This is a genomic window from Mesorhizobium sp. B2-8-5 (genome assembly GCF_006440675.2).
Lineage (GTDB): Bacteria > Pseudomonadota > Alphaproteobacteria > Rhizobiales > Rhizobiaceae > Mesorhizobium.
This window is the reverse complement of sequence record NZ_CP083951.1, coordinates 4,300,627-4,356,182: the sequence shown is the minus strand read 5'-3', so window position 1 is coordinate 4,356,182 and position 55,556 is coordinate 4,300,627. Positions and strand designations below refer to the sequence as shown.

Sequence of the window (55,556 nt, the reverse complement as noted above, 5' to 3'; positions counted from 1 at the left end):
TATGTGATCGTCATCGCCGCCATCACCTTCTTCCTGTTCTGGGACGGCCTCTACAATCGCGGCCACTACCTCGACGCGACCGTACGGGAAGTGTCACGCATCGTGCGCTACGTCACCGGGTAAGGTCTCGCCGCTTTCGCATCGCGGCGCGACATCGTTGCCGGTTGACGCCCGGGCGTTGCTCCCACAGAAACACCGCTGAACCGAAGACCAGGGAGGCTGGCTTGATCCGGCACATCGTTTTCTTCAGCGTGCGGCGCAGGGAAGATGTCGAGGCTGTGCGCTCGGGCCTGCTGGCGCTCGGCAAGATTCCGCACTCGAAGCATTTCGAGGTGACGCTCAACACCAAGGTCGATCTGTTTTCCAACGCGATCGATGTCGTCGTCTATGCCGAGTTCGAGGACGAGGCGGCCCTTGCCGCCTACAAGGCGGATCCGATCTATGCGGACACGACCAGCAAGGTGAAGCCGCTGCGCGAACTGCGCTATTCGGCGGATGTCGTGGCCGCGGCCTGAAGCGGCAGAGCACGTTCCTTCGGTCCGCCGCTCTTGAACAGCCGGCCGGAATGGGGCACACCGCGCCGGCATGATCAAAAGCTCCGCCCATCCGCTCGACCACCTCGTGCTGCCTACCGGAAGCCTCGATGCCGCGCGGTCGCGTCTGGCCTCGCTCGGCTTTGTCGTCGCGCCCACGGGCATCCACCCTTTCGGCACGCAGAACGCCTGCGTCTTTTTCGCCGACGGCACCTATCTCGAGCCGCTGGCGGTGGGAAATGAACAGGCAGCAGGACAAGCAATCGCGGCCGGCAATGTCTTCATATCGCGCGACCGCCTTTATCGCGAGCGGCTGGGCGAGGAGGGTTTTTCGGCCGTCGTGCTTGGAGCCGGCAATGCCGACGCCGACCATGCGCGCTTTGTCGAAGCCGGCCTGTCGGCCGGCGACATGCTTAGTTTCTCACGCGTGTTCACCGACGCGAACGGAAAGAGCGATACGGCGTCTTTCAAGCTGGCCTTCGCGGCCGCCAAGGAGGCGCCGGACGCCTTCCTCTTCGCCTGCGAGCGCGTCAACGCGCCGAAGATCGATCGCACGGCGCTTCAGGCGCATGCCAATGGCGTGACCGGCATCGTCGAAGTGGTTGCGGTCAGTGACGCGCCTTCCGCGCAGATCGGGCTGATCTCTATCGCCGTCGGCGCGAGTGCCGACGACCTTGGGGCGGGCGACGCGGTGCGGCTGCCGAACGCAATCCTAAGCGTCGTCACGCCTGAAACCTACACGCGGCGCTTCGGCCTGGCGGCCGAGCCGTCGTCGCATTTCCGGTTTGAGGCGATTGTTTTCTCGATCCGCGACAAAGCTTCAGTTGCGCACGTGCTTGCGGCCGGCGCCGTCGATCACAACATGAGCGGCAATGATGTCGTCGTTCCGCCGGCGCCCGGGCAGGGCGCCGCCTTCATCTTCCGGGAGAACCCATGAGCAAGCCCCTGGCGCCCAATGCATCGGTAACCGTCGGCAAGGTCGTCTTCGCCAACAATGCACCGCTGTCGCTGATCGCCGGCCCGTGCCAGCTTGAATCGCGCCAGCATGCTTTCGACATGGCCGGCGCGCTGAAGGAGCTGACGGAACGTCTGGGTATCGGCCTCGTCTACAAGACCAGCTACGACAAGGCCAACCGCACCTCGCTGTCGGCGACGCGCGGCGCCGGGCTCGATGCGGCGATGCCGATCTTCGACGATCTGCGCAAGGAGTTTGGGCTCCCGGTGCTGACCGACGTCCACACCGAGGAACAGTGTGCGATCGTCGCGCCGCATGTCGATGTCCTGCAGATCCCGGCTTTCCTGTCGCGCCAGACCGACATGCTGGTCGCCGCCGCCAGGACCGGCAAGGTCATCAATGTGAAGAAGGGCCAGTTTCTCGCGCCCTGGGACATGAAGAACGTCGTCGCCAAGATCACCGGTTCCGGCAATCCGAACGTGCTGACCACCGAGCGCGGTGTCTCGTTCGGCTACAACACGCTGGTCTCGGACATGCGCGCGCTGCCGCTCATGGCCGAGATCGGCGCCCCGGTTATCTTCGACGCCACCCATTCGGTGCAGCAGCCGGGCGGGCAAGGCGGCTCCTCCGGCGGCGAACGGCGCTTTGTCGCGACGCTCGCGCGCGCGGCCGTAGCCGTCGGCGTCGCCGGCGTCTTCATCGAAACCCATCAGGACCCGGACAATTCGACGTCTTCGGATGGCCCCAATATGTTGCCTCTCAAGGACATGCCGGCGCTGCTGGAGAAGCTGATGGCCTTCGACCGGATCGCCAAGGGCCACTGATCCGACGCGATCCTGCGCCGGCTTGTGGTTGCACCGGGCCGGGACTACGCTCGTTTCGTAACTGAGCGTCTTGGCAGGAGGAAGCCATGTCCGTTGCCCGCGTCACCGAAATCACGTCGTCGTCCACGAAGAGCTTTCAGGATGCCATCGAGCAGGGCATCGCGCGCGCCGCAAAAACCCTGAAGAACGTCGAGGGCGCCTGGATCCAGGACCAGAAGATCGTCGTCGAAGACGGCAAGATCGCCGCTTACCGCGTCAATATGAAAGTCACCTTCATCCTCACCGACAGCTGAGCAAGTCGTCGGGAACCTTAGTGCGCTCCTCTCATTGTCAATGCATGCATTCAACGAGAGGAGAACCATCATGACCACCCCGTCCGGGCATACCGAAGCCATCGCCGCCTCACGCGTCATCGGCACGTCTGTCTACAACACCGAAGGCAAGAGCATCGGCAGCATCGAGGACGTCATGCTCGACAAGATGTCGAACGGCATCATGTTCGCCGTCATCGGTTTCGGCGGCTTCCTTGGCATGGGCGAGAAGTACCACGCCGTTCCGTGGGCGACGCTCGATTATGACGAGGACAGAGGCGGCTATGTCGTGCCGTTCACCAAGGAGCAGCTCCAGGCGGCGCCTGCATATTCGATCGACGAGCTGACCGGCGCCGACGGCGAAGCCGCCCGCGATGCTTCATTCCAGTATTACCATGTGAAGCCCTATTGGCATTGATCGCACGATCGGCAAGCTGAAAATCGAAAGGCCCCCGACATAAAGCCGGGGGCCTTTGACGTTTACCTACTCCGCTGCGTTGAGAGTCGATAGCTCTGCCGAACTCTGCTGGGGTTTCCGGTCGTCGCATGACGTCAGGAACGCCGCCGCGATCAGGAACAAACTCACGATACCGCTCAACTGGGACATGGCGAAACTCCTCCTGTTTCGCCCCGCGCGAATGCGACCATAGATGAGAAGGCCGTGCAGTGCGCATGACTTATGATGACAGAAATTTGCGCTTCGTGACTCTTGCCCGCGGCAATAATTGCGGCCCCGCCGATTGCCTTTTGCTCCGCTTTGGCTAAGAGGGGCGCGACGCTTCAATCGATCAATCGGGGACATCGCAAATGACCGCCATCATCGACATTGTCGGGCGTGAAATCCTGGACAGCCGTGGCAATCCGACCGTCGAGGTCGACGTGGTGCTGGAAGATGGCTCGATGGGCCGCGCCGCGGTACCGTCGGGCGCATCGACCGGCGCGCATGAGGCGGTTGAGGTGCGGGACGGCGGGCCGCGCTATCTCGGCAAGGGCGTTCAGCGCGCCGTCGAAGCGGTGAACGGCGAGCTGTTCGAGGCGATCGGCGGCATGGAAGCCGAGAACCAGATCCATATCGACCAGACGATGATCGAGCTCGACGGGACGCCGAACAAGAGCCGCCTCGGCGCCAATGCCATCCTCGGCGTGTCGCTGGCGGTCGCCAAGGCCGCGGCGGAAGCCGCGGGCCTGCCGCTCTACCGTTATGTCGGCGGCACCAAGGCGCACATCCTGCCGGTGCCGATGATGAACATCATCAATGGCGGCGCGCATGCCGACAATCCGATCGATTTCCAGGAATTCATGATCCTGCCGATTGGCGCGCCGACGCTGCGCGACGGCGTGCGCTGGGGCTCGGAGATTTTCCACACGCTGCGCAAGAAGCTCAAGGATGCCGGCCACAACACCAATGTCGGCGACGAGGGCGGCTTCGCTCCCAACCTGAAGAGCGCGCCTTCGGCGCTCGATTTCATCATGGAATCGATCGAGAAGGCCGGCTTCAAGCCTGGTGAGGACGTGGCCCTCGGTCTCGATTGCGCGGCGACCGAGTTCTTCAAGGACGGCAACTACGTCTATGAGGGCGAGAAGAAGACCCGCGATCCGAAGGCGCAGGCCAAGTACCTTGCCAAGCTCGCGGCCGACTATCCGATCATCACCATCGAGGACGGCCTTGCCGAGGACGATTGGGAAGGCTGGAAGATCCTGACCGACCTGATCGGCAAGAAGACCCAGCTCGTCGGCGACGATCTCTTCGTCACCAACACGGCGCGGCTGCGCGACGGCATCCGCATGGGCGTCGCCAATTCGATCCTGGTCAAGGTCAACCAGATCGGCTCGCTGACAGAGACGCTCGATGCCGTCGAGACCGCGCACAAGGCCGGCTACACCGCCGTCATGTCGCATCGCTCGGGCGAGACCGAGGATTCGACCATCGCCGACCTCGCGGTCGCCACCAATTGCGGGCAGATCAAGACCGGCTCCCTGTCGCGCTCGGACCGCACCGCCAAATACAACCAGCTCATCCGCATCGAGGAAGAGCTCGGCAAGCAGGCGCGCTACGCCGGCAAGTCGGTGGTCAAGGGCTGACCCAGCCCGTTCGAACAGTCTGAAAAGGGCGGGTCATTCCCGCCCTTTTTTGTTCCGGCGATCCTCGATAAGGCCGCCCGTAACCGTCCATTAAGCACAATCGGGCGAAATACGACTCATGGCCGCTTGCGTTCGCGGCCGCGAGGGTTCGGGTCATGTGGACACGTCAGCACAAGCAGAGAAACACCGGCAGGCTGATCATCCCCTCGCTTTGCGTGCTCTTCCTGGCCTATTTCGGCTTCCATGCCTATCACGGCGAATTCGGCATCTATTCCAAATATCGGCTGCAGGCCCGGGCGGTTGAATTGCAGGCCCAGCTCGATGCCGTGAAGGCGCGCCGGATCGATTTCGAGCGTCGTGTCCAGTTGATGCATGAAGGCACGCTGGAGAAGGATATGCTTGACGAGCAGGCCCGAAAGGCGCTCAATCTGTCCCATCCCGACGAAATCACCATCATGCTGCCCGCCTCGACGAAATAACCGAATTTCGGTTAATCGTCTTTATTTTCAATGATTCTAATCGCTTAGATGCATGCCAGCCATGCATTTTTCAGCATGGCGCAATGCATTCTTGCGTGTTAGCTTCTCGCAAATCGGTGGGGAGACGATCGATCTCCCTGAATGTCCGCGAAGAGACGCCAACAGGGAGTGACGCATGGCCATCGCCGCCAAAAAAGCGCCCGCCAAATCCAGATCCGACAAACAGCCCAATCTGTCAGCGCCCAAGCCGGCCGATTTCACCAAGGACGAAGAGCTTTCCGCCTACCGGCACATGCTCTTGATCCGCCGCTTCGAGGAGAAGGCCGGCCAGCTCTATGGCATGGGCTTCATCGGTGGCTTCTGCCACCTCTATATCGGCCAGGAGGCCGTCGTCACCGGCATGAAGATGGCGCTGGTCGAAGGCGACCAGATGATCACCGCCTATCGCGACCATGGCCACATGCTGGCGATGGAGCTGTCGCCACGCGGCGTCATGGCCGAGCTCACCGGGCGCCGCGGCGGCCTGTCGAAGGGCAAGGGCGGCTCCATGCATATGTTCTCCAAGGAGAAGCATTTCTATGGCGGCCATGGCATCGTCGGCGCGCAGGTGTCGCTCGGCACCGGTCTCGCCTTCGCCAACCGCTACCGCGAAAACAAGAACGTTTCGCTGACCTATTTCGGCGACGGCGCCGCCAACCAGGGCCAGGTCTATGAAAGCTTCAACATGGCCTCGCTGTGGAAGCTGCCGGTGATCTACATCATCGAGAACAACCGCTACGCCATGGGCACGTCCGTGTCGCGCTCGTCGGCCGAGACCGACTTCTCGCATCGCGGCGCTTCCTTCAAGATCCCGGGCATCCAGGTCGACGGCATGGACGTCCGCGCCGTGAAGTCGGCGGCCGATCTGGCCACCGAATGGTGCCGGTCCGGCAACGGTCCGCTGATCCTCGAGATGCAGACCTACCGCTATCGCGGCCATTCGATGTCCGACCCGGCAAAATACCGCTCCAAGGAGGAAGTGCAGAAGATGCGCTCCGAGCATGACCCGATCGAGCAGGTCCGGGTGCGGCTGCTCGACAAGAAGTGGGCAACCGAGGACGAGCTCAAGACCATCGACAAGGAAGTCCGCGACATCGTCGCCGACGCCGCCGAATTCGCCCAGAACGACGCCGAGCCGGATCCGTCCGAGCTGTGGGCCGACATCGTACTCTAAGGAGAGGGCAAGGACATGCCGATCGAAATTCTCATGCCCGCGCTCTCGCCGACGATGGAAGAGGGCAATCTTTCCAAATGGCTGAAGAACGAAGGCGACAAGATCGTCGCCGGTGACGTCATCGCCGAGATCGAGACCGACAAGGCGACGATGGAAGTCGAAGCCGTCGACGAAGGCACGCTCGCCAAGATCGTGGTTCCCGCCGGTAGCGAAGGCGTCAAGGTCAACGCGGTCATCGCCGTGCTTGCCGTCGACGGCGAGGACGTCGACAAGGCCGGCGAAGGCATCGGTGAAGAAGAGCCCGCCAAGGCCGAAAAAGCCGCACCGGCGCCGGCCCCCGCCGCGGCCAAGAGCAACGCTGCCACGCCGGTCGCCGCCGCGCCGAAGGCGGAGATCGCCGCCGATCCGGATATTCCCGCCGGCACCGAGATGGTTTCCACCACTGTGCGCGAAGCGCTGCGCGACGCGATGGCCGAGGAAATGCGCCGCGACGGCGATGTCTTCGTCATGGGCGAGGAGGTCGCCGAATACCAAGGCGCCTACAAGATCACGCAAGGCCTGCTGCAGGAGTTCGGGCCGCAACGCGTCGTCGACACGCCCATCACCGAGCATGGCTTTGCCGGCGTCGGCGTCGGCGCCGCGATGGCCGGGTTGAAGCCGATCGTCGAATTCATGACCTTCAACTTCGCCATGCAGGCGATCGACCAGATCATCAACTCGGCCGCCAAGACGCTCTATATGTCCGGCGGCCAGATGGGCGCGCCGATCGTCTTCCGTGGTCCCAACGGCGCGGCCGCCCGCGTCGCCGCGCAGCATTCGCAGTGCTATGCCGCCTGGTACAGCCATATCCCCGGCCTGAAGGTGGTGATGCCCTACACGGCCGCCGACGCCAAGGGCCTGCTCAAGGCGGCGATCCGCGATCCGAACCCTGTCATCTTCCTCGAGAACGAGATCCTCTACGGCCATTCCTTCGATGTGCCGAAACTCGACGACTTCGTGCTGCCGATCGGCAAGGCACGTGTCCACAAGCAAGGCAAGGACGTCACGCTCGTCTCCTTCGGCATCGGCATGACCTATGCGGTCAAGGCGGAGGCCGAGTTGCGCGGCATGGGCATCGATGCCGAGATCATCGATCTCAGGACCATTCGGCCGCTCGACTTCGACACGATCATCGCTTCGGTGAAGAAGACCAACCGTCTCGTGGTGGTGGAAGAAGGTTATCCGCAGAACTCGGTCGGCGACCACATCGCCAGCCAGGTCTCGCAGCGTGCCTTCGACTTCCTCGATGCGCCGGTGATCACCATTGCCGGCAAGGACGTGCCGATGCCTTATGCGGCGAACCTCGAGAAGCTGGCGCTGCCCAACGTCGGCGAAGTCGTCGAGGCTGTCAAAGCCGTTACCTATCGGGGATAAGCGATGGCAGCATCGCTGGGATATATTCTTCTTTTCCTAGCGATTATTTCGTTCGCTGTCGGGGGCTATTCTATAGCGATGGTGGCCGCTTTGTCGCTTCGCCAGGAGAATAAGGTTCAAACCAAGGTTTTTGGATTTCTCCCTGTCACCAAGGTTGTTTGGACGGATGAAATGAATCGCCATCGCCGAAGGGGCTTCTTTTGCGTGATCGCTTTTATGCTGCTTAGCCAGGTGGGTGCCTATCTGGCCGGTTTGCCTATGACCATCAACGGAACTAGGATTCAGTGAGGTCCGCGAATGCCAATCAACATCACCATGCCGGCCCTTTCGCCCACGATGGAAGAGGGCAATCTTTCCAAGTGGCTGGTCAAGGAAGGCGATAAGGTTTCGCCCGGCGACGTGATCGCCGAGATCGAGACCGACAAGGCGACGATGGAGGTCGAAGCCGTCGATGAAGGCACAGTCGCCAAGCTGGTGGTTCCGGCCGGCACCGAAGGCGTCAAGGTCAACGCGCTGATCGCCATCCTGGCTGGTGAAGGCGAGGATGCCGCGGCCGCTGCCAAGAGCGGCGGCAACGCCGCGCCAAAGGCCGAAGCGCCGAAGGCGGACGCCCCGAAAGCCGAAACGCCCAAGGAAGCACCCAAGCCGGCAGCGGCGGCCGCGGTGCCCCCGCCGGCGAAGGCCGAGCAGGCTCCCGTCGCCAACGGCCACGCCGCCGGTGATCGCCTCTTCGCATCGCCGCTGGCTCGCCGCATCGCCAAGGATGCCGGCGTCGATGTGTCCGCTGTGACAGGCACCGGCCCGCATGGCCGCGTGGTGAAGGTCGACGTCGAGGCGGCGATCGCTTCCGGCGGCGCCAAGGCCGCACCGGCTGCGAAGGCGCCTGCCGGCACCCCGTCCGCTCCGGCCCCAGCACCCAAGCCGATGTCGGACGACCAGGTGCTGAAGCTTTTCGCCGAAGGCTCCTACGAGCTCGTGCCGCATGACAACATGCGCAAGACGATTGCGCGCCGCCTGGTCGAGGCCAAGTCCACCATTCCGCATTTCTACCTGACGCTCGACTGCGAGCTCGATGCGCTCTTGGCGCTGCGCACGCAGTTGAATGCCGCAGCCCCGATGAGGAAGACCGACAAGGGCGAAGCCCCGGCCTACAAGCTCTCCGTCAACGACATGGTCATCAAGGCGATGGCCATGGCGCTGATGGCGGTGCCGGACGCCAATGCGTCGTGGACCGACAGCGCCATGGTCAAGCACAAGCACGCCGATGTCGGCGTCGCCGTGTCGATCCCCGGCGGCCTGATCACGCCGATCATCCGGCATGCGGATGAAAAGACGCTGTCGGTCATCTCCAACGAGATGAAGGACCTGGCGAGCCGCGCCAGGAGCCGCAAGTTGAAGCCGGAAGAGTATCAGGGCGGCACCACCGCTGTGTCCAATCTGGGCATGTTCGGCGTCAAGGACTTTGCCGCCGTCATCAACCCGCCGCATGCGACGATTTTGGCGGTCGGCGCCGGCGAGGAGCGGGCGGTGGTGAAGAAGGGCGAGATCAGAATAGCCACCGTGATGTCGGTGACGCTCTCGACCGACCACCGCGCGGTCGACGGCGCGCTCGGAGCCGAACTGCTCGGCGCCTTCAAGCGCATGATCGAAAACCCGATGGGCATGCTGGTGTAAGAAGGGAAAAGGCGGTGCGGAAATTCTTCACCAGCCTTTTCGCCTTCGTCCTTTCCGGCTTCGCCGGCGGGCTGGTGGCTCAGGAACTCGCCGTCGCCACCGGTGCCGAGGAAGAATACATCGTCGTTTTCATGGTCTCGGTGTTGGTGACCGCTGTCGTCACTGTCGTCTTCTTCATGGCGCAGTTCATGGTCGATCCGGTCATGGCCGTCGCCAAGGCGGGAAAGTGGTCGCTGATCGTATTCGCCGTGTTGCTCATCCTGCTGGTCGGCCTGGTGCTCCATACGGATGCCAGCAAGGATGTAATGAAGCGCGACGGGCCGATGGTGGCCGGGCTGATATTGCCAGGCATCGTCACGATCATCGTGCAGTGGCTCTTCGTGCACTGGCGGGTGGGGCATGTCCGGACAGGTTTTGGTAGAGGCGGGGCGAAGGCGTGAAGACAATTCTGTGCTACGGCGACTCCCTGACCTGGGGCTATGATGCCGCCAGCCTCGGCCGCCATGCGCTGGCAGACCGCTGGCCGAGCGTGCTCGAGGTCGAGCTCGGCGACGACGTCGAGGTCATCGCCGAAGGCCTCAACGGCCGCACCACGGCCTTCGACGACCATCTGGCCGGCGCCGACCGCAATGGCGCCCGCGTCCTCCCGACGGTCCTGACCAGCCATGCGCCGCTTGATCTCGTCATCATCATGCTCGGCTCCAACGACATGAAGCCGTGGATCCACGGCAATCCGGTTGCCGCCAAGCAGGGCATGCAGCGCCTGATCGATATCGTGCGCGGCCACGACTATCCGTTCGACTGGGATACGCCGCAGATCCTGATCGTCGCTCCGCCGGCGGTAACGCGCACCGACAATGCGGAATTCAAGGAAATGTTCGCCGGCGGCGACGACGCCTCCAAGCGGCTGGCGCCGCAATATTCGGCACTTGCCGACGAGGCCGGCTGCGGCTTCTTCGATGCCGGCACCGTCGCTGCCACCACGCCGCTCGACGGCGTCCATCTCGATGCGGAAAACACGCGGCGGATCGGCCGGGCTTTGGCGCCGCTCGTGCGCATCATGCTCTCACTCTAACCCTTAGAAAGAAAACCCGTGGCTGAATCCTACGACGTCATCATCATCGGCTCAGGTCCCGGCGGCTATGTCACGGCGGTGCGTTCCGCCCAGCTCGGCTTCAAGACGGCGATCGTCGAGCGTGAGCATCTTGGCGGCATCTGCCTGAACTGGGGCTGCATCCCGACCAAGGCGCTGCTGCGCTCGGCCGAGATCATGCATTATTCCGACCACCTCAAGGACTACGGCCTGAAGCTCGAAGGCGGCAAGGTCAGCCCTGACACATCAGCCGTGGTCGACCGTTCGCGAAAAGTGTCGCTCAGGCTGAACACCGGCGTCGGCTTCCTGATGAAGAAGAACAAGGTCGACGTGATCTGGGGCGAGGCGAAGCTTTCGAAGGCTCCTGCCGGTGACAAACCGGGCGAGGTCGTCGTTTCGAAGACCGCGAAGAAGGCGATGGAGCCGCAGCCGCCGGTGCCGAAAGGCGTCAAGGGCGAGGGCACCTACACTGCCAAGCACATTATTCTCGCGACCGGCGCAAGGCCGCGCGCGCTGCCCGGCATCGAGCCGGACGGCAAGCTGATCTGGACCTATTTCGAGGCGATGGTGCCGAAGGAAATGCCGAAATCGCTGCTGGTGATGGGTTCGGGCGCCATCGGCATCGAATTCGCTTCCTTCTACCGCACCATGGGCGCCGATGTGACGGTGGTCGAGCTGCTGCCCGCGGTGATGCCGGTCGAGGACGCCGAGGTCTCGAAATTCGCGCAGAAGCAGTTCGAGAAGCAGGGGATGAAGATACTCCTCGAGGCCAAGGTGACCAAGGTCGAAAAGGGCGCCAATTCGGTCACCGCGCATGTCGAGATGAAGGACGGCAAGGTCGAGAAGATCACCGCCGACCGGATGATCTCTGCCGTCGGCGTGCAGGGCAACATCGAAAATCTTGGCCTGGAAGCGCTCGGCGTGAAGACGGACCGCGGCTGCGTCGTCGTCGATGGCTACGGCAAGACCAATGTGCCCGGCGTCTACGCCATCGGCGACGTTGCCGGACCGCCGATGCTTGCCCACAAGGCCGAGCATGAAGGCGTCGTCTGCATCGAGAAAATAGCCAATTTTCCGGGCGTGCATGCCACCGACAAGCTGAAGATCCCCGGCTGCACCTATTGCAGCCCGCAGGTTGCGTCCGTTGGCTTGACGGAAGCCAAGGCCAAGGCTGAAGGCAAGGATATCCGCGTCGGCCGCTTCCCCTTCAGCGCCAACGGCAAGGCCATCGCGCTCGGCGAGGATCAGGGCTTCGTCAAGACCATCTTCGACAAGAAGACGGGCCAGCTTCTCGGCGCGCATATGGTCGGTGCCGAGGTGACCGAGCTCATCCAGGGTTTTGTCGTGGCGATGAACCTGGAGACCACCGAGGAAGAGCTGATGCACACGATCTTCCCGCATCCGACGTTGTCGGAAATGATGAAGGAGAGCGTGCTCGACGCCTATGGCCGCGCTTTGAACGCATGACAAGAACCGGTGACAGATCACCAATCGGTGATAGACGGTCAATCCATGCTAAATTGGTCGGGCGAGACTCACTCGCGGCAGCCGGAGAAAGCTGACGGCAAGGCAGTTCGTATCCGGATGCATCTTCACCTGATCGAGGAGGAATTGGCATATGCATATGAATGGCGTCGGCTGGATTACAGCCATCATCGTCGGCGGTCTGGCGGGCTGGTTCGCCGAGATGGTCATGAAGAGCAACACTGGCATCGTCATGAACATCATCATGGGCATTGTCGGCGCCGTGGTGCTGAACGCGATCCTGCAGGCCCTCAATATCGGGGCCTTCGGTGCCGGCTGGGTGGCCTATCTGATCACCGGCTTCATAGGTGCCTGCCTGCTGATCTTCGTCGGACGGCTCGTTCGCCGCTGAACCGCTATGCGAAAAGGCTGTGGCGGCATGCGCTGCCACGGCCTTTTTCTTTGCCTCGAAAAGTCCTAGATGACGAAAGACAGGTGGCTGGCGAAATCGCGGCCGCGAAGGGTTTGAGATGGTCACAGTCGTAGACACGATCGCCAACCGGCCGCGCCCGCGGCATCCCGAGAAGGCGCACCGGCCCGACCAGGAGGTGTTGCGCAAGCCCGACTGGATCCGCGTCAAGGCGCCGGTTTCCAAGGGCTATGCCGAAACGCGCGAGATCGTGAAGTCGCACAAGCTGGTGACGGTGTGCGAGGAGGCCGGCTGCCCGAATATCGGCGAGTGCTGGGACAAGAAGCACGCCACCTTCATGATCATGGGCGAGATTTGCACGCGCGCCTGCGCCTTCTGCAATGTCGCGACCGGTATCCCGACCGCGCTCGATGCGGATGAGCCGGCGCGCGTCGCGCACGCCGTCAAGCAGATGGGGCTGAGCCACGTCGTCATCACGTCCGTCGACCGCGACGACTTGGCCGATGGCGGCGCGCAGCATTTCGCCGACGTCATCCGCGCCATCCGCGCGGCGACACCCTCGACGACGATCGAGATCCTGACGCCCGACTTCCTGCGCAAGGATGGCGCGCTGGAGATCGTCGTTGCGGCCAAGCCCGACGTCTTCAACCACAATCTCGAAACCGTGCCGTCGAACTACCTGACGGTCCGTCCCGGCGCGCGTTATTTCCATTCGATCCGGCTTTTGCAGCGGGTCAAGGAACTCGACCCGTCGATCTTCACCAAATCCGGCATCATGGTCGGCCTCGGCGAGGAGCGGAACGAGGTGCTGCAATTGATGGACGATCTGCGTTCGGCCAATGTCGACTTCATGACCATCGGCCAGTACCTGCAGCCCTCGAAGAAGCACCATCCGGTGATCCGCTTCATCCCGCCGGACGAGTTCAAGTCCTATGAGACGATAGGCAAGACCAAGGGCTTCCTTCTGATGGCTTCGAGCCCGCTGACCCGCTCCTCGCATCACGCCGGCGAGGATTTCGCCAGGTTGCGCGCGGCGCGCGAGGCGCAGCTCGCGAAGGCCAGCTGACCTTCAATGCCGAAATTCGAGGCGACACGCCGCGTCGCGCACACGCCGCAAGAGATGTTCGCGCTGGTTGCGGACATCGAGGCCTATCCGCAATTCCTGCCGCTCTGTGAGTCGCTCACCGTGCGCTCTCGCAAGGAGCGCGACGGCCGCACCATCCTGGTTGCCGACATGAGCATCGGCTACAAGGCGATCCGCGAGACCTTTACCACGCAGGTGCTGCTCAATCCGGCCGAGCATGCCATCGATGTCAAATACATCGACGGTCCGTTCAAATATCTCAGCAATATCTGGCGCTTCGATCCCGCTGGCAGCGGCTGCGAGGTGCATTTCTTCATCGATTACGAATTCAAGAGCCGCATCCTGGGCGCGGTGATGGGCACGATGTTCGATCGCGCCTTCCGCATGTTCTCGGAAGCCTTCGAGAAACGGGCAGACGTCATCTATGGGGTGAAGCAAGTCTAACGCTCACCGAGCGCGCGCAGTCCGAGTTGCAGCGCGTGCCGCACCGTCTCGTGCCGGATGAATTCGCGGCCCTTGTGACCGAACAGCTGCCGCTCGGCGATAACCGGCTGTCCGGCAAGCGCTATCCCGAACCAGACAAGACCGACCGGCTTGTCGGCCGAGCCGCCGCTGGGGCCGGCAATGCCGGTGACGGCGAGCGACAGGCTTGCCTGCGAATGCGCCAGCGCGCCCGCCGCCATTTCCAGAACCGTCTCGCGCGAGACCGCGCCATGCGCATCGAGCGTGGCGGCGGAGACGCCGAGCATCTCCATCTTGGCTTCGTTGGAATAGGTGATGAAGCCGCGGTCGACCACGGCAGAGGACCCGGCAATGTCGGTCAGCGCCGCGATGATCAGGCCGCCGGTGCAGCTTTCGGCCGTCGCCAGCATGATGCCGCGCTGCTGACAGGCCTGGAGCAAAGCGATAGCGAGTTCGGCGTTGCTCATGCCGGCACCTCTCCCGGGTAGACGACGCTGGCGGTGGCGATCGCGGCGATGCCTTCGCCACGCCCGACAAAGCCCAGCTTCTCGTTGGTTGTCGCCTTGATCGAAATACGCTCGCGCGCGATGCCGAGCATGGCCGAAAGCGCCTCCGTCATCGCGGCGCGATGCGGCCCGACGCGCGGCGCCTCGCAGATCAACGTGATGTCGGCATTGGCGATGCGGCCGCCACGCTCGCGCACCAGCTTTGCCGCGTGCTCGACGAAGATCTTCGAGGCCGCTCCCTTCCATTGCGGGTCGGACGGCGGGAAATGCGTGCCTATGTCGCCGGCGCCGCAGGTGGCAAGCAACGCGTCGGTCAGCGCATGCAGCCCGACATCGGCGTCCGAATGGCCGGACAGTTTTCGCTCGTAGGGAATGGCGACGCCACAGAGCGTTACATGGTCGCCGGGCTCGAAGGCGTGCACGTCGTAGCCATTGCCGGTGCGAATATCCGGGAAGCGCTGCTGCGCGCTCAAGAGCCGCTGGTCGGCCAATGCAATATCCCTTGCCCAGGTGAGTTTGACGTTGTCCGGCGATCCCGGAACGATCTTGACCGGTATCTGCGCCCATTCGGCGATCGCCGCGTCGTCGGTGAATTCCGTTTTCCCCAAATGATGCGCCTTTTCGTGCGCGGCGAGCAGCGGCCAGAACGGAAAGCCCTGCGGCGTCTGCGCCGCATGAAGGCCGGCTCTCGACACCGTCTCATCGATCATGCCGGCAGCCGATTCCCGCTTCAGCGTATCGGCGACGGGCAGCGCCGGCAGCGCGCCCTGGCGCTCGCCGATCGCCTCGATGGTGCGGTCGATCAGCCCGGCGTCGACGAACGGGCGTACGGCATCGTGCACCAGCACTTTTGCGGGTGCCTGGTCCCTCAGCGCCATGAGGCCGAGCCGGACGGAAGCCTGGCGCGAAGGGCCGCCGATCACGGCGACAAGACGATCGCCATGCGCCTCGGCCGCGCGTTGGAAGAGTTCGGCATCGTCGGCATGGATCGCCACGACCACCGGGCCGATCATTGGATGCGAGAGGAAGATATCCAATGTATGCGCGATGACGGCACGGCCGCCGATGCGCTGATATTGCTTCGGACCGTCGGCCTGTCCGGCGCGCGCGCCGCGTCCGGCGGCGACGATCACCACCCCGATCCCACCGCTTGGGCCCGCCGCTTGCTTTTCGCTTGCCTCGCTCATTCCGATCGGTCCTAGTCGGCGTGATGGCCGAAGGCCAGCATTTTCCAAAATGCGCCTTAATGTGACGTCATTGCGCGTTGCACAATGCCACACTTCTGGCTAGAGAATGTGCAACGATTGAACATGCTTGGTTTTTGTGCATGGTTGAACTGACCACTTTGGCATCGCCACTCGATGTCGGCGGCGTGAGAATCCGCAATCGCGTTTTCCTGGCGCCGATGTCGGGCATCACCGACGAGCCGTTCCGGCAGCGCGCCCACGCGCATGGCGCGGGGCTGGTCGTATCGGAAATGGTGGCAAGCGGCGAACTGGCCAAGGGCAGGGCCGGCTGCGACCTGCGCATCCGCCATTCCGGCCTGCCGGTGCATATGGTTCAGTTGGCCGGACGCGAAGTTATCGATATGGGCGAGGGCGCGCGCATAGCGGCGGGCGAGGGCGCCGATATCATCGACATCAACATGGGCTGCCCTGCGAAGAAGGTGACCGGCGGCTATGCCGGTTCGGCGCTGATGCGCGACCTCGACCATGCGCTGTCGCTGATCGAGGCGGTGGTCGGCGCAGTCTCGGTGCCGGTGACGGTCAAGATGCGGCTCGGCTGGGACGAAAGCGCGCTCAACGCGCCGATGCTGGCCCGCCGCGCCGAACAGGCTGGCGTCAAGATGGTAACAGTGCATGGCCGCACGCGCTGCCAGTTCTACCAGGGCAAGGCCGACTGGCGTGCCATTGCGCGCGTCAAGGAAGTTGTATCGATACCCGTGGTGGCCAATGGCGATGTCGGCTCGCCGGAAGAGGCGGCGACAATCCTCGAACAGTCCGGAGCAGACGCGGTGATGATCGGCCGCGCGCACTATGGCGCACCATGGATCGCTGGTGACATTGCCACAACCGCCGCCGGTGCAAGCGCGCAAGCAATTCCGCGCATGCCGCGGGCGCTCGCCGACTACGTCGTGTCCCACTACGAGGACATGCTCTCGCTCTACGGTATCGAAAGCGGCCTGCGCCAGGCGCGCAAGCATCTCGGCTGGTATCTTGACCGCCATACGGCCGATGTTTCAGCCGAGCAGCGCAAACGCATTCTGACTTCCTTCGACCCGCGGGAAGTCGTCGCCGAGCTGCGCCGCGCGTTCACTGACAGCTTGTCCTCGATCAGCCTGCGGAGCGCGGCATGAAGGCCAACGTTCCCCAGCCGGCCGATATGGCGGATGCCGCCAATATCGTGCTCAACACCATCCGCCGCCCGGTCATCATGGTCGACCTCGACGGCTTTATCACTTTTGCCAATGCCGATGCCGAGGACTTCTTCCGCTCCAGCGCGACCATGCTCGCCCGCAACACGCTGTCCAAGCTGGTGCCCTTCGGCAGCCCGTTGCTGACGCTGGTCGACCAGGTGCGCGAACGCCGCGCGCCGGTCAACGAATACCGCGTCGACGTCTCGTCGCCGCGCCTCGGCATCGAGAAGATGGTCGACCTCTATGTCGCGCCGGTGCCGGAGTTTCCCGGCTCGATCGTGGTCATGTTCCAGGAACGGTCGATGGCCGACAAGATCGACCGCCAGATGACGCATCGGGGTGCTGCGCGCTCCGTCACTGGCCTGGCCGCCATGCTGGCGCATGAGATCAAGAACCCGCTCTCCGGCATCCGCGGCGCCGCTCAATTGCTCGAGCTTTCCGCTTCCGACGAGGACCGCGCGCTGACCCGCCTGATCACCGACGAGACTGACCGCATCGTCTCGTTGGTCGACCGCATGGAGGTGTTTTCCGACGAGCGGCCGATCGAGCGCTATCCGGTCAACATCCACGTCGTGCTCGATCATGTGAAGGCGATTGCCAAGAATGGTTTTGCAAGGCGGATCAAGATCTTGGAGGAATATGATCCATCATTGCCTCCGGTCTTCGCCAACCGCGACCAACTGATCCAGGTCTTCCTCAATCTGGTGAAGAACGCCGCCGAGGCGATCGGCGCCGACCCGCAGGGCGAGATCATGCTCTCGACGGCTTTCCGCCCTGGCATCCGCGTTTCCGTGCCCGGGACGCAGGACCGCGTCTCGTTGCCGCTGGAGTTCTGCGTGCATGACAACGGGCCTGGCGTCTCCGAGGACATCCTGCCGATCCTGTTTGATCCGTTCATCACCACCAAACCCAATGGCTCAGGACTTGGGCTGGCGCTGGTAGCCAAGATCGTCGGCGAGCATGGCGGCATCATCGAATGCGATTCGACGCCGCGCGGGACGACATTCCGCATCCTGCTTCCGGCCTGGAAGGAGACCGCGCCCGGCGCAGGCGAGGAAGCTGAAGGAGACCGCACATGACCGCTCGCGGCAATATTCTCGTCGCCGACGACGATGCGGCCATCCGCACCGTGCTCAACCAGGCGCTGTCGCGGGTCGGCCACGAGGTGCGCGTCACCTCCAATGCCTCGACGCTGTGGCGCTGGGTTGCGGCGGGCGAGGGCGATCTGGTCATCACCGATGTGGTGATGCCGGACGAAAACGCCTTCGACATGCTGCCGCGCATCAAGAAGGCGCGGCCCGAGCTGCCGGTCATCGTCATGAGCGCGCAAAACACGTTCATGACCGCCATCCGCGCCTCCGAGACCGGCGCCTACGAATATCTGCCGAAGCCGTTCGACCTGACGGAGCTGCTCAACATCGTCAACCGGGCGCTGGCCGAGCCGAAGCGGCCGAAGCTCGATGCCCGCGCGGAAGACCAGCCGGAGACGATGCCGCTGGTCGGCCGCTCCGCCGCCATGCAGGATATCTACCGCATGCTGGCGCGCATGATGCAGACCGACCTCACGGTCATGATCAGCGGCGAGTCCGGCACCGGCAAGGAGCTGGTGGCGCGCGCGCTGCATGAATATGGCCGCCGCCGCGGCGGCCCGTTCGTGGCCATCAACATGGCGGCGATTCCGCGCGACCTGATTGAATCGGAACTGTTCGGCCACGAGAAGGGCGCCTTCACCGGGGCACAAAATCGCTCCAGCGGCCGTTTTGAACAGGCCGAGGGCGGCACGCTGTTCCTCGATGAGATCGGCGACATGCCGATGGAAGCGCAGACCCGGCTGCTGCGCGTGCTGCAGCAGGGTGAATACACCACGGTCGGCGGCCGCACGCCGATCAAGACCGACGTGCGTATCGTCGCGGCTACAAACAAGGATCTGCGCACGCTCATCAACCAGGGCCTCTTCCGCGAGGACCTGTTCTATCGCCTCAATGTCGTGCCGCTGAGGCTGCCGGCGCTGCGCGAGCGTTCCGAGGACATCCCCGATCTGGTGCGGCACTTCTTCAAGCAGGGCGCCAGCGAGGGCTTGCAGACCAAGCGCATTTCGTCCGGCGGCATCGAGCTCATGAAGCGCTACCCCTGGCCGGGCAACGTGCGCGAGCTGGAAAACCTGGTGCGCCGGCTGGCCGCCCTCTACTCGCAGGACGAAATTTCGTCGGAGATCATTGAATCCGAGCTGAAAACCGGCGAAAGGCCGGTCGTGCCCGACGGCGGCGCGCTCATCCCCGACGATCTGTCGATCGGCCAGGCAGTCGAGCACTTCCTGCAGCGATATTTCGCCTCCTTCGCCGGCGAATTGCCGCCGGCCGGGCTCTACCAGCGCATTCTTGCCGAGGTCGAGTATCCGCTGGTGCTGGCTTCGATGACGGCGACGCGCGGCAACCAGATCAAGGCGGCGGAACTTTTGGGGCTCAACCGCAACACGCTGCGCAAGAAGATCCGCGAACTCGGCGTCAACGTCTACAAATCGGCCAGGCAGCCGTAGCGTCACCTCGTCCCTTCGGTGAATTTTGTCTGGGAAAGATTATCTTCCCGGCCACACTTGTTGCATAATCGCCACAATGCGTTGCATACATCCGACGCGATGATCGACTCTGTACCGCGACATGGCAGCTGAGGCTCCGACCCTGAACCAACCGCTTTTCAACCAGACCGGCGCGCGCGACGGGCGACGGTTGCTGGCGTTGCCGGGCGTCGTCGCGATTGCCGGCGCGATGATCACGGCGGCGATCTCGTTCGCGATCCTGGTCGGCGCAACGCCGATCGCGCCGACGGCCCACGCGACCTGGGCCTTGATCGCGGCCAATGCCGTCTTTGTCCTGTTCCTCATCGCCTTGATCGCCCGCGAGGTGCGCCGCATCGTCCTGGCGCGGCGCCATGGCAGGGCCGCCTCGCGGCTGCATGTGCGCATCGTCGCCATGTTCGCGCTGGTTGCCGCCATTCCGGCCATCATGGTGGCGATCATCGCCTCGATCACGCTCGACATCGGCCTCGACCGCTGGTTCGAAATCCGCACCAAGACGATCGTCAACTCGTCGCTGTCGATTGCCGACGCCTATGTGCAGGAGAACGCGCGCAACCTGCAGGGCACGACATTGTCCATGGCGTACGATCTCGACGCCTCGCGCACGCTCTACGGCCTCGACCGAGGCGGTTTCCTCGACCTGTTGAACAAGGAAGCCGTCGGGCGCGGACTGGCGCATGCGGCCCTGATCAAGCCGGATGGCTCGTTCGTCATGAACGCCAAGACCGACGCCGACTTTCCCATGCCAGAGCCGCCCTCGGGCGCTGTCGACACCGCGTCCGACGGCAAGCCGGTGCTGATCGAGCCGCGCACCCGCAACATCATGGGCGCCATCATCAAGCTGCGGGAGATCGAAGGGCTTTACCTGTATACGATCCGGCTCGTCGATCCCGACGTGATCAAGGCGCGCCAGATCGTCAGGTCCAACACCGACGAATACCGCAATCTTGAGGACAACCGCCGGACCTCGCAGGTCGCCTTCGCGCTGCCCTATCTGTCGCTCACGCTGATCATCACGCTCTCGGCTATCTGGACCGGCATCGCGGTCGCCGACCGGATCGTGCGACCGATCCGCCAGCTGATCGGCGCCGCTGACGAGGTGGCGACCGGCAATCTCGACGCTGCCGTTACGGTGCGCCAGTCCGATGGCGACGTCGCCTCGCTCGGCGAAACCTTCAACAACATGATCCTGGAGCTCAAATCGCAGCGCAACGAGCTGCTCTCGGCCAAGGATCTGATCGACGAGCGGCGGCGCTTCTCCGAGGCCGTGCTGGCCGGTGTCACCGCCGGCGTCATCGGCGTCGACCCTTACGGCATCATCACCATCGTCAATCGCTCGGCCGAAACCATGCTGGCGATTTCGGCAAATGCGACGCTCGGCCAGAACCTTTCGGCGGTCCTGCCGCTTGTCGGCCGCGTCTTCGAGATCGGGCGGCAGTCCGGCAAGCCGGTCTATCGCGAGCAGGTGACCTTCTTCCGCAGCGGTCTGGAGCGCACCTTCAATGTCCAGGTCACCGTCGAAGCCGCTGACGACGGCGAGGAAGAGAAATCCTATGTGGTCACGGTCGACGACATCACCGATCTCGTCCAGGCGCAGCGCTCGTCGGCCTGGGCCGACGTCGCGCGGCGCATCGCGCATGAGATCAAGAACCCGCTGACGCCGATCCAGCTTTCAGCCGAGCGCATCAAGCGCCGCTACGGCAAGGTCATCACCGAGGACCGCGAGGTCTTCGACCAGTGCACCGATACCATCATCCGCCAGGTCGAGGACATCGGCCGCATGGTCGACGAGTTCTCGGCCTTTGCCCGCATGCCGAAGCCCGAGATGAAGGCTATCGACCTGCGTGAATCGCTGCGCGAGGCGTCTTTCCTGGTCGAGGTCAGCCGCTCCGACATCGCCTTCGAACGTGATTTCGGCAGCGAGCCGTTGAAAGGCACTTTCGACAGCCGCCTGATGGCGCAGGCCTTCGGCAACGTCATCAAGAACGCGGCCGAGGCGATCGACGGACTTGATGCGCAAGACCGTTCGGACGGCACAATCCGGATTCAGGCCGGGCGCCAAGATGGCGCCATACGAATCGACGTTATCGATAACGGCAAGGGGCTGCCGCGCGAGAATCGTCAAAGGCTTCTCGAGCCCTATATGACGACACGCGAGAAGGGCACCGGGCTTGGTCTCGCTATCGTCAAGAAGATCGTGGAAGACCATGGCGGCCGTCTCGAATTGCACGACGCGCCAGCGGATTTCCATGGCGGCCGGGGCGCGATGATCTCGATCATCCTGCCCCCGGCGATGATCGTAGCCGCGCCGCCACGCGGTGAAGGTCGAAGCGAACACGAAAGAGAAACTGAAAAGGTCGGTAATGGCGTCTGACATTCTCATCGTCGATGACGAGGAAGACATCCGCGAACTTGTCGCCGGTATCCTGAGCGACGAGGGTCATGAAACACGCACGGCGCATGATGCCGACAGCGCGCTCGCGGCGATCGCCGATCGCGCGCCGCGGCTGATTTTCCTCGACATCTGGCTGCAGGGTTCGCGCCTCGACGGCTTGGCGTTGCTCGACGAGATCAAGACCATGCACCCGAACATGCCGGTGGTGATGATTTCCGGCCACGGCAACATCGAGACGGCGGTGTCGGCCATCCGGCGCGGCGCATACGACTTCATCGAGAAGCCGTTCAAGGCCGATCGCCTCATCCTGGTCGCAGAGCGCGCGCTGGAGACGTCCAAGCTGCGGCGTGAGGTTTCCGACCTCAAGCAGCGCAGCGGCGAGACCTTCGACCTGATCGGCATGTCGTCGGCGATGAGCCAGCTGCGGCAGACCATCGAGCGCGTCGCGCCCACCAACAGCCGCGTCATGATCGTCGGTCCCTCAGGCTCCGGCAAGGAACTGACGGCGCGCGCCATCCACACGCTTTCGTCGCGCAAGACCGGTCCGTTCGTGACGCTGAGCGCGGCCACCATCACGCCCGAACGCATGGAGATCGAGCTGTTCGGTACAGAATCGAACGGCACCGAGCGCAAGGTCGGCGCGCTGGAAGAGGCGCATCGCGGCATCCTCTACATCGACGAAGTCGCCGATATGCCGCGCGAAACCCAAAACAAGATCCTGCGCGTGCTGGTCGAGCAGCAATTCGAGCGGGTAGGCGGCACCAAGCGCGTCAAGGTCGATGTCCGCATCATCTCTTCGACCTCGCAGAATCTCGAAGCGATGATCGCCGACGGCCGCTTCCGCGAGGACCTTTACCATCGCCTGGCGGTGGTTCCGGTCATCGTGCCGGGGCTCGCCGAGCGGCGCGAGGACATTCCCTATCTCGTCGACAATTTCATGAAGCAGATCGCGCGCCAGGCCGGCATCAAGCCGCGCCGCATCGGCGACGATGCGCTGGCCGTGCTGCAGGCGCATAACTGGCCGGGCAACGTTCGCCAACTGCGCAACAATGTCGAGCGATTGATGATTCTGGCGCGCGGCGAAGAGGCCGATGCGCCGATCACCGCCGATCTTCTGCCCTCCGAGATCGGCGACGTGATGCCACGCACGCCCAACCAGTCGGACCAGCACATCATGGCGCTGCCGTTGCGCGAGGCCCGCGAGCAATTCGAGAAGGACTATCTGATCGCCCAGATCAACCGCTTCGGCGGCAACATCTCGAAGACGGCCGAGTTCATCGGCATGGAACGCTCGGCGCTCCACCGCAAGCTGAAGTCGCTGGGTGTGTAAAGCAATTCCAGGAAAGGTGCGCAGCGGTTAGGCTCGGCGGTTTCGCCGTAGCTGTCCGTCCGGCGTAAGACTCCCCAGGGCCGGCTTGCCAGGGCCGGCTTGGCCCACGCGATTGTTCATTACGGCGGGGGCGGAATCGCCTAAGAAAGCCTGATATTTCCCTGAGGATGCCCATGCCGCGCATTGCCTATGTCAACGGGCGCTATGTCGTCCATGCCCAAGCCAGCGTCCATATTGAGGACCGTGGCTACCAGTTCGCGGACGGCGTCTATGAGGTCTGCGAAGTGGCGCGCGGCCATATCGTCGATATGCCGCGCCATCTTGCCCGGCTCAAGCGCTCGCTCAAGGAACTGTCGATCGCCTGGCCGGTCTCGGAAGGCGTCCTGCCGATGCTGCTGCGCGAGGTGGTCAATCGCAACGGCGTCATCAACGGCCTTGTCTATGTGCAGGTGACACGCGGCGTCGCCAGCCGTGAGTTCGTGTTTCCGCCGGCAGGCACGAGGCCTTCCCTGGTCATAACCGCCAGAAAGGCCGATCCGGCCGCGGCGGCGAAGCGGGTGGAAGCCGGCATCAAGGTCATCACGGTGCCCGAGAATCGCTGGGACCGCGTCGACATCAAGAGCACGGGCCTCTTGCCCAATGTGCTCGCCAAGCAGAAGGCCAAGGAAGCCGGCGCCCAGGAAGCCTGGTTCGTCGACACCGACGGCAACGTCAAGGAAGGCGGCTCGTCCAACGCCTGGATCGTCACCCGGGACGGCGTCCTGGTGACCCGGCCGGCCGAGCACGGCATCCTGCGCGGCATCACCCGCACGACGCTTTTCGACGTCGCCGCAAAGCTCGGCCTCAAGATCGAAGAACGTGGTTTTTCGGTCACCGAGGCCAAGGCGGCCAGGGAAGCGTTCATCAGTTCGGCGACCACAATCGCCATGCCGGTGGTCGAAATTGACGGCGCGCCGATCGCAAATGGACATCCTGGTTCCATGACACTTTCGTTGCGGCAGGCCTTTTTTGACGTTGCGGAAAAAAGTCCAGCCTGATAACCGCACAACTGGAATTAACCTCAACTATCTCATTCTGCTTGCCATTGTGTCGGCAAGAGGGGGTTTGCTCGCTTGACAGGTGCCGCGTAATTTGGCGCATTGGCCCGCAAACCGAAGGGGATCGGCGAAAGACAAGAAAAATGGCGGAACGATCGCAAAACCTTCAGGACCTGTTCCTGAATTCAGTTCGCAAGAGCAAAAATCCACTTACCATCTTCCTCATCAACGGCGTGAAGCTGACCGGTGTCGTCACTTCGTTCGACAATTTTTGTGTGTTGTTGCGGCGTGACGGGCACTCCCAGCTCGTCTACAAGCACGCCATTTCCACGATCATGCCGAGCCAGCCGGTTCAGATGTTCGATGGCGAGGAAAGCCAGGGCGCCTGATTGGCACGTGATAAGGACGCGGACCGCAGCGTTCGCGGGAAACAAGGACATCAACTCGGGCCGGAATCCAAGGATCCGACCCGGGCCGTTGTCATTGTGCCGGTGCTTACCCGCCAGCCGCGCGGCGACGATGAGTCGAGTCGCCCGCGTCTGAGCCGTTCGGCGGATGCACGCCACGACGAAGCAGTCGGCCTTGCCAGCGCCATCGATCTCAACCCGGTTCACACCGCGGTGGTGACGGTTGCCGATCCGCGGCCGGCCACGCTGCTCGGCAGCGGCAAGGTGGCCGAGTTCGCGGATATCGTGAAGGCACGCAAGGCGGAACTGGTCATTGTCGACCATCCGCTGACCCCGGTGCAGCAGCGCAATCTCGAAAAGGAACTGAACGCCAAGGTGCTCGATCGCACCGGGCTCATCCTCGAGATCTTCGGCGAGCGGGCGCGCACCAAGGAAGGCACGCTGCAGGTCGAACTCGCCCATCTCAACTACCAGAAGGGCCGCCTGGTGCGGAGCTGGACTCACCTCGAGCGGCAGCGCGGCGGCGCCGGCTTCCTCGGCGGTCCCGGCGAAACCCAGATCGAATCCGACCGTCGCATCCTGCAGGACAAGATCACCAAGCTGAAGCATGAGCTGGAAACGGTGCGGCGCACACGCGACCTGCATCGCGCCAAGCGCAAGAAGGTGCCTTTCCCGGTGGTGGCGATCGTCGGCTACACCAATGCCGGCAAGTCGACGCTGTTCAACCGGTTGACCGGGGCAGGGGTGCTGGCCGAGGACATGCTGTTCGCGACGCTGGATCCGACGTTGCGGCGCGTGCGGCTGCCGCACGGCACGCCGGTCATCCTGTCCGACACGGTGGGCTTCATTTCCGACCTTCCGACGCATCTGGTGGCGGCCTTCCGGGCAACGCTGGAAGAGGTGGTCGAGGCGGATCTGGTGCTGCATTTGCGCGACATCTCCGATCCCGATACGGCGGCCCAGGCTGAGGACGTCGAACGCATCCTTGGCGATCTCGGCGTCGACGCCGCCGACGCGAACCGCGTGATCGAGGTCTGGAACAAGATTGATCTCCTAGACGAAGGCAATCGCGAGCGGCTGCTTGACGAAGGGGCAAGCGGCAAGTCTCCACCGATAGCCATTTCAGCGGTGACCGGCGAAGGACTGGACACGCTGAAAGCGCTCATCGAAACGCGGGTGTCGGGCGAGCTGGAAACGATGACCGTGACGTTGAGCCCGGCGCAGCTCGGCCAGGTCGACTGGCTCTACCGCAACGGCGACGTCGTTTCGCGCACCGACAATGAGGACGGCAGCGTCACCCTCTCGCTTACGGCCACGCATAGCGCCAGGCGGGAAATCGAGAGCCGCCTGCATCGCAAGGGCAGCTAATCGGCTGATTCCTTGGCGCTTTTGGCCTGCTGCCAGAGCGCTTCCATTTCGTCGAGCGTTGCCTTCTCCAGTGAACCGCCCGAAGCTTCCAAGGCTTGCTCGACATAGTGAAAGCGCGAGCGGAACTTGTCGTTGGTGCCGCTGAGCGCCGCTTCCGAATCGAGCTTGAGGTGGCGGCCGAAATTGACGACGGCAAACAGCATGTCGCCGAACTCGTCCTTGATCGGAGCCGCGTCACCGGTGGCGAGCGCCTCGCGCAATTCCCCGATCTCTTCCTCTATCTTGTCGAGGATCGGGGCTGCCTCGCTCCAGTCGAAGCCGACGCGCGCTGCCTTCTCCTGCAGCTTCAGGGCGCGCGTCAGGGCAGGGAGCGCGACCGGCACGCTGTCGAGATAGCCTTTGCCGTGATCTTCCGGGTCGAGACCGCGGGCGATGCGGGCGTCGCGCTTCTCGGCCTTTTCTACGGTCTTGATCTTCTCCCACATGCCCTTGGCCATGCCGGCGCTGCGCGCCTTCTCGTCGCCGAAGACGTGCGGATGGCGGCTGATCATCTTGGTGGTGATGGCCTCGACGACATCGCCGAAAGCGAACTCGCCGATCTCCTCGGCCATCTGCGCGTGGTAGACGACCTGCAGCAGCAGATCGCCCAGCTCCTCGCGCAGATCGTCGAAATCGCCGCGCGCGATCGCGTCGGCCACTTCATAGGCCTCCTCGATCGTGTAGGGCGCGATGGTCGTAAAATTCTGCTCGATATCCCAGGGGCAGCCGGTCTTCGGCGCTCGCAGCGCCGCCATGATCTCGATCAGCCGGGAAATGTCCTTGGAGGGCTTCATGAATTGAGCCTATCCCGCGGTCAGCGTCCGACCAATCCTGGCCGGACACCGAAACGAGTTGTCCACAGCCTCAGTCAAGCACCGAAACGATCGCCTTGGCGAGATCGTCCATGCCGTCCTCCGGCAGGCCGGCCACGTTGATGCGGCTGTCGCCGACCATATAGACGGCGTGCTCAGTGCGCAGGCGTTCGACTTGCGCCTCGGTCAAGCCGAGCCGCGAAAACATGCCGCGATGACTGGCGACGAAATCGAAGCGATCAGAGTTGGACTGACGCCTGAGGGCTTCGGCGAAGGCGACGCGCAGCCTGAGCATGCGCAGCCGCATCTCCTCGAGCTCCGTCTCCCAATCCTTTCTCAGGCTGGCGTCCTCCAGCACCATGCGCACGGCCGCCGCGCCATGGTCCGGCGGCATCGAATAGAGCGCGCGCGCCGCCGCCAGCATCTGGCTCATCGCCACGTCCGCCTGGGCGCCGTCCTTGGCCATGATCATCGCGGCGCCGACGCGGTCGCGATAGACGGCGAAATTCTTCGAGCAGCTCGAGGCGACGACCATTTCCGGCACCTTGCCGGCCAAGAGCTGCAGACCGGCGGCGTCGGCGTCGAGGCCCTCGCCAAAGCCCTGGTAGGCAATGTCGACGAAAGGCAGCAGACCGCGCTCCAGCAGCACATCGGCGACCTTGGCCCACTGCGCGGCATTGAGATTGGCGCCGGTCGGGTTGTGGCAGCAGCCATGCAGCAGCACGACATCGCCGCTGTTGGCCGTCTTGAGCGTCGCCAGCATCTCGTCGAAGCGGACAGCGCCGGAAGCAGCATCGAAATAAGGATAGTCGCGGACTTGCAGACCGGCGGCGCGCATCACCGGCAGATGGTTCGGCCAGGTCGGGTCGGACAGCCAGACCGTCGCGCCGGGACGCGTGCGCTGCAGAAGCTCCGCCACCAGCCTGAGCGCGCCGGATCCGCCCGGCGCCTGTGCCGCGCGGATGCGCGAAGGGTCGGCCTTCTCGCCGAAGGCGAGCTTGATCATGGCGGCGTTGAAGCCGGTATCGCCGGCAAGGCCGAGATAGGTCTTGGTGTCCTGGCTGGCCAGCAGCCGCTTCTCGGCCTCGCGCACGGCGCGCATCACCGGCGTCCTGCCGTCGATGTCCTTGTAGACGCCGACACCGAGGTCGACTTTGCCGGGCCGCGGGTCGTTGCGATAGAGGCCGATCAGGGCAAGGATCTTGTCGGCGGGGGCGGGCTGCAGGGTCTCGAACATCGAAAAGGACTCCAATGGCGGCGGATTGATACGCAAATCGACCCCGCCGCGCCAGCGGTTTCCTCAGACACGGGCGGCACGAAAAGAAATGCCGGGCAGGGGATTAAAATCCCTACATGCTCCGTAAACAGGGCATGAAACGGTCGATGGCACGCTTCGACATCGTCGGGCAGTTGGGGTCGCTGCGGCGCTATGCGCGCTCGCTGACGCGCGACAGCGCCGACGCCGAGGATCTCGTCCATGACGCGCTGGTGCGCGCCTATGAGCGACGCGCGACCTTTCGCTCGGGCGGCAATTTGCGTGCCTGGCTTCTGGCGATCGTGCACAACATCTTCATCGACCGCATGCGCTCGCGCCGCTCCGAGGCGGCACGCATCGAACAGGCCGGCTTCGTTGCCGTCCAAAGCATGCCGGCAGCACAGGACCATTCGGTGCGCCTGTCGCAAGTGCGGGAAGCGTTTCTTTCGCTGCCGGAGGAACAGCGCTCTGCGCTCCATCTCGTCGCCATCGAAGGACTTTCCTATCAGCAGGCCGCCGAAGTCATCGGCGTGCCGCTCGGAACGCTGATGTCGCGCATCGGCCGCGCGCGTGCCGCGCTGCGCGAGATGGAAGAAGGCGCGACGCCGAAGGCCAAGCCTCATCTCAGGATCGTGGGAGACGATCAATGACCGCCATTGTCGACCCCGTGACCGATGCCGATCTCGACGCCTATGTCGACGATCAACTGGATGTCGCCCGCCGCATCGAGGTCGAGGCGTTCCTCGCCGCGCGCCCGGAAGCGGCGGCGCGCGTGATGTCCGATTTGAGGACGCGCGATGAACTGCGAGTTGCGCTTGCAGGCCCAGTCGGCATGGCGCGTCCGGCCACGACAGAGGCGGCGCGGCGGCTGGAAAGGGCACTTGCCAGGGGACGTATCCTTGTCGTGCTGCAGCGGGCCGCGGCCGCGGCCGTGCTGGTCGCGGCGGGCTGGCTGGCCAACGGCATTTTCGGGCCGATCGCGGTGACCAAGGTGGTCGCCTCGACGCAGCCGCCGGCCTATGTCGAGGATGCGGTCAGGGCGCACCGCACGACCTTGGTGCGCGAGACGATGCCGTCGCAGCAGGAGGCGCCGGGCTACGATGCCGACGAGATCCGCGCCGCCACCGCGATCGTCATGCCGTCGCTGCCCGACGACTGGAAAATCCGCGATGTCCAGGTCTACCCCTCGCAATTCGGGCCGAGCGTCGAGGTGGCGGTCGAGACCAAGGATCTCGGTCTCGTCTCGCTGTTCGCCATCAGGCCCGGCACGTTCGACGTCGTGAAGCCCACGGTCGCGCCCTCCAATGACATTTCGACTGCGTATTTCCAGATCGGCGAGGTCGCCTATGCCGTGGTCGGACGCAGCGGCGCCGGCAATCTCGACCATGCCGCCGAGAAACTCGCCAGAACGCTCTACTGAAAACAGACCTCTACCAAGAACCAAGGAGAACCAAATGAACAGCCCCAATCTGGGATACCGAACGGGCGCCGGCGTGCAGGCCGGAGCCGTCTATGACCAGGGCCTGCGCAAGCACATGCTGCGCGTCTACAACTATATGGGCCTCGGCCTCGTCGTCACCGGCCTCGTCGCCTTCTTCGTGGCCTCGACACCCGCGCTCTATGTGCCGATCTTCTCCAGCCCACTGAAATGGGTGGTGATGCTGGCGCCGCTCGCCTTCGTCATGCTCTTCTCGTTCAGGATGCAGACCATGTCGGCCTCGGGCGCGCAAGCGATGTTCTGGGCCTTCTGCGCCGTCATGGGCCTGTCGCTTGCCTCGGTGTTCCTGGTCTTCACCTCGACCAGCATCGCGCGCACCTTCTTCATCGCCGCCACGATGTTCGGCGCCACCAGCCTCTACGGCTACACGACCAGGCGCGACCTGACGCAGTTCTCGTCCTTTCTGATCATGGGCCTGATCGGCGTGGTCATCGCCAGCCTGGTCAACCTGTTCCTCGGCTCGACCGCGCTGCAGTTCGCCATCTCGGTGATCGGCATTGCCGTCTTCGTCGGCCTGACCGCCTGGGACACGCAGACGATCAAGGAGCAGTATGCGGAGAATTTCGACGCGGAATCGCAGCAGAAGCTCGCCGTCTTCGGCGCCTTCTCGCTCTATCTGAACTTCATCAACATCTTCCAGCTGCTCTTGAATTTCACCGGTGAGCGCGAATAAGCCGGACCGTAGCAAGCAACACTGCTGACCTCGGCGTGGCCGGAGGGAAACCTCCGGCCATTTTTTGTCGATTGCGCACCAAGGCGTCCAGGACCAAGGTGAGATCTGCCTGCCGCGCTTGAGTTCACGCGCGGCCTTTTGCTAGCCTGCCGGCCAGACCAGCCAGCCGCGAGGACGCAATGGAACAACTGACGCTTCACGCTGACGGCATTTCGGCGACCGTCGTCGGGCAGGGGGCCGAGCTGGTCTCGCTGCGCGATGGCGACGGCACCGAGCTTCTGTGGCAGGCAGGCCCCGTCTGGCGCCGTCATTCGCCGGTCCTGTTCCCGATCGTCGGCCGGCTCAAAGGCGACCAACTGCGGCATCGCGGCCAAACCTATCCGATGACGCAGCACGGCTTTGCCCGCGACCGGCGCTTTGCCTGGGCGGAGCAGGGGCCGACCTCCTGCACATTGGTGCTGACGGATGATGCCGAGACGCGAACGCACTATCCCTTCGCCTTTCGCCTGGCCATCGGCTACGAGCTGAAACCCCGGCAGCTCGGCGTGACCTTCGAGGTCACCAACATGGGCGACGAGCCGTTGCCCGCCTCGATCGGCGCGCATCCGGCGTTCAATTGGCCGCTGCTGCCGGAACTGCCCAAGGAGGCCTACCGGCTGACCTTCGCCGACAACGAGCCGGCGCCGGTCCGCCGCCTGAAGGACGGCCTGCTGCGGCCGGACCCGCAACCGACACCGATCGAGGGAAAGACGCTGCCGCTTTCCGAAAAACTGTTCGACGATGACGCCGTCATCCTCGACAGGCCGGCCAGCACCAGCGTGCGCTATGCCGTCGGCCGCGGGCCGGCGATCGAGGTGTCCTGGCAGGGTTTCAACGAGCTGGGCATCTGGTCCAAGCCCGGCGGCGCGCCCTTCCTGTGCATCGAGCCCTGGCACGGCATCGCCAGTCCCGTCGATTTCGACGGCGAATTCGCCGACAAGCCGGGCGTCATGCTGATCGAGCCAGCCGGCCGGCGCGTGCTGAGTTACCGGATAGGCCTCAGCCGGGAACCGTAGGGCATGGCATACGCCATCAAGACCGAAATCGAGGACCCGGCGGCGGAGACGTTCGTGTTCGCCGCCCAGAAAACCATGTATGGCGGCAAGCGCATTGCCGAAGGCGACGTCATCTTCCTGTTCGCCAGCGAGAACGAAGGCGGGCAGGGGCTTGTCGCCCGCGGCGTCGTGACATCCTCCGAGGCCACTCCCAGACGTCCGGATATCGAACGGCAGACGCCGCGCGTCAGCGTTGCCGTCCACCGCACCGCCATGGCAACGAGACGCTTGGGTCGCGATGAGCTCAAGCGCTTCAAGGATTGGAAGGACGGCCGGCCCGAGACCGAGCTCAACTTCAAATTCTACCGCCAGGCGACCAACAAGATCGTTGGTGTTTCAGACGAGGCATCGGCATTTCTGAACAGCTTTTTCTAGACCATCCGATCGGATCTCAGCCGGTCTGCCGGACAATGGCGCCGATCACGTTGACAAGAAGACGGGCGGCCGTGAGCGCCGACACGCCGTCAATATCGGCGGGAGGATAAAGCTCGACAAGGTCGAATCCAGCAATCCTCGCCCGCTTGCCGAGGCCTGCGATCAGATCGATCGCTTGCGTGTAGGTGAGGCCGCCGGGCGTGCGCGCGGCCACTCCCGGCATGATCGATGGATCGAGGCTGTCGGAGTCGAAAGTGACGACGACACGCGCGCCTTCCGGAATGTGCCGCAAAGCGGCTTCGACGCCCTGGGCGTGAACCTCGCGCGCCGTGACAAAGCGGCTGCCGTAGCGCCAGGCAAGCGAGACGGTGCCGAGCGGAAATGGCCGACAGGCAGTGGCCAGAACATTGATGCCGGACAATGTAGCCCAGGCGTCGGCCGCGTTCGGGCCGGCCAGACCTCAAGGACTGTTCTATTGCCGTTCCAGGAAGTCGACCATCAACGACGCAGCTTGGTTGGCATGCGTTTCCAGCAGGAAATGAGGCCCGTCGAGAATGTGTGCTTCCATCCTCGGCAGGGCCTGCATCCATGATAGCGTCTCTGCCAGGTCAAAGAACGTGTCATGCCGACCCCACAGCATCAGGGCGCGAGGCTGCCGGCGCTGCAGATAGTCCGCAATCGCGTCGAAACCAGCGACGTAGTTGCCATAGTCCGCAATAAGCGCGCGCTGCGTCTCGATGCCTCCGGGGCGCTGCATCACGCGCCAGTCTTCCTCCCAGTTCTCCTGCGGAATTTGTGCGGCCACATCGTCGGGAACACCTGCCACATACTGATCGCGCGTGCCCTCGAAGGTCAGATGCGCGGTGGCTTTCGCTTCATTGTCGCGATTCGGATTGGCCCAAAAGTCCTGCGTCGCCTTCCATGATGGCCCCATTCCGCCCCGATGCGCGTTGGCGTTCTGGACGATCAAGCCCAACACCGCATCGGGAGCCTGCATGGCTATCCGCAGGCCGACCGGCGCGCCAAAGTCATGCAGGTAGATGTAGCGCGAGCCGACCGAGAGGTGGCCGAGCAACTCCGAGATCGCATCGGCAAAACCATCAAAAGACGGCTCGGACAGAGCATCGGACATGCCGAACCCAGGCATGTCGGGAGCAACCACATAAGCCACCTTCGACAATGCGGGAATAACGTGGCGAAAGGTCCTGGAGGAACTCGGAAAACCGTGAAGAAGCAGAAGAGCCGGTTTGGAGGGCTCTCCAGCCGTGAGGAAAGACAATTCCGTGCCGCTCGCCAACTCAAGCCGTGAACGCATGCAAAGATCCTCAAACCGCTCACTAGGCCAACGCGAGGTTCGGCGATTGAGTTCCGAACAGAGATGTTGCCGCAACGATGGCCGACTTGTGCTCGTGCCCGTCAGGAATACGAGATGTTGCAACCAAGTTCGGACACGGCAGCATGGGGCTGGTGCAGGGCGGACGGATCGCCTTGAGCCGGTGTGCTCGCTATAGTGGGCATCGTGAGAAATTTCCGGGGTCTCGAATGAAGCAGCGGATCATCGTCGTGTTTGAAATGGAAGGTGACGGCGTGCGGATACGCAACAACTCTGTGCGGCTGGCGAGCAGGGCTGTGTGACATCGCGCTCTCGGCATCTCGGTTGCCATATCAGAAAGTCGCATAAGATATATTATGGAACTAACGGGTCGGGCGCATACCCAGGAATTGCTGCGGCTTTCGCCGCTGGCGACGAACTCCGCGGATTACTCCCTGCAACGCTTCGCGACTTCGAGATACCGAACGTTCGACAGACGAACTGCAACACAAACTGAGCAGCTGACGCTATCGTTCTGACTCGTAAGGAATTTCGATCACCATGCCGTCATATGCCGGCACCACGTGATCCGGCGTTTCGGCCATCACGGCGGCGTAGTCGAGCGGCACATGCATATGGGTCAGCACGGCGTTCTTCGGCGCCAGCTTCTCGATCCACTCCAGCGCCTGGCCGAGCGACAGATGGCTGGGATGGGTGTTGTACTGCAGCGCGTCGATCACCAGCATGTCGAGGCCGCGCAAACGCTCGATGGTGGCGTCCGGGAAGCCGCTGATATCGGGGCAATAGGCAAGCCCGCCGATGCGGAAGCCGAGCGAGATGATATCGCCATGAAACTGCGGCAGCGGCTCTAAGGTGAGGGCGCCGCCCTCGCCTTCGATCACGACCGGCCTCGCGTGATCGATGATGTGAGCCTCGACGATCGGCGGATAAGAGCTGCCGGATGGCGTCTCGAAGCAATAGCGGAATGCCTGGCGCAGCCGCAGCATGGTCGGCTCGTCGGCATGGATGTCGATGCGATGGCGTTGCTCGAGCACATAGCCGCGCAGATCGTCGATGCCGTGGATGTGGTCGGCATGCGGATGCGTGTAGACGACCGCGTCGATGCGCTTGACCGAGGCCAGCAGCATCTGCTCGCGGAAATCCGGCCCGGTGTCGATGACGACCGTGGTGCGCGCGCCATTGGCGGCAATCCGCTCGACCAGCGCGGCCGTGCGCATGCGCCGGTTCTTCGGGTTCTTGGGGTCGCAATTGCCCCAATCGCCGGTGATGCGCGGCGTGCCGGGCGATGAGCCGCAGCCAAGAATGGTAAAGCGCAGCCGGTCGCTCATGCCTCAGCCCGCAGCCGTTTCGGGACGCGGCATCTTGGTGAACAGCCCGAAGAAGTTCCCGGTGGTGATATCGGCGATCTCGGCCTCGCTTACGCCGATGGTCTCGGCAAGCACCTTTGCCGTGTTCGCCACATAGGCCGGTTCGTTGCGTTTTCCGCGATGCGGGACCGGCGCAAGGTAGGGTGCGTCTGTTTCGACCAGCAGCCGGTCGCGCGGGACGTCGGCGGCGATGGCGCGCAATTCGGTGGAATTCTTGAAGGTCAGGATGCCGGAAAAGGAGACATAGCCGCCCAGCGCCACGCCGACTTCGGCCAGCCTGCGTCCGGACGAAAAACAGTGCAGAATGAAGGGGAAAGCGCCCTTCCCTGTTTCGTCCTCGAGGATCGCCGCCATGTCGTCGTCGGCATCGCGCGAATGGATGACCAGCGGCAGGCCGGTCCGGCGCGCGGCCGCGATATGGGTGCGAAAGCCTTGCGCCTGCGCATCGCGCGGCGCCTTGTCATAATAGTAATCGAGCCCGGCTTCGCCGATCGCCACCACTTTGGGACGGTCGGAAAGCCGCACCAGCTCGTCGGCGGTGACGTCCAGCTCTTCCGCGGCATTGTGCGGATGAGTGCCGACCGAGCAATAGACCTCATTGAAAGTTTCAGCGATTTCAAGGATTTGCTGAAAGCGCCTCACGCGCGTCGAGATCGTCACCATGCGACCGATGCCAGCGGCGAGGGCGCGGGCGACGATAGCCGCCCGCTCCTCGGCGAAGTCCGGAAAGTCGAGATGGCAATGGCTGTCGACCAGCATCAGTTGTTGCCGTCCTGCTCGACATAGCGCGGAAACACGCCCTCCGGCGCCGGCAATGCCGCGCTGGGCACCAGCGCGTGGTCGGCGTGGACATGCTCGAAAGCGCGTTTGTCCGCGGGCACGGCCAACAGGTCGAGCAGTTTCGCGGCCGATCCGGGAACGAAGGGCTGGCAAAGCAGTGCCACACGCCGCACCAGTTCGGCCGTTGCCCACAAGACGGTTTCCATGCGCTCCGGGTCTGTCTTCTTGAGCGCCCAGGGCTCCTGCGAAGCGAAATAGCGATCGGCTTCGGCAACAACGCCGAAGATCGCCGCCAGCGCCAGGTGGATGCCCTGCTCCGCCATCGCCCGACGCGAAACCGCCAACGCTTCGATCGCCTGGTCGAGGATCGCCGTGTCGGCCTCGGTAAGGTCGCCGCGCGCCGGCACCTTGCCGCCACAGTTCTTGGCGATCATCGACAGCGACCGCTGCGCCAGATTGCCGAGGCCGTTGGCGAGATCGGCATTGGTGCGGTTGACGATCGCTTCATGGCTGTAACTGCCGTCCTGGCCGAACGGCACCTCGCGCAGGAAGAAGTAGCGCACGCGGTCGAGTCCGTAATGTTCGACCATGGCGAACGGGTCGACGACATTGCCGACCGACTTCGACATCTTCTCGCCGCGGTTGAACAGGAAACCGTGGGCAAAGACCCGTTTCGGCAGCTCGATCCCCGCCGACATCAGGAAAGCCGGCCAGTAAACGGCATGGAAGCGCACGATATCCTTGCCGATGATATGCGTGGCCGGCCAAAAGCTCCATTTCTGGGACTTGGTATCGGGATAGCCGGCGGCGGTGATGTAGTTGGTCAAAGCATCGACCCACACATACATCACATGCTTGTCGTCGCCGGGCACCGGAACGCCCCACTTGAAGGTGGTTCGTGAGATCGACAGATCCTTCAGGCCGGACTTGACGAAGCTCATCACCTCGTTGCGGCGCTCCGCCGGACCGACGAAATCCGGCTGGGTTTCATACAGCGCCAGCAACTTGTCCTGATAGGCGGACAGCCGGAAGAAATAGCTTTCCTCCTCGTTCCATTCGACTGGCGACCCAAGCGGTTCGCGGCGCACGCCATCCTCGCCGAGCGTGGTTTCGCTCTCGTCGAAATAGGCCTCCTGCCGCACCGAATACCAGCCGCTGTAGCGGTCCAGATAGATGTCGCCATTCGCGGCCATCGCCTTCCAGATCGCCTGGCAGGATGCGTAATGGCGTGGTTCGGTCGTGCGGATGAATTCGTCGTTTGAGGCGCTGAGGGTCTCGGTCATCGAGCGGAAGATTGCTGAATTGCGGTCGGCAAGCTCCAAGGGCGTGATGCCTTCCTTCTCGGCCGTCTGCTGCATCTTGAGACCATGCTCGTCAGTGCCCGTGAGAAAGAACACGTCCTTGCCGTCCAGCCGCTGGAAGCGGGCCAGTGCGTCGCTGGCAATGACCGTATAGGCATGGCCGATATGCGGCTTGCCATTCGGATAAAAGATCGGGGTGGTCAGATAGAATTTTTCGCGTGCCATGGATGAAATCGCCATGAATGTCTGAATGGGAAGTGTGGCGGTGGATATCTCATCGAGACGGCGATTGCCATCCCGAGGACAAGGCGCATTCACATTCGCATCGCAGAATTCAGGCGGTCGATCATGGCCAGGGCGTGCTGCTTCTTGTCGAGGTTGTAGGTCTCGGCCTCAGATATCGTGTTCAGCGCTTCGTGCCAAGCCTCGGACAGCGATTTGGCCCTGTCGAGGTCGCCGGCCAGCGCCGCTTCGCTGGCAGCGGCCGAAAGCAGGTCGAGCGCGCGGCGGTTGAAGATGTCGAACTGGATCGCCTGATCGCGTCCCGCGACGGCCTCGGCAAGGCGGTGGGCGCCGGCAATGTCGGGCTTCCTGGCCGCCACCAGTGCGTCGAGCGCGCCGGCGATTTCCAGCCCGCCATATTGGGTGAGCAGGATCGCGTTGCGGGCGCTGCCCCCTGCCCGCTCGGCCAGCGCTGCGCGCGCGCCCGGATCCTCCGGCGGCGGCGGCTCGACATTTTCCAGCACCGCCATCAGCTCGTCGGCGGCCAAAGGCGCCAGCCGCACCATCTGGCAGCGCGAGCGGATCGTCGGCAACAGGCTGCCCGGTGCGTGCACCACCAGAATGAACAGGGTGCGTGCCGGCGGCTCTTCGAGATTCTTGAGCAAGGCATTGGCGGCATTGATGTTCATGTCGTCGGCCGGATCGACGATGACGACGCGGTAGCTGCCGTCATGCGAGGTCATCGACAGGAAGCGGCTGACCTTGCGGATCTCGTCGACGGTCAGCACCGTCTTGAAGCTCTTGGTCTTGTCGTTGGCCGGACGAGTGAGGTGCAGCACCGAAGGATGCGCGCCGGTGGCAATCTGGCGAAACAGCGAGGAGGCCGGATCGGGAACGGCGAGCGCGCCGGGCGCCGTCTTGAAATCCGGATATCTCAGGAGATGGTGGGCCATGTGGAACGCCAGCGTCGCCTTGCCGATGCCTTGCGGCCCGGCGAAAATCAGCGCATGCGGCAGCTTGCCGGCGCGGTAGGCGCCGGCAAGCATCCCTGCCGCCGTCGCGTGGCCGATCAGCCGCGGCGTTTCAGCCGGCTCAGGCACGCCGTCCAGCGTGTCATGCTGCTCGGGGGCGATGCGTTCGAAGATCATGCAGGCGCCGTCTCAATCCTTTGCGCCGGCATCCGTTCTTCCAGCGCCGCGAAGACGGCGGCGGTGACGACATTTTCCACCGTATCGGGATCGGCGGAAGCGTCGACGACGATGCAGCGCTCAGGCTCCGCCTCGGCGATGGCAAGGAAAGCCTCGCGCCGTCGCCGGTGGATGGCCAAGGTCTCCTTCTCGAAGCGGTCGGCGGCGTCCCCGGCGCCGCGCCGCGCGGCGGCCCGCTTCAGGCCTTCAGCGGGATCGATGTCGAAGATCAGCGTCATGTCCGGCATCATGCCGTTGATGGCCACTGCCTCCAGCGCCTTCATGAAATCGGCATCGAGGCCGCCCGTGACGCCCTGGTAGACGCGCGAGGAATCGATGAAACGGTCGCACAGCACGATCGAGCCGCGCTCGACCGCCGGCCGGATGACCTGCTCGACATGGTCGGAGCGCGCGGCGGCGAACAGGATCGCCTCCATCTTCGGGCCGAACGGCTCGGCCGCCCCGGACAGGAGCACATGCCTTACGGCCTCGGCGCCGGGCGATCCACCCGGTTCGCGGCTGACCAGCACCTCGTATTTCTTGGCGCGCATGCGCCGCGCCAGCCGCTCGATCTGCGTCGACTTGCCTGCTCCTTCGCCGCCCTCGAAGGTGATGAAAAATCCGCTCGCCAATCGAGACTGCCTTTGCCCATGCTGGCCGCTGTCATAGCTCTCGTCCGACAAAAGGTCCACGAACTTGCCCGATCACAAATGTTTCTGACGCAGCCAGCCGACAGCGAGTTCCTTGGCCGCGTCAAGCGCGCGCTGCGGCAGCGTACCCACCTTCACCGACTCGGCGGCATAAAGCGGCGTCTGCTGGCTCAGCGTGTCGCCTATCCAAACGCGCAGTTCCCCGACCGGTTGCCCTTCCTCGATCGGCGCCGACACCGGACCCTGGTAGACGATCCTGGCGGTCAGCTTGTCGCGGTTGGCTATCGGCAGAAAGATGTCCACGGGGCCTTTGGCTTTCAAGGCTAGGCCGGACTTGGCACCGCCGAAAACCTCTGCTTCGCCGACCACCTCGTCCTTGGCGAAGATCTCGGTCTTCTGGAATGACCGCGAGCCCCAGTCGAGCAGCTTGCGCGCCTCTTCGGAGCGTTCGCGGTCATTTGCCAGTCCGCTGAGAGCGGCGATCACGCGCGTGCCGTTGTGGCTGACGGTGCCGACCAGGCCGAAGCCCGCCTGCTCGCTGGCGCCGGCCACGAAGCCGTCGGCCTCGATGCCCATGACGATCAGCGGATTGCGGTTCCTCTGCGATATCTTGTTCCAGGTGAAGTCCGGCTGGCCGTAATAGTGGAAGAATTCCGGATAGTCGCGCCACAGATGCAGCGCCAGCATCGTCAGCTCCCGCACCGTCGTCTGCTGGCCGTCCGCCGGCAGGCCGGTCGAATTGACGAAGGTGGATTTCGAGAGGCCGAGCTGACGGGCGCGATCGGTCATCTGGGCGGCGAAATTCGCTTCCGAGCCCGCCATGCCCTCGGCGAGCACGATACAGCCGTCATTGGCCGCCTGCACGGTGACGCCCTGGATCAAATCCTCGACGCGGACCTCGGATTTGAGCTTGGCGAACATGGTCGAGGTCCCGGATGGCGCGCCGCCGGTGCGCCAGGCGTTTTCACTGACGACGAAAGTGTCGTCGAGCGTGATCCGCTTCGACTTGATGGCGTTGAAGACCATTTCCATCGTCATCAGCTTGGCCATCGAGGCCGGCGGGATCGGCTTGTCGGGGTCCTTGGCGAAGAGCACGGTGCCGGTGTCGGCATCGATCATGAACGCTTGCGTCGCCTTGGTCTCGAAAAGCTGCGCGCATGCAGGCGCGGAGCAAAGCAGCGCCAGCACCAATCCCAGAAGGCTGGCGAAAGGTGGAAAAAGGCGCAATTGCATGAAATGTCGACCCAATCTGGGCAATACCGGAAAGCGTGGAGCCACCCGGAATTGCGCAAAAACTACCCCGCGGCCAAGCTATCAGGATTGTTTCGACCGGATCAACGGGCCGCGCGAATTTGATCAGTTACGCACAGCCAGCGCATCCGGCGCGCCATGCGACCAGGCTGCCTGAAGCAGGTCGTCGATGCTGCCATGGCCGTCCGGGTAGACGTTGACCGCATACCAGTCATTGCCGTCGAGTTCGGTGCGCTGGATCTCGGCCCGGCCGAACGGCTCGAGCGCCGCGGCCACGCGCTTTGCCTCCACGGCCTCGTCGAAGGAGCCGGCGGCGACGTAGTCGGATGCGGGCGTCTGTTCCTGGCGATTCGATTTCCGCCACGACTGCAGGACATCGGCCGGCGACATGCCGCCGGCATCGAGCGCCGCAAAGACATCCGCGCGCTTTACCCGTTCGTCCGCGTAAGACAGCGAAGCCATGGCGAAGGGCGAGTTCGACGGGAGCGTAAGATCCGGCCGTTCCGGTACGATCGGCCCGAAATCGGGCAGCACGACATCGCTGGCGCCCTGCACCGAGAATGCAGCCGGCTGCGCGGCCGGCTGCTCCGACAGGCCCGGCTGCGCGGCAAAGGCCTCCCCCGAATTGGTCAATTGGCCAGGGAACGGCACGGCGGCCGGCGGCGCGCCCACCGGCAGGCTCGGCGATGGGCCGTTCATGGCCACCATCACACCGGTCGGCAGGCCGTCAGAAGGATCCGGCCGGTTGTTGCCGGGGTGGTAGGAAGCCACCAGATACCGGTCGTCGTCGCCGTCGAGCGGCGCGCGGCCGACATATTCGACTTTGACCCTGGCCGTGCCGACCTTGGCATAGTCGAGCATCTGCGCCGCGCGTTCGGAGACGTCGATGATGCGGCCTTCGTGATAGGGGCCGCGGTCGTTGACGCGCACGATCACCGAGCTGCCGGTCTCCAGATTGGTGACGCGGGCATAGCTCGGCAGCGGCATCGTCGGATGCGCCGCCGTCAGATGCGTCATGTCATAGATTTCGCCGTTGGCGGTCAGACGGCCGTGGAACGCATCGCCATACCAGGAAGCAAGCCCGACCTTGGCGTAGCCCTTGTCTTCCTTGGGATAGTACCACTTGCCGCGCACCTGGTAGGGCTTGCCCAACTGGTCGCGGCCGCCGCCGCGCCGCATGAACTGGACACGCGGGCTCGCTTTCACGCCATATTCGGATTCGGCGAAATATTCCTTGGAGCGGGCCTTCTTGTAGACCATCCCTTTGGGTTCGGGCTGCGAGGCGCAGGCAGCCAAAAGCAGGCCCGAAAGGGCGCACAGGGCGAAAGCAGAAGCGCGACGAAGACGCGGGCGCGCCGAAATCTGCATGTTTTCGATTGTCCCCTACCGTGCTGCCACTCGTCGGGGCCAGAAGTCGCCCGCCAGGCCAACACCTTGATCCCCAACCCCTTTTGCACAGGAATTGCTTATCACGATGTTAATCGATTATGGCCGCAACAGGGCGAGATTATGGCGCGAGGCGATACCACCACGCTCGGAAAATCCGCGCTCTTCGAGAATGCCCTGCTGCCAACAACGTCGGCCCACAAGATCGACGGCTTCAAATCCGAATAAGAGTAAAGGTTGTCCGCTAATCCGCCCTCGCATCGGACGGCACCTGCTGGGCCGTCGCACGAGACAGCATGCCACGCTTTGCCAGCACGGGTTTCTCGTAGGTTTTCTTCATGATTGCCCCCTGTTGAATATTAGCAGATTGAGATTGACAGGCTCTTGACGGCACTGTCAATGCAACGAACCGGCTGTCCCCGGCTCCGCAAAACAATGGATTGAGCCGTTCCTGCGATTGACAGGTCTTTGCGCGTCGCACTAGAGCATGGGCGCTCTCGATCCTGTCGGCACGGCCTTTGGCACCAACAGGACGAAGCGCCTCGTGAAAATCACGATGGAGGGATGGCCGAGCGGTTTAAGGCACCGGTCTTGAAAACCGGCGTGGGCGCAAGTTCACCGTGGGTTCGAATCCCACTCCCTCCGCCACAATGACTTGATTTAATTTAATAATTTAGCATTTTTCAAAGCTTACCCGCCAAAATGCCCGCTATTCGAAATGCTATTGATTCAGACGGTATGCGACGCCATGCAACAGCATCTCTCACCCTCTTGGCAGCTTATGAATCTCCAACCTGACCGGCCCGCCCCTGTGAAAATCCATGCGTCCCGCCGGCCATGACGTGCTCTGATAACGTCCCTTTCCAGGTCGTGTTGCTTCGCCGCAACAGGGCATTGAAATCGCCTGAAGGCTCGGAAGTACAGATATTGCCGCTAAGACGTTGCTCCTATAGCCCCTGATGCGTAACACGGAGCCTGGCATGAAATCGATTCTGCTCGCGACCGCAACTCTCATTGCTTCTACTGGCGGCGCTTTCGCTGCTGGCGTTCTAGCCTCGGACCCGGTGGCGTCTACGTACAACTGGACGGGGCTCTACGTCGGGGCTCAAGCCGGTTACGAGTGGGCGAGGACCAGCTACAGTTTCAACGGCCCTCACGCCCCTTACCCAAGCGGGACTTTTACTCCAAGCGGCTTTGTTGGTGGCCTGTACGTTGGATACAATCACCAATTCGACTCGCCGCTTGTCGTTGGTGTGGAAGGCGATATCGAATACGCCAATGTCAAAGGCAGTTTTAACAAGCCAATTTTAAGTTTGGGTGCCGGTAGCGCCGATTTGCGCTGGCAAGGCTCCGCGCGCGTTAGGGTCGGATACGCCTTCGATCGCTTCCTGCCCTATGTTACCGGTGGCGTTGCCTTTGGCAATTTCCGCTTTGCCGGCGGCCCGGACCCGGCAACTTTGCAATCTTGGACGAAGACCAAAACCGGTTGGACCATCGGTGCCGGATTGGAGTACGCGTTCGCTGATAAATGGAGCGCGCGACTAGAGTATCGCTACACTGACTTCGGGACCGCAAGCGGAAATGAGGCCCCAGTCTTTCCGGATGTGATCGAAACTATGAAAATTCGAGACCACGCAGTTCGCGTTGGTGTGAGCTACAAGTTTTAATCTGCCCACTTGCCTCTGCCATTGCGACCGTCGCAAAGCTCACCAGCAAGCCAGAATGGACCCCTACCTTTACCCCACTTGCCATTCCCTAGGTCGAGCGCACCATTGATCGTTGAATTCGTTGTGAAGTTGTCGCAGATCGACCGCGCCAGCGCCTGTTTGAATATTTGCTGCTCTTCCGCCCAACCTCCCTCTCGCAACCAACAGAAGTTCGGCGAGCTATGGAATCGAAGAGTTTAAAAACCACTCCCTCCGCCACCTTGCTTCGCGGTTCGAGCTTCGCAGGATCGGGGCGCGATCCTCGGTCGAGGTTGGTCGCCAGTCCCTCTACTAGTTCACCTTGAGACCGACATCACCGCCATAGCTCTGCAAGCCGTCACCGAACTTGCCGTCGAAGGCGGCGAACATCGAGGTGTTTGAGCTCCAGTTCATCTTCAGCCCGGCATTGACCACAACCGTGTCCTCGGCGGCCGAGGCGCCCTGGATGACGAAGGAGGTGCCCGGAGCCGCCTGGAAGCTTGGCTTCACCGAGCGGTCTGGCTCGAACTCATGCACCCAGGCCGCGCGGCCCCAGGCCTGCAGCGACTGGCCGTCGCCGACGCCGATCGTGGTACCGAGTTGCAGGCCCAGCGAGACCGGCAGCGAGGTGACGACGCGGTGATCGAAGCTGAGGCCCAGCGCGCCGCCGTCAGACGAAGCGGTTTCCGGCGCGCTTTGGTGGAACGGTCAACAGTTGGTAAAACACCGTTCATTTGATTTCTCAGACAAAATATGCTGCTTCTCGCGCCCATGAAAAAGCTCTGCCTGATGGTTCTGGCGTCGCTGACGCCGGTCTTGCCGGCCAAGGCGATGGACAATGCGTTGCGCGCCGGCCTGATGAAACTCGATCCGCAGACTCGCCTCGAGCAGCGCTGTGACGCCGAGGTGCTCGACCGGATCAGCCACGACGATCGCAACTACAAGGCCGACCGCGTCGTGGCCTACGCCTTCGCCACACCGCAAATGAGCGCCGATGCCATCAAAAGCTCGGGCGCCGCCTTCCGCAGCAATGGCCAATGGTACCGGCTGAAGTTCAAATGCCAAACCGCGCCGGACCACATGCAAGTGCTGCAGTTCCGCTACAAGATCGGCGACGAAATCCCGGAATCCGACTGGGCCAAATATAATCTCTACGACTAGTTTTCGGCCTCGCCAGCTTGCCGGCGACCACCCGAAATCCTTGAGGGCTTGCGCCGCCGGCGTTGTTTTCCGGCGATGTCCAAACCTGCGCCTTGACGCCGATGGACCATGCCTTTAGGGCCGTCTCGGTAAAGGCTACGCTGATTTCAGGCAAGGATTTCTAGTCGATGGAAATATTCACTGCCGCAGGCCTTTCGGCTCTCCTCCAGGTCGTCGCAATCGACCTCGCGCTCGCGGGCGACAACGCGATTGTGATCGGCTTGGCGGCGGCCGGGCTTCCCGCGGATCAGCGCAAGCGCGCCATCCTGGTCGGCATCGCGGCAGCCACTGTCCTGCGCATAATCTTTGCCCTGATCACGCAATGGCTGCTGAGCATCGGCCCGATGCTACTCATCGCTGGCGGGCTCCTGCTTCTGTGGGTGTGCTGGAAGATGTGGCGCGAGCTGCGCGTCAGCCACGAGGATGAGCGCGACGCGACAGAAGCGCTGTCGAACGGCGACTACAACAAGGACGGCAGGATCGCTGGCAAGGGCCCGCGCAAGACCTTCTCGCAAGCCGCCTGGCAGATCGTCATCGCCGACGTTTCGATGTCGCTCGACAACGTGCTCGCCGTTGCCGGCGCGGCCATGAAGCATCCCACGGTGCTGATCATCGGATTGGTCCTTTCGATCGCGCTGATGGGCTTTGCCGCATCCTTCGTCGCGCGCCTGCTGCACAAGTACCGCTGGATCGCCTATGTCGGCCTGCTGATCATCCTCTATGTCGCGGTGAACATGCTTCTGGGAGGCGCCGTGCAGCAGTTTCCCGACCATTTTGCCTTCCTAGCGCCATGGTTCGGGCCGGACGGCCACTGACGCCTTTTCAGGCGAGCGTTTGCCGCATCGCCTTTTTCCTGGCCGGCTGGCAGGTTTGCATCTCTGCCGAAGCGTGCTATTGCGCCGCGCGAAATGGCTCAAAGCCGCGCGCGTAGATCGATCTCCGGAGCCTGAGGCTCAATCCTCGATCTCGCTCCATCTCTTGGAAAAAAGTCCATGTCCGCCCCACGCGTCAGTTTCGTCAGTCTTGGATGCCCGAAGGCGCTCGTCGATTCCGAGCGCATCATCACGCGGCTTCGCGCCGAAGGCTACGAGATCGCGCGCAAGCATGACGGCGCCGACCTCGTCGTGGTCAACACCTGCGGCTTCCTCGATTCCGCGCGCGACGAGTCGCTCAACGCCATCGGCTCGGCGCTGTCGGAGAACGGTCGCGTCATCGTCACAGGCTGCCTCGGTGCCGAGCCGGAGGTCATCCGCGAAAAACACCCCAATGTGTTGGCGATCACCGGCCCGCAGGCCTATGAGAGCGTGATGGCGGCGGTTCACGAGGCGGCTCCGCCGAGCCACGATCCCTATGTCGATCTGCTGCCGCCACAGGGCGTGAAGCTCACCCCGCGCCACTACGCCTATCTGAAGATTTCCGAGGGCTGCAACAACCGCTGCACCTTCTGCATCATCCCGGCATTGCGCGGCGACCTCGTCTCGCGCCCGGCCGCGGATGTGCTGCGCGAAGCCGAAAAGCTCGCCAAGGCCGGCGTCAAGGAGATCCTCGTCATCTCGCAAGACACCAGCGCCTACGGCATCGACATCAAATACCAGACGTCGATGTTCGGCGATCGCGAGGTGCGGGCGAAATTCCTCGACCTCGCCGAGGAGCTAGGCAAGCTCGGCATCTGGATACGCATGCATTATGTGTACCCGTACCCGCATGTCGCCGACGTCATTCCGCTGATGGCCGAAGGGAAGATCCTCCCCTATCTCGACATCCCCTTCCAGCACGCCTCACCGCAGGTGCTGAAGAACATGCGGCGCCCCGCGCATGGCGAAAAGACGCTGGACCGGATCCGCGGCTGGCGCGAGGTCTGCCCTGACCTCGCCATCCGCTCGACCTTCATCGTCGGTTTTCCCGGCGAGACCGAAGACGATTTTCAGATGCTGCTCGACTGGCTGGACGAAGCCAGGATCGACCGCGCCGGCTGTTTCAAATACGAGCCGGTCAAGGGCGCGCGCTCCAACGACCTCGGGCTGGAGCAGGTGCCGCAGGAGATCAAGGAAGCGCGCTGGCACCGTTTCATGCAGCGCCAGCAGAAAATCTCGGCAGCACAGCTCGCCAGGAAGGTCGGCAAGCGCCTGCCGGTGCTGATCGACGAGGCGCATGGCACATCCGGCAAAGGCCGCACCAAATACGACGCGCCGGAGATCGACGGCTCGGTGCACATCCAGTCGCGGCGGCCGCTGCGCGCCGGCGAGATCGTCACGGTCAAGATCGACCGCGCGGATGCTTACGACCTTTACGGCTCGGCGGTCTGACAGCCCACGCGAACCCTCGCAGTTTCAAAGAAAAAGGGCGCCCTGCGGCGCCCTTTTCCGTTTCGGTTCCGCGACTTGCCGCTTACTGCGGCAGCTTGTCGTCGATGCCCTTGACGTAGAAATTCATGCCGAGCAGCGTGCCGTCGTCGGCGACCTCGCCGTCCTTCAGCCAGGGCGAGCCATCCTGCTTGGACACCGGTCCAGTGAAGGGATTCCAGCCGCCAGCGATCTTCTTCTCGGTTGCCTCCGCCATCGCCTTCACGTCGTCGGGCATGTTGGTGAAGGGAGCGAGCTTGACCGCGCCGTCCTTGATGCCGAGCCAGACATTGTCCGGCTTCCAGCTGCCGTCGAGCGCCGCCTGGACGCGGCTGATATAGTACGGGCCCCATTCGTCGGTCAGCGAGGTCAGCTGCGCGTTCGGCGCGAACTTGATCATGTCGGACGACTGGCCGAAACCATGCAGCTTGCGCTCCTCGGCGACCTGCAGCGCGGCGGTCGAATCGGTGTGCTGGACGATGATGTCGGCGCCCTGGTCGAACAGCGCCTTGGCGGCGTCGGCTTCCTTGCCCGGATCGAACCAGGAGTTCACCCACACGATCTTCACCTTGAAGTCGGGATTGACCGATTGGGCGCCGAGGATGAAGGAGTTGATGCCCATCACCACTTCCGGGATCGGGAAGGAAACGATGTAGCCGGCGAGGCCCTTCTTCGATTCCTTGGCCGCGATCTGGCCGAGCACATAGCGGCCTTCATAGAAGCGCGCATTGTAGATGCCGAGATTGTCGCCGGTCTTGAAGCCGGTGGCATGCTCGAACATCACCTTGGGAAACTTCTTGGCGACCTTCACCTCGGCATCCATGAAGCCGAAGGAAGTGCCGAAGATGATCTTGCAATTCTCGCGCGCCAGGCGCTCGAAAGCGCGGTCGGCGTCCGGGCCCTCCGAGACGTTTTCGAGATAGGCGGTCTCGACCTTGTCGCCGAGCGCCTTTTCGACTTCGAGCCGGCCCTGGTCGTGCTGGTAGGAGTAGCCGAAGTCGCCGATCGGACCCGTGTAGACCCAGCAGGCCTTGAGCTTGTCGGCGGCCTGGGCGGTTGCCGCCAGGGACAGGGCAGCGGCCGTGGTCATCAACGCAATAAGCAGTTTTTTCATTGTGTTACCTCTCTGAGTTAAGCCTTGGAGCTTCCCGTCTTTTTGTTGTTGTCAACGATCCGGAACAAATGGCTGCCCCAACGAAGCCGGCGTGTTCATCATCGTCAGCCGCTTGTTGCGCGAGATTAGAACGAGAACCACGACGGTTGCCAGATAGGGCAGCGAAGAAAGAAACTGCGAAGGCACCGGAATGCCAAAAGCCTGTGCATGAAGCTGGCCGATCCACACTGCGCCGAAGATGTAAGCGCCGGCCAGCACCCGCCACGGGCGCCAGGAAGCGAACACCACCAGCGCCAGCGCGATCCAGCCGCGGCCCGCGCTCATGTTTTCTACCCATTGCGGCGTGTAGACCAGCGACAGGTGGCCGCCGGCAAGGCCGGCGCAGCCGCCGCCGAAGATCACGGCGAGATAGCGGTAGCGGATGACCTTGATGCCAAGCGCGTGCGCAGACGTATGGCTGTCGCCGATCGAGCGAAGCGTAAGCCCTGTGCGCGTCTTGAACAGGAACCACATCACCGCCGCGGTCAGCGCGATCGAGATGTAGAAGACCGGATCCTGGCCGAAGATCAGCCTGCCGACGACCGGGATCGAGCTGATCCCCGGGATGTCGAGATTTGGCAATCTCACGCCCGGCTGGCCGACAAAGCTGGTGCCGATCATGCCGGAAAGGCCGAGACCGAGCAGCGTCAGCGACAGGCCGGTCGCCACCTGGTTGGTCGCGAGCGACAGCGTCATGACGGCGAACAGCAGCGAGAACAGCGCGCCAACGATGATAGCGGCAAGCAGGCCGATCCACGGCGACCCGGTGAGGTAGCCGGCACCGAAGCCGCCGACGGCGCCCATGATCATCATGCCCTCGACGCCGAGATTGAGCACACCGGAGCGCTCGACCACCAGCTCACCGATCGCCGCGATTAGTAGCGGCGTCGCCGCGGTCGCAATGGTCAAAAGGATGTTGACGGCGATGTCCATCAGCGGGCCTCCTCGAGCTTGGGCGCCGCCTCGAGCTGCGCCGCGCCGTTCGGCTTCGTCAGTGCCATGCCGATCAGGCGAATGCGGTAATGGATGAGCGTGTCGCAGCCGAGCACGAAGAACAAAAGCATGCCCTGGAAGACGCGCGCCACCTTGTCGGAAATGCCGAGGGCGCTCTGAACCGCCTCGCCGCCCAGATAGGTCAGCGCCAGCACCAGGCCCGCGGCCACGATACCCAGCGGATTGAGCCGGCCGAGGAAGGCGACGATGATGGCGGTGAAGCCGTAGCCGGGCGATATCACCGGCTGCAACTGGCCGATGGCGCCGGAGACTTCCGAAATGCCTGCAAGGCCGGCCAGCGCGCCGGACAGAAGGAAGGTGAAAAACACCATCCGGTTGAAGCCGAAGCCGGCGAAGCGCCCTGCCCTTGGGCTGGAGCCCAGCACGCGCACCTCGAAACCCTTGAGCATGCGGCTCATCATCAGCCAGACCAGCACGGCGGCCACCAGGGCGAAGACGAAGCCCCAATTGGCGCGGCCGGCATCCGGCATCAGCTCGGGAAGCACAGCGGAATCGCCGAACTGGATCGTTTGCGGGAAGCCGTGGCCTTGCGGATCGCGCCATGGACCGCGCACCAGCCAGTCGAGGAAGAGCTGCGCGACATAGACAAGCATCAGGCTGGTCAGGATCTCGTTGGTGCTGAAGCGGGTCTTCAACAACGCCGGGATGGAAGCGTAGAACGCGCCGCCGACCATGCCGAGCAGAAGCATCAGCGGGATCACCAGCGGGCCTTCGAATTGCGGGAACAGCACAGGGATGATCGAGCCGAAGATCGCGCCGAAAATGAACTGGCCTTCGGCGCCGATGTTCCAGATGTTGGCCTTGTAGCAGACCGACAAGCCGACCGCGATCAGGATGAGCGGTGCTGCCTTGATCGCCAGTTCGTGCAGCTGCCAGACCTGGCTGATCGGCTCGACGAAATAGATCTCGAAGGCATTGAGCGGATTGACGCCGAGCAAGGCGAACATGATGGCGCCGGCGATGATCGTCAGCGCGAAGGCGATGAAGGGCGACAGCATCGAGAACAGCGCCGAGCGCTGCGGGCGTTTGACGAGTTCGATGCGCATCATGCCACCTCCAGGCTGTGTTCGGCGTGGCCGGGCTCGGCGCCGCCCATCAACAGGCCGATCTTCTCGAACGTCGCCTCGGCGATCGGCAGCGGCACCGACAGTTCTCCGTTGTGCATGACGGCGATCGCATCCGACAGTTCGAACAACTCGTCGAGGTCCTGGCTGATGACGAGGACCGCCGATCCGCTGCGGGCAAGCTCGATCAGCGCTTGGCGGATGTGCGCCGCCGCACCCGCGTCGACGCCCCAGGTCGGCTGGTTGACGACCATCACGCTCGGTTTGCGGTCGAGCTCGCGGCCGACGATGAATTTCTGCAGATTGCCGCCCGACAGCGCAGCCGCCTCCGGATCAGGCGCGCTCTTGCGCACGTCCATGGCCGTGATGATGCGCTGCGCGGCGCTGTACACCGCGCCGTTCTTGACCATGCCGCCTGAGCCGACGAACGCCTTGCCGTCGGTGGCGTGACGCGAGAGCAGCAGGTTCTCCGAAAGCTTCATGCGCGGTGCCGCGCCATGGCCGAGACGCTCTTCCGGCACGAAGGCGGCGCCCATCAGGCGGCGGCCGGTGATCGATAGGCCGCCGGCGTCCTTGCCGCGAATGCGCACCGAGCCGGCGTCCTGCTGCAGCACTTCACCGGAAACGGATTCGAAGAACTCGCCCTGGCCGTTGCCGGCCACGCCCGCGATGCCGATCACTTCGCCGGCGCGCACGGTGAGGTTGATGTTCTTGAGCGGAATGGCGAAAGGGGTGGCCGGCTTGCGGGTAAGCCCGCGGATTTCCAGCAGCGCCGGCGCCGTTTCGATGCCTTCCGCCGGCGCACGCACCACCGCCTTCACCTCGCTTCCGACCATCATGCGGGCAAGCGACGCTGCCGTCTCCTCTCGTGGATTGCAGTGGCCGACGACCTTGCCGTGGCGAAGCACCGTGGCGCGGTCGCAGATGCGTTTGACCTCTTCCAGCCGGTGCGAGATGTAGAGGATCGATTTGCCTTCGGCGCGCAGGCGCTCCAGCGTCTCGAACAGCTTGTCGGCCTCCTGCGGCGTCAGCACCGAGGTCGGCTCGTCGAGGATGATGAGCTGCGGCGTCTGCAGGAGGCAGCGGATGATCTCGATGCGCTGGCGTTCGCCGACCGAAAGATCTCCGACCAGCGAATCCGGATCGAGCGGCAGGCCGTAGCTATAGGACAATGCCCTCGCCTTCGCGGCGATGCTGCTGATCGGCGAGCCGTCATTGAGCGAAAGCGCGATGTTCTCGGCCGCCGTCAGCGCTTCAAACAGCGAGAAATGCTGGAACACCATGCCGATGCCGAGCTTCTTGGCCGCGCCCGGGCTGGTAATCTTGACCGGCTTGCCGTCCCAGAAGATCTCGCCCGAGTTCGGCTCGAGCGATCCGAACAGCATCTTGACCAGCGTCGACTTGCCGGCGCCGTTCTCGCCGAGCAGCGCGTGGATCTCGCCTTTTGCGATGTTGAGATCGATGTGATCGCACGCCGTCAGCGTGCCGAATATCTTGGTTAGGCCGCGAACCTCGAGCAGGTTCGCCCTGTCATGATTTGCACTCACAGTGCCTCCCATCTGGTTTCCCAGATATGTTCTGTGTTCCCGAAAGCATGGTATGCGCGGCCGGCTCCAGTCGGAAAGCAGCACCCGACTTGAAAGAGCTTCAAGAATTTCAGCGGAAACTCAAGGGCTAAGATAGACCCGTAGAGAACGACAGCAAATCAACAACGCTTTTCGAGCAAGGCCCTGCCTTCGGGGACGGCAAGTCGCCGAAAAACAGGGCAGCCGGCTAAGGCATGATGCCGAAGTGTAAAGCGCTCTAGGGAATGAGGACAGTCGTTCCCGTTGTCTTGCGCGCTTCGAGATCCGCTTGCGCCTTTGCCGCGTCCTTCAGCGCATAGCGCTGGTTGATCTTGATCTCGACGGCGCCGCTCTTGACCACGTCGAAAAGCGCTTCGGCCGACTTCACCAGATCCTCGCGCTTGGCGTTGTAGACAAACAGCGTCGGCCGGGTCGCATAGATCGAGCCCTTCTGCGCCAGGAGCGACATCGAGAAAGGCGGGATCGGCCCGGACGACTGGCCGAAGCTGACGAACATGCCGAGCGGCCGCAGGCAATCGAGCGATGCCGGAAAGGTGTCGGCGCCGACGGAATCGTAGACGACGTCGCATTTCTTCCCGCCCGTAAGCGCCGCGACGCCGGCGACGAAATCCTGATCCTTGTAGTTGATGACGTGGTCGAAGCCATGCGCCCGGGCGAGCTCGATCTTGTCGGCGGAGCTCGCGGTGCCGATCACCGTCGCGCCGAGATGCTTTGCCCATTGGCCGAGGATCAGGCCGACGCCGCCAGCGGCAGCGTGATAGAGGATCGTGTCGCCGGCCTTGACGGGAAAGGTGCGGCGCAAGAGGTATTCGGCCGTCATGCCCTTCAGCATCATGGCCGCCGCCTGTTCGTCGCTGATACCGTCCGGCACCTTGACCACACGGTCGGCGGCGATCACCCGTTTCTCGCAATAGGCCCCGACATTGACCGCATAGGCAATGCGGTCGCCGGGCTTCAGCCAGTCGACGCCGATACCGAGCGCCAGCACGACCCCTGCCGCCTCGCCGCCCGGGATCAGCGGAAAGCCGCCGGGTGGCGGGTAAAGCCCTGAGCGGTGATAGACGTCGATGAAGTTGAGGCCGATCGCCGTGTGCCGGATCAGGATCTGGCCTTCTCCCGGCTGGCCCGGATCGGCATTTTCATAGGCCAGGACTTCGGGACCGCCATTGGCGTGGATGCGGATTGCCTTGGACATCGCTCAACTCTCTAAATGACACGTACACAATCTGGAACATGATCCCGAAAGGGAGAACCGGCTTTCGAAGCGTCATGCGCCGATAGACAGCTGCGCCAGGATGACCATTCGACCAAAAATTATCCTGATCCAGGATCAGGACTTCTTGGTGCCCAGATTGGGAAACATCTGCATGACGCCTCCGATGCAGGCGAGATAGAGGCCGGTGATCGTGATGCCGATCTTGGTGAAGCTGTTGACCTGCTCTCCCAGCACGCCGATCTTGTCGTAGAAGGCGGCAAGTGCTGCCTGCGCCAGCGCCAGCGCGCCGAAGGCGCACCACAAAAGCGTCATGCCGAGATTGACCGGCCTCAGCCGCACGACACGCACCGGATGGATGAAGTTGATCGGCATGAAGGTCAAAATGCCTGCGACCACCACAACGGCGAAAGACACCCATTGGCCCGGCTCTATGACGAAGAGCGTGAACACCACCATGTTCCAGACGACCGGGAACCCCTTGAAGAAGTTCTCCTTCGTCTTCATGCCGGTGTCGGCATAGTAGATCGCGCTGGAGACGACGATGATGGCGGCGGACAGGAAAGACAGGTTCTCGCCCATGAAGCCACGCTGATAGAGCGCGAAGGCCGGTATGAGCACGTAAGTGACATAGTCGATGATGTTGTCGAGGAGCTCGCCTGACCACGTCGGCAGGATTTCCTTGACCTCGAGCTTCCTGGCGATCGGGCCGTCGATGCCGTCGACGAAAAGCGCCAGCCCCAGCCACCAGAACATCGCCGTCCAGCGTTCCTCGCTCGCCGCCACCAGCGACAGGAAGGCAAGGAACGATCCTGACGCCGTGAGCAGATGAACCGAGAACGCGCGCGCCTGCGGCCACGTCACCTTCTTCTTCGGCAGCGGAAGCCGCTCCGCGATCTTCTTGGCTGCCTTCCTGGCCCTTGTGTTCTTGCTCACGGTCCCCGCCAGTCCAGCTTGCAGATTTCGGCCGAGCGGCCGGCGAAATTCCAGTTGCGGCCGAAGGCGCGCATCTTGCTCTTGTCGGACTTCGCCACGATGATTTCCGGCGCGATCCAATATTCCGAATTGGCGATCACCGTATCTTTCTCACGGTCCTTGCCAGGAATGGGCGTCACTGCGCCGTCAATAACCTTGGGAATCTGGAAGACGCGCGTCTTGTCGTGCGTCTCGTAGGTGATCGGCACCTGCTCGACGCCGAGGAATTTCCCGACGAGGATCGACAACAGCGAGGTGGTGCCGCCGGCCTTGCCGGTGAAAATCTTGGTTAGCGCCTTCGCCGCATAGATCGACGCGCGCTTGTCGATGAACAGGCCGGCCGTCCAGTTGCCGCGGCTCATATAGCCGGGAATTTCCATGATCAGGCCGAGATTGAGGCCCGACAAGTCGACCTCGCCAAAATGGCCCGCATCGATGCGGAAGCCTGCCCATGTCTGGCAATAGCCCTCGGTTGGCGGATGGCTGCCAAGCGACAGCACGCAGGGACAGAAAACCGTGCAATTGCAGGAGAGTACCAGCTCCCCTTTCATTGCCCAGCTTTTGTCGGTCATCGAATTCTCCCTCACGCCGAAACTAATAGCAGGGCAGCCGCCCACACAAGCAGTATCGCACCGGCAACACGGCTGGCCACCCTGCCTGCGGTCTGTTTTTCGATCAGCGTGAACAGGCCGATCAGCGCCATCCAGAAGACGTTCATCGCCCCGACGGCAAACATCACCAGCATCAGCGCCCAGCAGCAACCGAGGCACCAGACGCCCTGTTCCAAGCCGAGCCGGAAGATGCGGCCTGGTTTCGCGCTCCACCTGGCGAACAGGATCGAGAACGGATTGCGGCACTTTTCCAGGCATGCCTGTTTCAGGCCGCTGAATTGATAGAGGCCGGCGACAAGCAGCGCGATAGCGCCGGCAAGCCCGACGGCGGGGTCGAGCATCCGGCCGGAACCGGCAAAGGCGTACACCGCGAGCGTCAGCACGCTGAAACCCACGGATGCGCCGAGCCATGTGGCGAGGTATCCGGCGACAAGCACCAGCGGATGAACGACCGGCTCTCCCTTGATCTTCGCAGTATCGGCGATTTCGCAATAGGTGCGGATCAGCGGCGCCGCCGAAGGCAGCATCGTCGCCACGGCCATCAGGAACCACATCAGCACAAGCGCCGCCGCTTGCAGGCCGGCTAGGCCGGCAAGCGGCGCCGGCGCAAGGCAAAGAGCGAAGAACCGGTCGAGAAAATCCGGCAACGGTAGGCCCGGCAGATTTTTCAGCAGCATGTCGCCGGGGACGCCGGCCGGGCTGCTTTCAGCGCCGCGTATCGCCATCGCGCCGAGCAGGAGCCAGGCAAGAGCGACGCCCATACCGATCGTCAGCATGACAGCGCGGCGCGGGCTGCGCGCCACGCCCGCCGTCGCGCGGCCCGCCCGGTCGAGATGGCTGAAATCGTGCTGCTCACCACTCATGACAATCGAATGGGCTGAATCGCCGCGTTGATCAAGCCGGCTGATCTGCCCTATATCCGCATAAAGGCCCGACGGGTCGCCTCGCATTGTGGAAGCCTGGCGTGGAGCACAACGACAAAGCCCGCATCCTGGTTGCCGGCAGCGGTCCGGCCGGCTTGATCGCGGCGCTCGGCTTTGCCGAGGCCGGTTTTGACCTGACGCTGGTCGGCCCCGAGGCCAACACCACCGACGGCCGCACCACCGCCCTGATGAATCCAGCGCTGAAGGTTCTCGACCGGCTGGGCATCCTTGCCGAACTGAAGCCGCAGGCCGCGCCGCTCAAGGTGATGCGCATCGTCGACGCAACCCGCCGGTTGATCCGAAGCCCGACCGTGACCTTTCGCGCCAGCGAGATCGGCGAGGAACAGTTCGGACTCAATTTGCCGAACAAGGTTCTGATCCCCATCCTCGCCAAAGCCGTTTCAGCCCATCGCGGCGTCGAATGGCTGAAATCCATTGTCGAGTCATGGCGCCTGGACGCCGATCAGGCCCGCGCCCGGCTGGCCGACGGCAGCGAAATCTCCGCGTCCCTGGCGG

General features: G+C 63.3%; 57 protein-coding genes, 1 tRNA gene and 1 pseudogene (2 of these 59 only partly in view). 37 read left to right on the top strand and 22 right to left on the bottom strand.

The window, feature by feature from the left end:
- The 18 genes from FJ430_RS31640 to FJ430_RS21100 all read left to right on the top strand — a co-directional run.
- Window positions 1–123, top strand: partial view of a hypothetical protein gene (locus tag FJ430_RS31640; protein ID WP_264296002.1) — the 3' portion only. Its footprint begins 6 nt before the window's first position; 123 of the gene's 129 nt are visible here — the last part of the coding sequence; the start codon falls outside the window, past its left edge; the stop codon is at window positions 121–123.
- Between the two features lie 101 nt (window positions 124–224).
- Window positions 225–515 carry a Dabb family protein gene (locus FJ430_RS21180; RefSeq protein ID WP_140646248.1) on the top strand — a complete coding sequence of 97 codons (291 nt, stop codon included), beginning with the start codon at window positions 225–227 and terminating at the stop codon, window positions 513–515.
- 70 nt (window positions 516–585) lie between these two features.
- A complete protein-coding gene (locus FJ430_RS21175; RefSeq protein ID WP_140708872.1) occupies window positions 586–1,470 on the top strand; it encodes a VOC family protein in 885 nt (294 codons plus the stop codon).
- Window positions 1,467–2,312: a 3-deoxy-8-phosphooctulonate synthase gene (gene kdsA, locus FJ430_RS21170; protein ID WP_140708875.1), complete on the top strand. Its 846-nt coding sequence runs from the start codon at window positions 1,467–1,469 to the stop codon at window positions 2,310–2,312. Before FJ430_RS21175 ends, kdsA begins: the two co-directional genes overlap by 4 nt.
- A gap of 86 nt (window positions 2,313–2,398) precedes the next feature.
- Window positions 2,399–2,605, top strand: coding sequence for a dodecin family protein (locus tag FJ430_RS21165; protein ID WP_140657211.1), 207 nt, complete (start codon window positions 2,399–2,401; stop codon window positions 2,603–2,605).
- Window positions 2,606–2,675: 70 nt separating this feature from the next.
- Window positions 2,676–3,041: a PRC-barrel domain-containing protein gene (locus tag FJ430_RS21160; RefSeq protein WP_095765629.1), complete on the top strand. Its 366-nt coding sequence runs from the start codon at window positions 2,676–2,678 to the stop codon at window positions 3,039–3,041.
- Between the two features lie 389 nt (window positions 3,042–3,430).
- Window positions 3,431–4,705 carry a phosphopyruvate hydratase gene (gene eno / locus FJ430_RS21155; protein ID WP_140646244.1) on the top strand — a complete coding sequence of 425 codons (1,275 nt, stop codon included), beginning with the start codon at window positions 3,431–3,433 and terminating at the stop codon, window positions 4,703–4,705.
- 155 nt (window positions 4,706–4,860) lie between these two features.
- Entirely contained in the window at window positions 4,861–5,184 is a 324-nt protein-coding gene (locus FJ430_RS21150) for an FtsB family cell division protein (RefSeq protein WP_140646243.1), read from the top strand.
- 175 nt (window positions 5,185–5,359) lie between these two features.
- The gene (gene pdhA, locus FJ430_RS21145) at window positions 5,360–6,397 is read left to right on the top strand and encodes a pyruvate dehydrogenase (acetyl-transferring) E1 component subunit alpha (protein ID WP_140708877.1); all 1,038 of its coding nucleotides are present in this window, start codon (window positions 5,360–5,362) and stop codon (window positions 6,395–6,397) included.
- 15 nt (window positions 6,398–6,412) lie between these two features.
- Complete coding sequence (locus FJ430_RS21140) at window positions 6,413–7,810, top strand: pyruvate dehydrogenase complex E1 component subunit beta (protein ID WP_140708879.1); 1,398 nt, start codon at window positions 6,413–6,415, stop codon at window positions 7,808–7,810.
- A 3-nt stretch (window positions 7,811–7,813) separates the two neighbouring features.
- Window positions 7,814–8,098: a hypothetical protein gene (locus FJ430_RS21135; protein WP_140708881.1), complete on the top strand. Its 285-nt coding sequence runs from the start codon at window positions 7,814–7,816 to the stop codon at window positions 8,096–8,098.
- Between the two features lie 9 nt (window positions 8,099–8,107).
- On the top strand, window positions 8,108–9,484 hold the full coding sequence (locus tag FJ430_RS21130; RefSeq protein ID WP_140708884.1) for a pyruvate dehydrogenase complex dihydrolipoamide acetyltransferase: 1,377 nt from the start codon (window positions 8,108–8,110) through the stop codon (window positions 9,482–9,484).
- 14 nt (window positions 9,485–9,498) lie between these two features.
- Window positions 9,499–9,924 carry a hypothetical protein gene (locus FJ430_RS21125; RefSeq protein WP_140708886.1) on the top strand — a complete coding sequence of 142 codons (426 nt, stop codon included), beginning with the start codon at window positions 9,499–9,501 and terminating at the stop codon, window positions 9,922–9,924.
- Window positions 9,921–10,559, top strand: a complete 639-nt coding sequence (locus FJ430_RS21120) for an SGNH/GDSL hydrolase family protein (RefSeq protein ID WP_140708888.1) — start codon at window positions 9,921–9,923, stop codon at window positions 10,557–10,559. The genes FJ430_RS21125 and FJ430_RS21120 overlap by 4 nt, the downstream gene beginning before the upstream one ends.
- Before the next feature lie 18 nt (window positions 10,560–10,577).
- Window positions 10,578–12,044: a dihydrolipoyl dehydrogenase gene (lpdA, locus tag FJ430_RS21115; protein WP_140708890.1), complete on the top strand. Its 1,467-nt coding sequence runs from the start codon at window positions 10,578–10,580 to the stop codon at window positions 12,042–12,044.
- Between the two features lie 151 nt (window positions 12,045–12,195).
- Window positions 12,196–12,453 carry a GlsB/YeaQ/YmgE family stress response membrane protein gene (locus tag FJ430_RS21110; RefSeq protein WP_140646236.1) on the top strand — a complete coding sequence of 86 codons (258 nt, stop codon included), beginning with the start codon at window positions 12,196–12,198 and terminating at the stop codon, window positions 12,451–12,453.
- Between the two features lie 118 nt (window positions 12,454–12,571).
- The gene (lipA, locus tag FJ430_RS21105) at window positions 12,572–13,537 is read left to right on the top strand and encodes a lipoyl synthase (protein WP_140646235.1); all 966 of its coding nucleotides are present in this window, start codon (window positions 12,572–12,574) and stop codon (window positions 13,535–13,537) included.
- A 6-nt stretch (window positions 13,538–13,543) separates the two neighbouring features.
- Window positions 13,544–13,999, top strand: a complete 456-nt coding sequence (locus FJ430_RS21100; protein WP_140708892.1) for a type II toxin-antitoxin system RatA family toxin — start codon at window positions 13,544–13,546, stop codon at window positions 13,997–13,999.
- On the opposite strand, the gene FJ430_RS21095 is transcribed toward FJ430_RS21100, so the two are convergent.
- Window positions 13,996–14,484, bottom strand: coding sequence for a CinA family protein (locus FJ430_RS21095; protein ID WP_140708894.1), 489 nt, complete (start codon window positions 14,482–14,484; stop codon window positions 13,996–13,998). The genes FJ430_RS21100 and FJ430_RS21095 overlap by 4 nt on opposite strands.
- Window positions 14,481–15,710, bottom strand: a complete 1,230-nt coding sequence (locus tag FJ430_RS21090) for a bifunctional 2-C-methyl-D-erythritol 4-phosphate cytidylyltransferase/2-C-methyl-D-erythritol 2,4-cyclodiphosphate synthase (RefSeq protein WP_140708896.1) — start codon at window positions 15,708–15,710, stop codon at window positions 14,481–14,483. The genes FJ430_RS21095 and FJ430_RS21090 overlap by 4 nt, the downstream gene beginning before the upstream one ends.
- A gap of 140 nt (window positions 15,711–15,850) precedes the next feature.
- Between FJ430_RS21090 and dusB the strand changes: the two genes are divergently transcribed.
- From dusB to hflX, 8 genes are all read left to right on the top strand, one after another.
- Window positions 15,851–16,879 carry a tRNA dihydrouridine synthase DusB gene (gene dusB, locus FJ430_RS21085; RefSeq protein ID WP_140708898.1) on the top strand — a complete coding sequence of 343 codons (1,029 nt, stop codon included), beginning with the start codon at window positions 15,851–15,853 and terminating at the stop codon, window positions 16,877–16,879.
- Window positions 16,876–18,018, top strand: coding sequence for a two-component system sensor histidine kinase NtrB (locus FJ430_RS21080; protein WP_140646230.1), 1,143 nt, complete (start codon window positions 16,876–16,878; stop codon window positions 18,016–18,018). Before dusB ends, FJ430_RS21080 begins: the two co-directional genes overlap by 4 nt.
- Window positions 18,015–19,475 (top strand): nitrogen regulation protein NR(I), encoded by a 1,461-nt coding sequence (ntrC, locus tag FJ430_RS21075; RefSeq protein ID WP_140657239.1) that lies wholly within the window; start codon window positions 18,015–18,017, stop codon window positions 19,473–19,475. Before FJ430_RS21080 ends, ntrC begins: the two co-directional genes overlap by 4 nt.
- Window positions 19,476–19,596: 121 nt before the next feature.
- Window positions 19,597–21,888, top strand: a complete 2,292-nt coding sequence (locus FJ430_RS21070; protein ID WP_140708900.1) for a sensor histidine kinase NtrY-like — start codon at window positions 19,597–19,599, stop codon at window positions 21,886–21,888.
- Window positions 21,878–23,239 carry a sigma-54-dependent transcriptional regulator gene (locus FJ430_RS21065; protein ID WP_140646227.1) on the top strand — a complete coding sequence of 454 codons (1,362 nt, stop codon included), beginning with the start codon at window positions 21,878–21,880 and terminating at the stop codon, window positions 23,237–23,239. Before FJ430_RS21070 ends, FJ430_RS21065 begins: the two co-directional genes overlap by 11 nt.
- A gap of 173 nt (window positions 23,240–23,412) precedes the next feature.
- Complete coding sequence (locus tag FJ430_RS21060; RefSeq protein ID WP_140708902.1) at window positions 23,413–24,276, top strand: D-amino-acid transaminase; 864 nt, start codon at window positions 23,413–23,415, stop codon at window positions 24,274–24,276.
- Between the two features lie 143 nt (window positions 24,277–24,419).
- The gene (hfq, locus tag FJ430_RS21055; RefSeq protein WP_006202172.1) at window positions 24,420–24,665 is read left to right on the top strand and encodes an RNA chaperone Hfq; all 246 of its coding nucleotides are present in this window, start codon (window positions 24,420–24,422) and stop codon (window positions 24,663–24,665) included.
- Window positions 24,666–26,051, top strand: a complete 1,386-nt coding sequence (hflX, locus tag FJ430_RS21050) for a GTPase HflX (RefSeq protein ID WP_140708904.1) — start codon at window positions 24,666–24,668, stop codon at window positions 26,049–26,051. It abuts the gene before it with no gap.
- Here the strand turns inward: hflX and mazG are convergent.
- Window positions 26,048–26,884 carry a nucleoside triphosphate pyrophosphohydrolase gene (gene mazG / locus FJ430_RS21045; protein ID WP_140708906.1) on the bottom strand — a complete coding sequence of 279 codons (837 nt, stop codon included), beginning with the start codon at window positions 26,882–26,884 and terminating at the stop codon, window positions 26,048–26,050. The genes hflX and mazG overlap by 4 nt on opposite strands.
- Before the next feature lie 70 nt (window positions 26,885–26,954).
- Entirely contained in the window at window positions 26,955–28,139 is a 1,185-nt protein-coding gene (locus FJ430_RS21040; RefSeq protein WP_140708908.1) for an aromatic amino acid transaminase, read from the bottom strand.
- Between the two features lie 134 nt (window positions 28,140–28,273).
- Here FJ430_RS21040 and FJ430_RS21035 point away from each other — a divergent pair, with 134 nt between their 5' ends.
- From FJ430_RS21035 to FJ430_RS21015, 5 genes are all read left to right on the top strand, one after another.
- Entirely contained in the window at window positions 28,274–28,807 is a 534-nt protein-coding gene (locus FJ430_RS21035; RefSeq protein ID WP_413467881.1) for a sigma-70 family RNA polymerase sigma factor, read from the top strand.
- Entirely contained in the window at window positions 28,804–29,577 is a 774-nt protein-coding gene (locus FJ430_RS21030) for an anti-sigma factor family protein (RefSeq protein WP_140708912.1), read from the top strand. Before FJ430_RS21035 ends, FJ430_RS21030 begins: the two co-directional genes overlap by 4 nt.
- 34 nt (window positions 29,578–29,611) lie before the next feature.
- A complete protein-coding gene (locus FJ430_RS21025; RefSeq protein WP_140708914.1) occupies window positions 29,612–30,328 on the top strand; it encodes a Bax inhibitor-1/YccA family protein in 717 nt (238 codons plus the stop codon).
- Between the two features lie 179 nt (window positions 30,329–30,507).
- Window positions 30,508–31,383 carry an aldose 1-epimerase family protein gene (locus FJ430_RS21020; protein WP_140708916.1) on the top strand — a complete coding sequence of 292 codons (876 nt, stop codon included), beginning with the start codon at window positions 30,508–30,510 and terminating at the stop codon, window positions 31,381–31,383.
- A gap of 3 nt (window positions 31,384–31,386) precedes the next feature.
- Complete coding sequence (locus FJ430_RS21015; RefSeq protein WP_140708918.1) at window positions 31,387–31,797, top strand: hypothetical protein; 411 nt, start codon at window positions 31,387–31,389, stop codon at window positions 31,795–31,797.
- 16 nt (window positions 31,798–31,813) lie between these two features.
- Here FJ430_RS21015 and FJ430_RS21010 read toward each other — a convergent pair.
- The 9 genes and pseudogenes from FJ430_RS21010 to FJ430_RS20970 all read right to left on the bottom strand — a co-directional run.
- Window positions 31,814–32,155 (bottom strand): annotated as a pseudogene (locus FJ430_RS21010) (arginase family protein); the annotation flags it as partial.
- Between the two features lie 114 nt (window positions 32,156–32,269).
- A complete protein-coding gene (locus FJ430_RS21005) occupies window positions 32,270–33,112 on the bottom strand; it encodes an alpha/beta fold hydrolase (RefSeq protein WP_140708919.1) in 843 nt (280 codons plus the stop codon).
- A gap of 524 nt (window positions 33,113–33,636) precedes the next feature.
- The gene (locus FJ430_RS21000) at window positions 33,637–34,458 is read right to left on the bottom strand and encodes an MBL fold metallo-hydrolase (protein ID WP_140708921.1); all 822 of its coding nucleotides are present in this window, start codon (window positions 34,456–34,458) and stop codon (window positions 33,637–33,639) included.
- Between the two features lie 3 nt (window positions 34,459–34,461).
- Window positions 34,462–35,256: a TatD family hydrolase gene (locus FJ430_RS20995; RefSeq protein WP_140708923.1), complete on the bottom strand. Its 795-nt coding sequence runs from the start codon at window positions 35,254–35,256 to the stop codon at window positions 34,462–34,464.
- Entirely contained in the window at window positions 35,256–36,803 is a 1,548-nt protein-coding gene (gene metG, locus FJ430_RS20990) for a methionine--tRNA ligase (protein WP_140708925.1), read from the bottom strand. The genes FJ430_RS20995 and metG overlap by 1 nt, the downstream gene beginning before the upstream one ends.
- An 89-nt stretch (window positions 36,804–36,892) precedes the next feature.
- Window positions 36,893–37,948 carry a DNA polymerase III subunit delta' gene (locus tag FJ430_RS20985; RefSeq protein ID WP_140708927.1) on the bottom strand — a complete coding sequence of 352 codons (1,056 nt, stop codon included), beginning with the start codon at window positions 37,946–37,948 and terminating at the stop codon, window positions 36,893–36,895.
- A complete protein-coding gene (gene tmk, locus FJ430_RS20980; RefSeq protein WP_140708990.1) occupies window positions 37,945–38,619 on the bottom strand; it encodes a dTMP kinase in 675 nt (224 codons plus the stop codon). The genes FJ430_RS20985 and tmk overlap by 4 nt, the downstream gene beginning before the upstream one ends.
- Window positions 38,620–38,691: 72 nt before the next feature.
- A complete protein-coding gene (locus tag FJ430_RS20975; protein WP_140708929.1) occupies window positions 38,692–39,870 on the bottom strand; it encodes a D-alanyl-D-alanine carboxypeptidase family protein in 1,179 nt (392 codons plus the stop codon).
- Between the two features lie 123 nt (window positions 39,871–39,993).
- Window positions 39,994–41,256, bottom strand: a complete 1,263-nt coding sequence (locus FJ430_RS20970) for a septal ring lytic transglycosylase RlpA family protein (protein ID WP_140708931.1) — start codon at window positions 41,254–41,256, stop codon at window positions 39,994–39,996.
- A gap of 576 nt (window positions 41,257–41,832) precedes the next feature.
- On the opposite strand from FJ430_RS20970, the gene FJ430_RS20965 reads away from it, so the two are divergent.
- Both FJ430_RS20965 and FJ430_RS20960 read left to right on the top strand, forming a co-directional pair.
- A tRNA-Ser gene (locus tag FJ430_RS20965) sits at window positions 41,833–41,922 on the top strand.
- Window positions 41,923–42,254: 332 nt separating this feature from the next.
- A complete protein-coding gene (locus FJ430_RS20960; RefSeq protein WP_181175523.1) occupies window positions 42,255–42,941 on the top strand; it encodes an outer membrane protein in 687 nt (228 codons plus the stop codon).
- 330 nt (window positions 42,942–43,271) lie between these two features.
- On the opposite strand, the gene FJ430_RS20955 is transcribed toward FJ430_RS20960, so the two are convergent.
- Window positions 43,272–43,583, bottom strand: a complete 312-nt coding sequence (locus tag FJ430_RS20955; protein WP_413467880.1) for an autotransporter domain-containing protein — start codon at window positions 43,581–43,583, stop codon at window positions 43,272–43,274.
- Window positions 43,584–43,712: 129 nt separating this feature from the next.
- Between FJ430_RS20955 and FJ430_RS20950 the strand changes: the two genes are divergently transcribed.
- The 3 genes from FJ430_RS20950 (at window position 43,713) to rimO (ending at window position 46,465) form a co-directional block, all read left to right on the top strand.
- Window positions 43,713–44,120, top strand: coding sequence for a DUF930 domain-containing protein (locus FJ430_RS20950; RefSeq protein WP_181175524.1), 408 nt, complete (start codon window positions 43,713–43,715; stop codon window positions 44,118–44,120).
- Window positions 44,121–44,287: 167 nt separating this feature from the next.
- Entirely contained in the window at window positions 44,288–44,974 is a 687-nt protein-coding gene (locus FJ430_RS20945) for a TerC family protein (RefSeq protein ID WP_140708936.1), read from the top strand.
- Window positions 44,975–45,151: 177 nt separating this feature from the next.
- Window positions 45,152–46,465, top strand: a complete 1,314-nt coding sequence (gene rimO / locus FJ430_RS20940; protein ID WP_140708939.1) for a 30S ribosomal protein S12 methylthiotransferase RimO — start codon at window positions 45,152–45,154, stop codon at window positions 46,463–46,465.
- Window positions 46,466–46,547: 82 nt separating this feature from the next.
- Here the strand turns inward: rimO and FJ430_RS20935 are convergent, their stop codons facing one another.
- The 8 genes from FJ430_RS20935 to FJ430_RS20900 form a co-directional block, all read right to left on the bottom strand.
- On the bottom strand, window positions 46,548–47,615 hold the full coding sequence (locus tag FJ430_RS20935) for a BMP family ABC transporter substrate-binding protein (RefSeq protein ID WP_140708941.1): 1,068 nt from the start codon (window positions 47,613–47,615) through the stop codon (window positions 46,548–46,550).
- A gap of 51 nt (window positions 47,616–47,666) precedes the next feature.
- On the bottom strand, window positions 47,667–48,587 hold the full coding sequence (locus FJ430_RS20930; RefSeq protein WP_140708943.1) for an ABC transporter permease: 921 nt from the start codon (window positions 48,585–48,587) through the stop codon (window positions 47,667–47,669).
- Window positions 48,587–49,717: an ABC transporter permease gene (locus FJ430_RS20925; protein ID WP_140657799.1), complete on the bottom strand. Its 1,131-nt coding sequence runs from the start codon at window positions 49,715–49,717 to the stop codon at window positions 48,587–48,589. The genes FJ430_RS20930 and FJ430_RS20925 overlap by 1 nt, the downstream gene beginning before the upstream one ends.
- Window positions 49,714–51,291 (bottom strand): ABC transporter ATP-binding protein, encoded by a 1,578-nt coding sequence (locus tag FJ430_RS20920; protein ID WP_181175525.1) that lies wholly within the window; start codon window positions 51,289–51,291, stop codon window positions 49,714–49,716. The genes FJ430_RS20925 and FJ430_RS20920 overlap by 4 nt, the downstream gene beginning before the upstream one ends.
- A gap of 244 nt (window positions 51,292–51,535) precedes the next feature.
- A complete protein-coding gene (locus tag FJ430_RS20915) occupies window positions 51,536–52,513 on the bottom strand; it encodes a quinone oxidoreductase family protein (RefSeq protein WP_140708947.1) in 978 nt (325 codons plus the stop codon).
- A 135-nt stretch (window positions 52,514–52,648) separates the two neighbouring features.
- Complete coding sequence (pcsA, locus tag FJ430_RS20910; protein WP_181175526.1) at window positions 52,649–53,467, bottom strand: phosphatidylcholine synthase; 819 nt, start codon at window positions 53,465–53,467, stop codon at window positions 52,649–52,651.
- Window positions 53,464–54,078, bottom strand: a complete 615-nt coding sequence (locus FJ430_RS20905) for a DUF1326 domain-containing protein (RefSeq protein WP_140708949.1) — start codon at window positions 54,076–54,078, stop codon at window positions 53,464–53,466. The genes pcsA and FJ430_RS20905 overlap by 4 nt, the downstream gene beginning before the upstream one ends.
- A gap of 11 nt (window positions 54,079–54,089) precedes the next feature.
- Window positions 54,090–54,980, bottom strand: a complete 891-nt coding sequence (locus FJ430_RS20900; RefSeq protein ID WP_181175527.1) for a DUF2182 domain-containing protein — start codon at window positions 54,978–54,980, stop codon at window positions 54,090–54,092.
- Window positions 54,981–55,081: 101 nt separating this feature from the next.
- Between FJ430_RS20900 and FJ430_RS20895 the strand changes: the two genes are divergently transcribed.
- Window positions 55,082–55,556, top strand: partial view of a UbiH/UbiF family hydroxylase gene (locus FJ430_RS20895; RefSeq protein WP_140708953.1) — the beginning only. 737 nt of this gene lie beyond the right edge of the window; the window shows 475 of its 1,212 coding nt (coding positions 1–475); it begins with the start codon at window positions 55,082–55,084; its stop codon lies off the right edge, out of view.

What these genes read in the sequence shown, in the direction of transcription:
- FJ430_RS21175 (WP_140708872.1), top strand. Translation starts at nt 586, where the DNA reads ATGATCAAAAGCTCCGCCCATCCGCTCGACCACCTCGTGCTGCCTACC.
- kdsA (WP_140708875.1), top strand. Translation starts at nt 1,467, where the DNA reads ATGAGCAAGCCCCTGGCGCCCAATGCATCGGTAACCGTCGGCAAGGTC.
- FJ430_RS21165 (WP_140657211.1), top strand. Translation starts at nt 2,399, where the DNA reads ATGTCCGTTGCCCGCGTCACCGAAATCACGTCGTCGTCCACGAAGAGC.
- FJ430_RS21160 (WP_095765629.1), top strand. Translation starts at nt 2,676, where the DNA reads ATGACCACCCCGTCCGGGCATACCGAAGCCATCGCCGCCTCACGCGTC.
- eno (WP_140646244.1), top strand. Translation starts at nt 3,431, where the DNA reads ATGACCGCCATCATCGACATTGTCGGGCGTGAAATCCTGGACAGCCGT.
- FJ430_RS21150 (WP_140646243.1), top strand. Translation starts at nt 4,861, where the DNA reads ATGTGGACACGTCAGCACAAGCAGAGAAACACCGGCAGGCTGATCATC.
- pdhA (WP_140708877.1), top strand. Translation starts at nt 5,360, where the DNA reads ATGGCCATCGCCGCCAAAAAAGCGCCCGCCAAATCCAGATCCGACAAA.
- FJ430_RS21140 (WP_140708879.1), top strand. Translation starts at nt 6,413, where the DNA reads ATGCCGATCGAAATTCTCATGCCCGCGCTCTCGCCGACGATGGAAGAG.
- FJ430_RS21135 (WP_140708881.1), top strand. Translation starts at nt 7,814, where the DNA reads ATGGCAGCATCGCTGGGATATATTCTTCTTTTCCTAGCGATTATTTCG.
- FJ430_RS21130 (WP_140708884.1), top strand. Translation starts at nt 8,108, where the DNA reads ATGCCAATCAACATCACCATGCCGGCCCTTTCGCCCACGATGGAAGAG.
- FJ430_RS21110 (WP_140646236.1), top strand. Translation starts at nt 12,196, where the DNA reads ATGCATATGAATGGCGTCGGCTGGATTACAGCCATCATCGTCGGCGGT.
- lipA (WP_140646235.1), top strand. Translation starts at nt 12,572, where the DNA reads ATGGTCACAGTCGTAGACACGATCGCCAACCGGCCGCGCCCGCGGCAT.
- FJ430_RS21100 (WP_140708892.1), top strand. Translation starts at nt 13,544, where the DNA reads ATGCCGAAATTCGAGGCGACACGCCGCGTCGCGCACACGCCGCAAGAG.
- FJ430_RS21095 (WP_140708894.1), bottom strand. Translation starts at nt 14,484, where the DNA reads ATGAGCAACGCCGAACTCGCTATCGCTTTGCTCCAGGCCTGTCAGCAG.
- FJ430_RS21090 (WP_140708896.1), bottom strand. Translation starts at nt 15,710, where the DNA reads ATGAGCGAGGCAAGCGAAAAGCAAGCGGCGGGCCCAAGCGGTGGGATC.
- dusB (WP_140708898.1), top strand. Translation starts at nt 15,851, where the DNA reads ATGGTTGAACTGACCACTTTGGCATCGCCACTCGATGTCGGCGGCGTG.
- FJ430_RS21080 (WP_140646230.1), top strand. Translation starts at nt 16,876, where the DNA reads ATGAAGGCCAACGTTCCCCAGCCGGCCGATATGGCGGATGCCGCCAAT.
- ntrC (WP_140657239.1), top strand. Translation starts at nt 18,015, where the DNA reads ATGACCGCTCGCGGCAATATTCTCGTCGCCGACGACGATGCGGCCATC.
- FJ430_RS21070 (WP_140708900.1), top strand. Translation starts at nt 19,597, where the DNA reads ATGGCAGCTGAGGCTCCGACCCTGAACCAACCGCTTTTCAACCAGACC.
- FJ430_RS21065 (WP_140646227.1), top strand. Translation starts at nt 21,878, where the DNA reads ATGGCGTCTGACATTCTCATCGTCGATGACGAGGAAGACATCCGCGAA.
- FJ430_RS21060 (WP_140708902.1), top strand. Translation starts at nt 23,413, where the DNA reads ATGCCGCGCATTGCCTATGTCAACGGGCGCTATGTCGTCCATGCCCAA.
- hfq (WP_006202172.1), top strand. Translation starts at nt 24,420, where the DNA reads ATGGCGGAACGATCGCAAAACCTTCAGGACCTGTTCCTGAATTCAGTT.
- mazG (WP_140708906.1), bottom strand. Translation starts at nt 26,884, where the DNA reads ATGAAGCCCTCCAAGGACATTTCCCGGCTGATCGAGATCATGGCGGCG.
- FJ430_RS21040 (WP_140708908.1), bottom strand. Translation starts at nt 28,139, where the DNA reads ATGTTCGAGACCCTGCAGCCCGCCCCCGCCGACAAGATCCTTGCCCTG.
- FJ430_RS21035 (WP_413467881.1), top strand. Translation starts at nt 28,274, where the DNA reads ATGAAACGGTCGATGGCACGCTTCGACATCGTCGGGCAGTTGGGGTCG.
- FJ430_RS21030 (WP_140708912.1), top strand. Translation starts at nt 28,804, where the DNA reads ATGACCGCCATTGTCGACCCCGTGACCGATGCCGATCTCGACGCCTAT.
- FJ430_RS21025 (WP_140708914.1), top strand. Translation starts at nt 29,612, where the DNA reads ATGAACAGCCCCAATCTGGGATACCGAACGGGCGCCGGCGTGCAGGCC.
- FJ430_RS21020 (WP_140708916.1), top strand. Translation starts at nt 30,508, where the DNA reads ATGGAACAACTGACGCTTCACGCTGACGGCATTTCGGCGACCGTCGTC.
- FJ430_RS21015 (WP_140708918.1), top strand. Translation starts at nt 31,387, where the DNA reads ATGGCATACGCCATCAAGACCGAAATCGAGGACCCGGCGGCGGAGACG.
- FJ430_RS21005 (WP_140708919.1), bottom strand. Translation starts at nt 33,112, where the DNA reads ATGCGTTCACGGCTTGAGTTGGCGAGCGGCACGGAATTGTCTTTCCTC.
- FJ430_RS21000 (WP_140708921.1), bottom strand. Translation starts at nt 34,458, where the DNA reads ATGAGCGACCGGCTGCGCTTTACCATTCTTGGCTGCGGCTCATCGCCC.
- FJ430_RS20995 (WP_140708923.1), bottom strand. Translation starts at nt 35,256, where the DNA reads ATGCTGGTCGACAGCCATTGCCATCTCGACTTTCCGGACTTCGCCGAG.
- metG (WP_140708925.1), bottom strand. Translation starts at nt 36,803, where the DNA reads ATGGCACGCGAAAAATTCTATCTGACCACCCCGATCTTTTATCCGAAT.
- FJ430_RS20985 (WP_140708927.1), bottom strand. Translation starts at nt 37,948, where the DNA reads ATGATCTTCGAACGCATCGCCCCCGAGCAGCATGACACGCTGGACGGC.
- FJ430_RS20975 (WP_140708929.1), bottom strand. Translation starts at nt 39,870, where the DNA reads ATGCAATTGCGCCTTTTTCCACCTTTCGCCAGCCTTCTGGGATTGGTG.
- FJ430_RS20970 (WP_140708931.1), bottom strand. Translation starts at nt 41,256, where the DNA reads ATGCAGATTTCGGCGCGCCCGCGTCTTCGTCGCGCTTCTGCTTTCGCC.
- FJ430_RS20960 (WP_181175523.1), top strand. Translation starts at nt 42,255, where the DNA reads ATGAAATCGATTCTGCTCGCGACCGCAACTCTCATTGCTTCTACTGGC.
- FJ430_RS20950 (WP_181175524.1), top strand. Translation starts at nt 43,713, where the DNA reads ATGCTGCTTCTCGCGCCCATGAAAAAGCTCTGCCTGATGGTTCTGGCG.
- FJ430_RS20945 (WP_140708936.1), top strand. Translation starts at nt 44,288, where the DNA reads ATGGAAATATTCACTGCCGCAGGCCTTTCGGCTCTCCTCCAGGTCGTC.
- rimO (WP_140708939.1), top strand. Translation starts at nt 45,152, where the DNA reads ATGTCCGCCCCACGCGTCAGTTTCGTCAGTCTTGGATGCCCGAAGGCG.
- FJ430_RS20935 (WP_140708941.1), bottom strand. Translation starts at nt 47,615, where the DNA reads ATGAAAAAACTGCTTATTGCGTTGATGACCACGGCCGCTGCCCTGTCC.
- FJ430_RS20930 (WP_140708943.1), bottom strand. Translation starts at nt 48,587, where the DNA reads ATGGACATCGCCGTCAACATCCTTTTGACCATTGCGACCGCGGCGACG.
- FJ430_RS20925 (WP_140657799.1), bottom strand. Translation starts at nt 49,717, where the DNA reads ATGATGCGCATCGAACTCGTCAAACGCCCGCAGCGCTCGGCGCTGTTC.
- FJ430_RS20920 (WP_181175525.1), bottom strand. Translation starts at nt 51,291, where the DNA reads ATGGGAGGCACTGTGAGTGCAAATCATGACAGGGCGAACCTGCTCGAG.
- FJ430_RS20915 (WP_140708947.1), bottom strand. Translation starts at nt 52,513, where the DNA reads ATGTCCAAGGCAATCCGCATCCACGCCAATGGCGGTCCCGAAGTCCTG.
- FJ430_RS20905 (WP_140708949.1), bottom strand. Translation starts at nt 54,078, where the DNA reads ATGACCGACAAAAGCTGGGCAATGAAAGGGGAGCTGGTACTCTCCTGC.
- FJ430_RS20900 (WP_181175527.1), bottom strand. Translation starts at nt 54,980, where the DNA reads ATGAGTGGTGAGCAGCACGATTTCAGCCATCTCGACCGGGCGGGCCGC.